Source organism: Desulfovibrio sp. (assembly GCF_018379785.1).
Lineage (GTDB): Bacteria > Desulfobacterota > Desulfovibrionia > Desulfovibrionales > Desulfovibrionaceae > Desulfovibrio.
The window spans coordinates 1-44,301 of sequence record NZ_JAGZUV010000020.1 but is presented as its reverse complement, the minus strand read 5'-3'; the positions used below and the strand labels follow the sequence as shown (position 1 = coordinate 44,301).

The following is a 44,301-nucleotide window of genomic DNA, read 5'->3' as shown; positions in this document are numbered from 1 at the left end:
GCCAGATGACGCAGCCAGCGCATAAAAGGCTGGTTTTGACGGATTATCACGGCAAATAAGAGGTCTACAAAGGCTGGAATTAGATGCGTCTGCCCTGCGAACCTCAGCGGGACAAGCGCGCCTGCGAGGCACGCGCGGCATGAAAAAAGGCGGGGCCTTGCGGCCCCGCCTTGCTTGCGTCCTGCTACTTGGGACTGTTGTTGCCTTTCTTCTTGTCCGGGAAGAGCACGAAGTTCCAGTACAGCACATAGAGAGGCAGCACGACGAACATCATGACGTACGCCCAACTCTTGGTGTACAGGAAGTAGTCATAAAAGGTATGGAATTCCATGGTCTTCTCCTTGTGTCTAGTGGGCATCCTTGAAATCGGGATGTTCGTAGAGCACGGGCATATTGTAGACGATAAAGCGGTATACGGTCACGATCATGGTCACCACGAAGATGGAGATGCAGATTTCCCAGATGCTCGGGAAGTACCGTTCCGCCGGAGGCAGGTTGTAGTTGAAGGCGATCATGGAGACATTGAAGCGGTTGAGCACGATGCCGATGATCGCATTGGCCGAAGCGAAGCGGCAGAGGCTGACGTTGCTGTCGCGCGCGCCCTTGGCGTAGAGCAGGGCGGGCATCAGCACGAAGAAGAGCATCTCCACCAGCCACCAGACCCCGTATCCCGTGAAGAGATAGGGGAGGTTGGCCTGCACCAGCATGTCAATGAGCTTGAGCATGAAGTAGGCGAAGAGAATGAAGGACGCGGCCCGCGAGAAGCTCAGCACCACGCCGTCGGCCTCGCGCAAATGGGTGGCGTCCATGTATTGATGCACGCCCTTGTGCGCGAACATGCCTTCAAAGATGACCATGGAGGCGCCGGCCGCCATGGAGCTGACAAAGAAGAACATGGGCATGAAGGGCGAGTACCAGAGCGGATGCAGCTTTTCAGGCGCGATGAGATAGAGCGAACCCAGCGAGGACTGGTGCAGGGTGGAGAGGGTCACGCCGAAGATGGTCAGCAGGATGGTGCAGCGGATGACCAGCTTGCGCCACTTGATCAGCCAGGGGAACTTCTGGGCCAGCCATTCCATGGGCGCCACGGAGAATTCGATGAAGAGCACCGTGACGTAGGTGGCCACGCACAGGCCCACTTCAAAGAGCACGGAGGTGGTGCCGGGGAAGAAGAACATGTAGGGCAGACGCAGCGGATGGCCCAGGTCATACAGCAGGGCCACCACAACGAAGGCGTAGCCCAGGAAGGCCGTGGTCACGGCCGGGCGTACCGCCGAGTGGAAGTGTTTCATGCCCATGACGTAGCAGGCCACGGTGGTGAAGTAGCCGCCGGCGGCCAGGCACACGCCGCAGAGCAGGTCAAAGCCGATCCACAGGCCCCAGGGCTGATTGTCGTCCAGGTTGGTCACCGAGCCGATGCCCTGGGTGAAGCGGATGATGGTGATGATCAGACCCACAGTGAGGATGATCCACGTCAGGATATTGCCCGGAGTCCGCCGCAGCAGCGGGTCAAGATTGAACAGTTTGTCCTTGGTGGGAATGACGATGCTGTGGTTTTCCATCTACTTATCCTCCCCGTGCTTGGAGCACGCCGCCTCGGCTTCCCGGGCCTTCAGGGCCTCGGTCATGGCCCGGCGGGCACGCTCGGCCGCGCCTTCGCCTTCGGTTTCCTCAATCTTGCGCACGGCGGCGTCCACGGCGGCGGCCACGTCTTCCCTGGCCTCCTTCGACATTTTGTCCTGCTCCAGCTTGCTCATGGCCTCGCGGCGTTTGGTCATGGCGTAGGCCCCGCCGAAGAGCACGGGCCAGAAAGCCACGATCATGGGCACGGCACCCAGCGCCCCGTAGGTCAGTTCGCCCATGGGCCGGTTGCCCAGGTGGGTGTCCAGGCCGAGCTGTTTCAGATCCGGGCTGGCCATTGTCGGGTCATCCGGCGGCACGGGCGCTCCCTCGGCGGCCGGGGCCAGCACCATCCAGGCGGTGCCGCCGGCGTCGAATTCGCCGTAGATATAGTTGACGTACTTGCCGGGATTGTCCGCGATGCGGGCGCGGGCCACCTTGATCAGGTCGCTGCGCCTGCCGAAGGTCAGCGCGTCCACGGGACAGGCCTCCACGCAGCCGGGCAGTTTGCCTTCCTTGAGGCGGGGCTCGCAGAAGGTGCACTTCTGCACCAGCGGGTCAAATGCCTCGTCGTACTGGAAGCCGGGCACATAGAAGGGACAGGCCACCATGCAGTAGCGGCAGCCCACGCACTGCGAGCCGTCGTAGGCCACGGTGCCGTCGGGCAGTTTCTGGAAGCACTTGGCGAAACAGGCCGAGGCGCAGGCCGGGTCGTTGCAGTGGAAGCACTGCAGTTTGCGGAACACCGGCTTGCCGTTCATCTCGTATTTGTTGACCACGGTCCACTCGTAAGCCGAGGTGCGGCGGCGGGTGTCGGTGACCGAAAGGTCGCTGAACGGTTTGGCCGGCTTGCGCAGGTGGTTCACCTCGTTGCAGGCCGCTTCGCAGCGGCGGCAGCCGATGCAGCGGGTGGTGTCGTGCAGCACCCCGTAGCTGTCGTCATAGTAGGGGAAGGTGTGCACGCTGGCTTCGGCCACCTTCGCCGTGCCCAATGCCGAAACCACGCCCGCGCTGCCCAGAATGGTCAGGAATTTTCTGCGATTCATATGCGTTTCTCCGTACTAGTCGGCGCGCTGCGGGGCGCGTTGCTTATGGCAGGTGGTGCAGTCGGTATTTTTCGGACGACCCACCTTCATAGCCTTGTGGCAACCCATGCACTGCAGATGATAGGCGGCCTTGAGCCGGGGACGGTCCGGATTCTTGGGATCAATGCTCGTGGTGTGGCAGCTGCTGCACTTGGGCGGCGTGGCCGACAGCGGGCTGTTGTGGTGACAGGCGGAGCAGAGCGTTTCCGGCTTGGTGTGGAAGGCCTGGGCCAGCTTGTCGTCCTTGATGCGCTCCATGAGCGAGTTCACATGACGGCGGTGCGTAAAGACGCTGGGTTCGTATTTTTTGGCCAGGGCGTCGATGACCACTTTGTAGGGGGCCATCATGGGCGAGAGATAGGGCACGGGCTTCCTGGACAGCACTGTTTCGGCGGCCAGTTCCTCGTTCTGTTCGGCGGGCAGATCCCCGGCGATGCCCTGCTGCATCTGCTCCTTGGTCATGGACGGAGCCACCGTATGGCAGACGGCGCACCAGGCGTCGTTGCGCACGGGCTTGACCAGCACGTGGCAGCCGGCGCATTCGCGCCGCTTGAGCTGCTGCTCGTGACAGCTCACACAGCTTTGGGGCGTGTTGCCCTTGGCGCGTTTGGCGATCTTGGTGGCGTGCATGGCCCGCTCAAGGGTGATGAAGTTGCCCTCGGCTTTGCCCTCCACCGTATGACAGGTGGTACAGGCCACGGTATCGCCCGTGTGATGACAGGACTCGCAGTTTTCGACTTTTTTCTCATGGACGAGATGGTTGAAAACCACGGGTTTCATGGCCGCGCCCTTGGGATTGGGCTTTTCGCCGACCGGAAAGATGACCATGGCCGACGGCGCGCCGCTGTCCGTGGGTTCCAGGGAAGCCGCGGACGCAGACCCCGCCCCCCAGGACGTCAGACACGCCGCGCCAGCCAGGGCCATCGCCGCCAGCAGAAGCAGTGTTGTGCCATTCCTCATGTGCTTGTCCTTTTGCATACAGACATTACCCCAATTCCCGGCGCGGCAAGCGCGCGGGTCACCTCCGGCCCCCGCCCTCCAGCGGGGGACAAACACTTAGATTGCGGCAAAGCTAGCTCAGGGCGGGAGATACGTCAAGGAGGGGGCGCGCATTGGGAAGGCTTCTCACGCCTGAAAGGCAAGGCTTTGAGAAAGTTTTCGCAAAAAAACCGCATCTTCCCGCGCGGGAAGGAAACGGGCCGGACAGCTGGCTTGACACCCGGTTTGGCTTGGCCTATTATTCACAATAAATGAATTGTTTTGCTTTAAAAATAACAAAACCCATAATGCGCCCCGTCATGAACCGCAATCCACAACCATTCCGGCCTTGCCCCGCGGCCTCCCCTGCAAGTGATACCGATGTGCTTCACGGGGCGGAGTCCCCATAACCGGCAGTAACCATATCAAGGAGAGAGTGCGATGAAGCTGTTGCAAACCATGGCCTGCATGCTGGCGCTGTGCGCCCTGACCCTGTGTGGACCCGTCCGCCCGGCCTCGGCCGCGGCCAAGGAGGTGAAACTGCTTTTCCCGGAGCCCTACAGCTCCGCCTCTTCCTACGCCGAAGGGCAGGCCGTGGGCATCTATTACGGCGCGCTTGATTTCAATATGCAGAATCATCCCGCTCTGCGCGGCAAATACAAGATGCGCTGGGTGGGCGACGTGGTGAAGTCCCCGGCCGACGCCATCAACGCCGTGGCCACGGGCGCGGGGCAGTTCACCTATACCCTGCCCCAGTTCATCGAGCAGTTCGACCCGGACTGGCGGGTGATCACCGCGCCGGGCGTCTTCAAGGACATGGCCCACTTCCTGCGGGCCATGAACACCCCGGCCTGGAAGGCCAAGCAGGAAAGCCTGGCTGAAACCAAGGGCTTCAGGATTCTCAAGTGGACCAATTCCATCGGCCACTTCTGGATCTGGACCAAGAACGGCCCGGCGGACTCGCTGGCGGCCATGAAGAATCAGAAGATCCGCTATTCCGGCCAGCAGTCTTACGCCAATGCCTTCAAGGCCCTCGGCCTGGTGGGCGTGGCCCTGCCGTATACCGAGGTGGTTTCCGCCCTGCAGACCAACATGATCGAGGGGCTGACCAACGATATCTTCGGCTACACCTATTATGATCTGCCCCGCCAGACCAGGTATATGCTCCCCGTGCCCCTGGGCTTCTGCCCGCAGGCTCTGGTGGTGAACCGCAAGTGGTGGGATTCCCTGCCGGAGAGCGAGCGCAAGGCCCTGGAATTCGTCATCGCGGCCACGGATGTGCATCAGTACTTCGAGGACGAGGAGCAACGCATCCTCAAGTGGTGGGATGAAAATCCGGACACCATCCTGGTGAAGATGACCCCGGAGGCCCGTGCCGAGTGGGAAGCCGCCCTGCGGCAGGCCACGGATGAATTCGTCAAGGGCGTGGACCCCGCCTTGCTGGAGGCCGTCAGGACCACCGCCGGATAACCCGTTTACGGCCCGGCGCGGCAGGGGACGGCATGCCCGTACCGGCCGCGCCGGGCCCGCCCGTCGCTATGCGGCGGAAAGGGGAAGAACCATGTCACAACGGCACAGCCATGCCGGGGCCAAACTCAAGCGCCGCTGGATCGAATTCTGGGGTCTGGTCTTCTTTGCGGGCATTCTTGTCAATTTCGCGGAAATCGTCTGCCGCACGCTTTTCCATTTTTCCATCGACCTCATGTACGACCTGCCTGTCTGGCTGACCATCTGGGCCGTCATGATGGTGGCCGGTCCCATTCTGCCCGACGGAGACCACGTTTCAGTGGACATGCTCCGCAACGCCCTGCCCGGGCCCGCCCGCAAGGCCTGCGACATCATCAGCTGCTTCGCCACCATCGCGTTCGGCGTGGTCATCAGTTGGAGCGGCTTTATCTTCATCTCTCAATGTATTGAATTCAATATGAATATTATCCGTTGCGTGCCCGTGCCGCGCTGGCTGGTGGAAAGCTGCGTGGGCCTGGGCATGGCCATGTTCACCGTATTCGCCGTGTACCAGCTCTGGGGCGTGGTCCGCGGCAAATACGCGCCGGAAGAAAAAGAGCCGGAGGAATAAAGCCCGGAATCCGCGCCCGCGCTCGAAATTTATGCAATCAGACACCAGGAGAACGGCATGGACACTTTCGTCTACTTCGCCCTGCTGACCATTGTCATCCTTTTCCTCTTGGGAACGCCGCTGTGCGTGACGTTCAGCATCGGCTCCATCGCCATCATGATCCACGTCATGGATTTCCCGGTGGGCAATATTTCCCAGATATTCTTCACCACCATCAGCGGCTATCCCATGCTGGCCATGCCCTTTTTCATCTTTGCGGGCAATCTGATTCTTTCCAGCGGCGGCATGGGGCATCTGCGGGACTGCATCAGCCGCCTGGTGGGGCATCTGCCCGGCGGCATGGCCGTGGCCATCTGCATCTTCGCGGCTTTCCTGGGCTCCATTTCCGGTTCTGCCACGGCCTGTCTGGCCATCATCGGCACCATTTTCGTACCCATGATGGCGGCCTCGGGCTATCCGCGCGCCTTCGCCTCGGGCCTGGCCGTGACCTCCGCCGGGCTGGGGGCCGTCATTCCGCCCAGCGTGTTCATGATCATTTTCGGGGCCAGCAACCGCATTTCCATCGCCGATCTGTTCGCGGCCGGGGTGGGGCCCGGCCTGCTGGCCGCGGCCCTGATGTGCCTGCTCACCGTGTACCTTTCCATCAAACGGGGCTACCGGGGCGGAGAAAAAGCCAGCCCGGCGGCGCGGCTGGAGGCCTTCCGCAAGGCATTCCCCATTCTGCTCATGCCGCTCATCGTGCTCGGCGGCATTTACTCCGGCATATTCAGTCCCACCCAGGCGGCGGCAGTGGCCTGCATCTATTCACTGGCCCTGGGGACGCTCGTCTACAAGGGCATCACCCGGCAGGTCTTCATGGATTCCCTGGTGGAGACCGTGCGCCTGAGCAGCATGATTTACTTCCTGGTCATCGGCGGCGAGCTTTTCGGCCGGGTGCTGGGCTATGTGGGCCTGCCGCAGATGATCAGCCAGTGGGTCATCGACCTGGAGCTCGGGCCTACCGGCTTTCTGCTTGCCGTGCAGGCCATGCTTCTGGTCATGGGCTTTTTTTTCTCCAGTTTTCCCATGGTGGTCATCGTGCTGCCGCTCTTTCTGCCCAGCGTGATGAGCCTGGGCATCGACCCCGCCCTGTACGGCGCGCTGGCCGTGTTCTGTTCCATCATCGGCGAGGTGACGCCGCCCATGGGCCCGCAACTCTGGATCGCCGCGCCCATCTGCAAGGAGAAAATCGGCAATATCATGCGCGAGGCCTGGGCCTTTCTCGGCGTGCAGGTACTGGCCCTGATCCTGGTCACGTTTTTTCCGCAGATATCGCTTTTTCTGGTGCATTTTGTCCGCTAGGGGCTTGTTTGTTCCCATAAGGATGACAGTTCCAACCCATAATGGATGAGGAGGTCTTTCATGGACAAGACGCTGATGATTCTGGGACTGGGCGGGGTCGGCACCTACGCGGCCCATCTGGCGGGCAGGCTGCCCGGCGTCCGGGTGGCGGTGGGGGACATTCGCGCGGACCACGCCCGCCAGGTCGCCAACAGCCTGATCGCGGACAGTTATTTTCTGCAGGAATACAGGCGCTTTCCCGAGGTGGCCGGCTTCGGCATCGACATGCTGGATACGGAAGCCGTTGCCGAGGCCCTGGAACGCTACCGGCCGGATGTGATCTTCAATGCCGCCACCTTGCTTTCCTGGTGGCATCTGCACCGCCTGCCCCATGATCTGGCACGGCGGATTTACTACGGCGCGCCGGAGGGCTCGGGCCTTCGGCCCTGGGCGCCGGGGCACGGCGCGCTGCTCTATAATCTTATGAAGACGGTCAAACAGGTTCTGCCCGGCGCGCATGTGGTCAACGTGTCCGGCCCGGACTATCTGCACGAGATTCTGGGCAAAGTGGGCCTGGCCCCCACGGTGGGCGTGGGCAACGTCTCGCTTTTTGAACCCATGCTCAAGGCCATTGTGGCCGAAAAGCGCGGCACGCGGCCGGAAGCCGTGGACATCACCCTGGTGGGGCATCACTGCATGTGCATGCAGATTTTCCAGGAGGGAGCGCTGGCTCCCGGCATCCCCTATTATCTGAAGGTGGAGGAGAACAAAAGGGACATTACCGCCGAACTGGACGTGGACAAGGACCTCTGGGCCAAGGTGCCCGAACGCATGCCCCTGCTTTCCGAAGTCAACCAGCAGTGCGTGGCGGCCTCGGCCATGCAGGTGATCAAGGCCATGCTCTACGACGCGGGCGCGCTGCTGCACGCGCCCGGGCCCGAAGGCCTTCCGGCGGGCTGCCCCGTATGGGTGGACGCTTCCGGCGCGCGGGCCGTGACTCCGCCGGATCTGAGCCGGGAACGCATGCTGGAAATCATGTACGGGGCCAACCGCTGCGAGGGTTTCGAGCCCACGGGAGCGGACGGCGCGGCCGGAGCCACGGCGCACTGCATCCGCGTGGTGGAGGAGGTTTTCGGCATCAACTGGCGCTACAGGGAATTCAGACCCGACACCATGCTCGATGCTTTCAGGGAGATCACTGACGCTTTTGCGGCCCTGCTGGAAAGAGAAGGGATTCCAGCGCACTGAACCCGGCAGGGCTTCAGCGGCCCCGCGCGGGGCGCTCCGGCTCTGGTCCGGCGACGGGCGGGCCGCGCTACTCGGCGTTGTGAAGCTCCATGCAGGCCACGATGTCCTGCACGGTTTCCTGCAGGGGTTTGAGCATCTGCTCCACTAACTGGCTCGCGGGACCGTAGATGGTCTGGGTGACGCTGACCGCGTAGCGGACCGGCGCGCTGCCGTTGATGACCGGCAGGGCCAGACCCTTGAGGCCGGGGTAGAGTTCGTCGTCCATGAGGGCATAGCCCTTTTCGCGCACGGCCCGGAGATCCGCACGCAGGCGTTCGGCGCTGTTCACCGTGCTTTCCGTGAAGGTGACGAATTCGGTGCGCTGGATGTAATTTTCCACAGCTTCGTCGGGCAGGTAGGCCAGTACGGCCTTGCCCAGCGCGGAACAGTAGGCCGGAACCGTGCTTCCCACGGTCAGGAGCATGTATTTGTCGTTGGCGCTCTGGACCATGTAGACGATTTCCTTGCCGTTCCACATGCCCAGATTGCAGATGCCGTTGTTCTCTTTGTTCTTCTTTGCCAGGTTGTCCAGAAACTGCGCGACGATATTGTAAAATTCCCGCTTGGGCACCACGCCCCTGCCCAATTTGCTCAATCTGTCCGTGAGGCGGTAGCTGTTGTGCTGATCCTTGTCCACATAGCCGTGGAGCCGGAGCGTGTTGAGAAAGCGGTAGCTGGCGCTTTTCTGAATGCCCATGCGTTTTGCCACGCCGGTCACGGAAACGGTTTTTTCCTCCACCAGATATTCAAGTATTTGCAGGCCTTTTTCAAAGGTCTGGACAAAAGCGTTGCTGTTCTGGGCCATACTTTTCTCACAAGCAAAGTTGGACGCGGAAAATCCACGCCGGGCGGACGTGCCGCAAACCTGGGCCTTGGGGCTATGAAATCTCAGTTTGATCACAGTTACCCTATTTTTTTTGCGGCGTCGACTTTTTCCTGGTTCGGGGTTTGACAAAGGAGAAAATAGTATATAATAATGGAAAAAAGTTGATAATATATGAACATAGGATGCCGCCATGAACACAATTATTCTTTTTGATCAAAGCGCGCCGGCCGGGCATTCGGAGGGGCCCGCGCCCAATCCCGTGGACGGAAGGCCCCGCGCCAACGTCTGGCGTTGTTTCGCGCGGCCCGACGGTACGCTTACGGCCGGCATCTGGGACTGCTCAAAAGGCAGTTTCGCCATTCCTTCCCATGCCACGGACGAGATGTGCAGCATTCTGGAGGGCGAAGCGGTCATTGAACATGCCGACGGCACGCGGGTCACGGTGCGTCCGGGCGACAGCTTTCTCATTCCTTACGGCACGCGCACAATCTGGCATGTGGCGAGCTATGTCAAAAAAGCCTTTGTCTGCGCCGCGCCCGCGCGGTCCTGAAGAGGATCAATTCCGAGGACGGGCGTGGGCGCGGCGAAAAAATTTCAGCATGCAGCAACGCGGAGGCGGACATGAAAGAAACTCCTGTAGCCGTGGTGACCGGAGGGAGCCGGGGAATAGGCAAGGCCGTGGCCCGCGAACTCGCGGGCTGGGGCTACCGGCTGGTGCTTGTGGCGCGCAGCCGGGAAAATCTGGAGGCGGCCCGCGCGGATCTGGCCGCGGAACGCTCCCTGGCCGGGGCGGACCTGCCGGACATTGAGGCCGTGGACCTGGCCGACGCCGAAGCCGTGCGCCGTGCCGCCGCGGCCATTGCCGCCCGGCACGGCCGTGTGGACCTGCTCTTCAACGGGGCGGGCATCAGCATTCCCGGCAGCTTTGATCTGGACGAGGCCGTTTTCAGCCGGCTTCTGGCGGTCAATCTGCGCGCGCCCTTTCTGTTCATGCGCGAAATCATTCCCGTGATGCTCAGGCGGGGACAAGGGCGGATCATCAATGTGGCCTCGCGCAACGGCAAGGTGGCCGTGGCCGGGCTGGGGGGCTATTCGGCCTCCAAGTTCGGGCTCATGGGCCTGGGAGAGTCCGCCTACCGGGAGCTTTCGGCCGGGGGCATAAGCGTGACCACCATCTGCCCCGGCTGGGTCAATACGGATATGGCCGCGGGCGAAGGCGCCTCCCTGGCGCCGGAAAAGATGATCCAGCCCGAGGACATCGCCTGCACCGTGCGCTGGCTGCTTTCTCTGGGAACTTCCGTGCGGGTCATGGATGTGCTTCTGGAGTGCGCCGGGGACGTGGAGCGCCGGGCCAGCGTGGAGCTGGCCAAGCTGTATGCCCTGCGGGACCGGCACCGGGAAGAGTTCGACAACCTTGTTCTGTAGGCGCGGCCATGAAAGCCCTGATTGAAAATATCCAGCACTACAGCCTGCATGACGGGCCGGGCATCCGCACCACGGTTTTTTTCAAAGGCTGCCCGCTGCGCTGCCGCTGGTGCTCCAATCCCACCACCCAGAACACGGGGCGGGAACTGCTGCAAAAGAGAGGCGATTGTCTGGGCTGCGGCCGCTGCGCGGAGCTCTGCCCGCGTGGGGCCATACGCGCGGAGTCCGGCCCGCCGCGCATCGACCGGGCCCTGTGCGATGTCTGCGGCCGATGCGCCGGAGCCTGTCCCGGCAAGGCCCTGCTCATGGCCGGGCGCGAATACAGCCTGGACGAGGTCCTTGCCCGCATCAGGAAGGACATGCTTTTTTACCGTAATTCCGGCGGCGGGGTCACCCTTTCCGGCGGGGAGGTCCTGTCGCAGCACGCGTTTGCCGTGGAACTGTGCGGCCGTTGCGCGGCTCTGGGCATCCATACGGCCATCGAGACCTCGGGTTTCGCTCCCTATGAGCATTTCAGGGCCCTGGCCCTGGCCGCGGACGTGATTTTTTACGACGTCAAGCATCTGGACCCCGTGCGGCACAGGCGGCTCACCGGGCAGGACAACCGCCTGATTCTGGAAAATCTGGCGCGCTTTCTGGCCGAGACGGGCAAGCCGGTGCATATTCGCCTGCCCCTGGTGCCGGGCCTGAACGACGATGCCGGGCATCTCGAAGCCTACGGCGCGTATCTGGGCGGCCTGCCCGGCGGCCCGGAAACGGTGGATCTGGAGGTCTTGCCCTACCACCGCCTGGGCAAGGACAAATATGCCATGCTCGGCCGGGAGTACGGTCTCGGGGATACGCCGCCCATGCCCCGTGATGAGGCGGAGGCGGCCGTGCGGCGGCTGCGCGGCCGCGCCGGGGGACTGAAGATTTTTTGCGCCGCCTGATATTCGGGGGCGGCGCGCCATGCATTTTTACTTCCGTTAAGGAGATCGGCCATGTCACTCACCAAGGAAGCACGCTTGGAACGGATCGGGCGGCTCAAGAGCCAGTTTTTCTCCCACAGGCCCGGCGTCTGCATCGAAGGGGCCCTGTCCAAGACGCGGATTTTCAAGGCCACGGAAAGCGAACCCATGATCATCCGCAGAGCCAGGGCCTTCAAGGAGCACTGCGCCACCAAAACCATCACCATCCAGCCCGACGAACTCATCGTGGGCAATGCCGGGGCCGTGGCGCGGAGCATCCACGTCAATCCCGAGTTGTCCAACAACTGGTTTTACGATGAGCTGGACACCATGAGCACCCGTCCTCAGGACCCTTACCAGATCAGCGAGGAGCAGAAAAAATGCTACCGGGAGGAGGTGTATCCCTACTGGCGGGGCAAGACCCTGCGGGATTTCTGGAACGCCAGGGCCCCGGAGGATGTGCGCGAAATGGTGGCCGTGGGCGGCGTGTGCGATAATGACGTCAAGATCGAATGCGTGCCGGGGGACATGGTGCCCGCCCTGCCGCAGCTGATCCTGCCCCTGGGTTTCGACGGCATCCGGCGCCGGGCCGAGGAAAAACTGGCCGGACTGGACTTCAATACGATCGAAAATTTCTCCCGGCGGGATTTCTGGCGTTCGGTGATTATCTGCTGCGAAGGCTTTTCCATTCTTTGCGAGCGCCACGCCCGGGAAGCCCAAGCGCAGATGTCCGGAGCCGGGCCAAAACGCCGTGCGGATCTTGAGCGCGTCGCGCGGGTCTGCGCGCATCTGGCCCGCAACCCGCCGGAAACCCTGCATCAGGCGCTGCAAATGGTCTATTTCGTCTTTGTGGGCCTGTTCATCGAGGGCAACGCGGGCGGGTATTCCCCCGGCCTGCTGGACCAGTATCTGTTGCCTTTCTATGAAAAAGACCGGCAGCGGGGCCTCTGCGACGAGGAAGCCCTGGAAATCATCGAATGCCTGTGGGTCAAGATGGGCGAGCAGATCTGGTACTGGAACGAGCCCGCCGCCAGGCATTATTCCGGCTTCTGCGCCTTCCAGAACATCGCGCTGGGCGGCCTGGACACCCACGGCCGGGACGCGGTCAATACGCTGACCTATCTCATGCTTCAGGCGGGCATCGACGTCCAGATGGTCCAACCCTCCCTGTCCGTGCGCATCAGCAAAAAGAACCCGGAAGAATTCTTTCTGAAAGTGGCCGAACTGGTACAGACGGGCTCCGGCTTTCCGGCTATCTTCAGCGACGACGTGGGCTACAAGATGTTGCTCAAGAAGGGTATTCCCGCCCACCTGGCGCGGGACTGGGCCCCCATCGGCTGCGTGGAGGCGCAACTGGCCGGGCGGCATTACCAGTGGAGCTCGGCGGGGCACTACAACCTGGGCAGCGCCGTGGAGTTCACCCTGACCAACGGCGTGCATCTGAAAAGCGGCAAGCGGCTCGGTCCGGAAACGGGCGACGCGGCGGCATTCAAGACCTACGAGGAATTCAGGTCCGCGCTCCATACCCAACTGCGTCATTTGCTGCGCCGCTTCTCCATCTCCCAGAATGTGCTGGAGGAGCTGCACTATCAGTACCTGCCCAATCCCGTGGCTTCCATGTTCACCCTGGGCTGCCTCGAAAGCGGGCGGGATCTCACCCACGGCGGCGCGGAATTCAACACCGGGCCGGGCATGAACGGCAACGGCGTGGGTGATTTCGTGGATTCCGTGGCCGCGGTGAAAAAGATTGTCTTTGAGGAAAAGCGCTTCGGCATGGCAGAACTGGTGGCGGCCGTCAAGGCAGACTTCCGGGGCTATGAGGGCATCCGGCGCATCCTGGAGGAGGACGCGCCCAAGTGGGGCAACAATGACGACGAAGCCGATGCCGTGATGATCGAAATGTGCGGCGTCATCATCAACGAGATTGATTCCTACCGGGGCAAGCTCGGCAATCACAAGCTGCCCGCCCTGTATCCGGTTTCCTCCAATGTGCCGCAGGGCATGGCCGTGGCGGCCCTGCCGTCGGGGCGCAAGGCCGGGCGGCCCCTGGCCGACGGCTGCTCTCCCTCCCAGGGGCAGGATCGTCTCGGACCCACGGCCATCTTGCAGTCTCTGGGCAAAATGCCGCACGAAAGCATCGACGGCGGCACGCTGCTGAACATCAAGCTCACGCCGCAGGTGCTGGCCGGTCCGGAGGGCAGGAAGCGTCTTTCCGCCTTTTTGAAGACCTTTCTGGACCTGGACATCTTCCATGTGCAGTTCAATGTGGTCAGCCATGAAGTGCTGCGCTGCGCGCAGGCCCGGCCAGAGGACCACAAGAGCCTGCTGGTGCGCGTGGCCGGATACAGCGCCTATTTCGTGGAGTTGAGCCGCGAGATCCAGGAGGATATTTTGAGCCGTACCGCGCACGAACTTTAGGAGCTGTTTCTAAATTGTCCGTTCGCCCTCTGCCTGCGTCAGGCTCGCCCCGTGCGAAGGTCGAATATTTTGAATATACTCCCTCCGCCCAGGGCTCGCCTTCCTTGGCAGAGAGCGAAAATCCTAATTTAGAAACAGCTCCAACAGACTGTTAATACTATAGAATCTCGCGACCATATGTTTTTCGCGGTCCGTTTCCGGCAGGAGGCGGACCGCAGGAGAGAAAGATCATGCAGTTTATCCGCCCGCTGTGGGCCTGTCTGGCGATTTCCTGTCTCCTGATTTCCGCGGCGCACGCGCAATCCGCGGATCATGCGCGGCCCGCGCCTCTGCGCACCGCCTGGCTGGCTGAATTCGAGGCTTTTGCGGCCTGGTACGCCCATGACCGCCAATGGGACCGGGAAAACAACCCGGTCGTGGAACTTCGCTCTTTCCCCACCGGCAGGCTGCTGGTGGACAATATGCACGCCTACGGCTGGAATCTGGCGGCCTGCGGCGGCGTGCCCGCCCTGCGCGCCCTGCTGCGCAAGGATGTCTATGTGGTGGGCGTCGGCACGGAGGAGGCCGCGTCCAACGCCGTGTACGCGCGCGCATCCAGCCCCCTGGCGCGGCTGAACGGCGTCGGCGGGGCGGCGCGCTTTTTGCGCGGCAAAACCGTGCTCTGCCCTCTGGGCACCAGCGCGCACCAGCTTTTGCTGGCCTGGCTGGACGGCATGGGTCTGAAGGACACGGATGTGACCATTGTGGACGTCAAGCCCGGCGAGGCCGCGCAAGCCCTGGCCAAGGGCCTGGGGGAAGCGGCGGCCCTCTGGGCTCCGGCGGCCTACGCGGCGGAAGATCTCGGTCTGTCCAGGATCACGGACGGACGGAAAAGCGGCATCGCGCAGCCCGTGCTGCTGCTCGCGGAGCGCGGCTATGCCGATAAGCACCCGGAACGGATCACGGCCTATCTGCGCAACTATCTGCAAGCCGTCGAGAGCTTCGGGAAGATGCCCGTAGAAGAACTCGTGCCGCTGTACCAGCGCTTCCAGCGGGAGTTTGCCGGCAAGGCCCTGTCCGCGTCAGACGCCCGCCGGGAGCTGGAAAACCATCTGCTTTTCCCCCTGGACAAGCAGAAGGAGCTTTTGGGCGGCGTGCCCGCCGCGGACGGCGCCATGCGCCCCGGCGGGACCTTGCGCGGCTGGTTGAAAGACGTGATCGCCTTTCACAAAAAAACCGGGGCGCTCAGCAGCCGGGAGGCCGGAGAGCTGGAAAGTCTGCCGCTTGTGACGCCCCGTTTCTTACCCTGACCTTGTTCCCGTTTGTTCCCGTGGGCCCTTCCGGCCAACCCCGGCCGCGCGGCAGCCTCATCCTCCGGCCGCGCGGCCGTGGCTCTTTGTTCAGCAAACCGTGAAAACAGCGCAGTTCCCGGCCTCGGCGAAATCCGCCAGGCGTTTCCGCGCCAGGGCCAGGGCGGCCTCAAGTTCCTCCTGTCCGGAAAAGCCGTAAATGACGGTCAGGATGTCCCGGCTTTCCAACGAGATCATGGCCCGCTGCGAATCGCTGCTGGGGCTGCCGAAAGGGCCGCGCGCGTCGGCCAGCAGGGGCAGACGCGCCAGGTCGATGCCGTCCTTGCCGATGCCCGCGTACATTTCCCCGGCTTCGCCCAGGCGGAAGAGCAGGCCGCCCTCCAGGCGGGCCAGGTCGTAGGACCCCAGGGAAAAGCCGGTTTCCAGCGAAACCAGGTTGCTGGCGTCCACCACGCTGTTGATGCGGTAGAGCTCCTTGCCCTGGCGGATGCGGCGGTAAAGGGCTTCGGAGGAGACGCGCGTGCGCCCCGGGTCGCGGCCGAAGGCCTTGTATGCCCGGCGGGATTCTCCCAGGTTGGGCAGCTCGGCCAGGGGCGTGTCCTGAAGCGTTTTGCCCAGGCCGGGCAGGATTTCCCGCGTAAAAAAAGTCCAGAGCGCCGGATGTTCCGGAGAGGGCAGGGCGCGCCAGGTCAGACAGCCGAGACGGGCCTCGGGCCAGAGGGCCTTGAGGGCGGGATCGATGCGGATTTGGGGGCGGGTTTGAGGGATCATCTGGCTTCCTTTGTTTCCCGCCAGCGGGAGAGGGTGATGGAAAAAACCACATGCGGCATGTCCTGGCCGTAATAGCGCTTGCTGAAGCGCGCGCCGGGCCTCATGCCGTTTCTGCGGGCCACGGCTTGGGAGGCGGCGTTGCCGTCCCGGATGATGGAAAAGACTTCCCCGGCGTCCAGGGCCGTGAAAGCGTAATCCCGGCAGACCAGGGCGGCCTCCGTGGCATAGCCCCGGTGCCAGCGGCTTTTTCGGAACAGATAGCCCACCTCCAGGACGCGGTCCCGCGAGACGGGCGGGCAGTCCTGCCGGGTCAGGCCGCACTGGCCGATCATTTCGCCGGGCAGGCCGTCTTCCGTTTTGAGCGTCGCGGCCCAGAGGCCGAAGCCGTCTTCCCGATAGCGCTGCAACTGCCTGTCCAGCCATTGCCGGGCCTCGGCCTCGCTGAAAGCGTGGGCGTAGGCGTACATCACCTCAGGGTCGCGCAGCATGGCGCAGAGGGCGGGGAAGTCGTCCGGCGTCATTTCCCGCAGGATCAGGCGCGGCGTTTTCAAGATCAGCGCGTTCATACGAGTTACGGCATGCACGGGGCGGAATTGTCGGCCCGGCTCCGGCACGCCCGCTCCATGATGGCCGCCACATCGTCGGGCGGCAGAAAGATTGCTTCGGGCCGGGCCCGGAACCAGGTCAGCTGGCGCTTGGCATAGGCGCGGGTATTGCGCAGCCAGAGGCGGCGGCATTCCTCAAGGCTGATCCGGCCCTGCAAATGGGCCAGGGCTTCGGCCGCGCCGATGCCCGACCAGCCCGGCGCGGCCGGGTCGTCGCAGAGCACGCGCGCCTTTTGCGCCTCCTCCAGGGCCCCGGCGGCCAGCATCAGATCCAGACGGCGGGCCAGACGCGGCTCCAGCCAGGCCAGGTCGGCGTTGAGCACCAGCAGCGGCCCCCGGCAGAGCGGGGCGGCCATGGCGTTTTCATGCCACCAGCTGAAAGGGCGGCCCGTGCCCTCGCAGACTTCCAGGGCGCGGGCGATGCGCTGGCGGTCGTTGGGGTGGATGCGCGCCGCATAGGCCGGGTCCGCCTTGCGCAGTTCGGCATGCAGGGCGGGCGCGCCTTCAGCGTCCAGGCGGGCTTCCAGGCGCGCGCCGATGGCCGGGTCCAGGGACGGGATGTCGGCAATGCCGCGCAGCAGGGCCTGAAAATACAGGCCCGTGCCGCCCACCAGCAACGGGGTCTTGCCGCGCGCCAGCAGTTCGCGGGCTTTGGCCGCCGCCTGTTCCGCCCACTGCCCGGCGCTGATTTTTTGCCGCGCGGGCAGAAAGCCGTAGAGGTGATGCGGACAGCAGGCGCGTTCTTCCGGCGAGGGCTGGGCCGTGATCAGCGGAAAGTCGGCGTATGCCTGACGCGAGTCGGCATTGATCACTTCCCCGTCCAGCTCGCGGGCCAGGGCCAGGGCCGCGGCGGTTTTGCCCGAACCCGTGGGACCGGCCAGACAGATGACCGGCGCGGCAAAGGGCGGCGTGAATTCCCCGGCCATTACGAAACGCGGAAGCCCCCGTGCGGCGCGGCCAGACAGGGCGTGGCCCGGCGCACTTCGCCGTTGGCGTATTTTTCCAGCAGCTTGCGGCGCACGTTTTCCGGCACCAGGCCTTTGACGTCCGCACCGTGGCTGGCAGCCGCCTTGACGATGGTCGAGCTGATGAACAGCCACTGATAGTCGGTCATCATGAACACGGTCTGGATATGGCGCTGAAGGCGGCGGTTCATCAGGGCCAGCTGGAATTCATACTCGAAGTCCGACACCGCGCGCAGGCCGCGCAACAGGGCGCAGACCCCGCGCTGGGCCGCGTATTCCACGGTCAGGCCCGAAAAGGGCTCCACCACCACGCGCGATTCGTTCTTGAGGGCCTCGCGGGCCATTTCCACCCGTTCCTCATGGCTGAACAGCGGGAATTTTGGGGTATTGTCGGCCACGGCCACGATGATCCGGTCAAAGACGTCGCAGCCGCGCCGGATCAGGCTGAGATGGCCGTTGGTCAACGGGTCGAAGGTGCCGGGATAGAGGGCTGTTTTCATGATGCTGTCCAGATGCAGATGCGCGTCTGGCCGAAAAGGCGCTCGGCCAGAAGGTTGAAGGAAGCGGGCGGCGTGAGCGCGACGTCCTTTTCTATTTCCGCCGTGACAAAAGCTCCGGGCGCGAGCCAGCCCCTGTCCGCCAGGGCGCGCAGGGCCGGTTCCGCCAGATTTTTGCGGTAGGGCGGGTCCATGAAGACAAGGTCAAAACCTTCGGGCGGCTGGCGTTTGAGAAAGCGCAGCACATCCTCCTTGACCAGGCGGGCCCGCCCTTCCAGGCCCAGGGCCGCCACGTTTTCCTGGAGACAGCGCATGGCCGGGGCCGCGTTTTCCACCAGCAGGGCATTGGGCGCGCCCCGGCTCAGGGCTTCGAAGGCCAGGCTGCCGCTGCCCGCGAACAGGTCCAGCGCGCGGGCCTCGCGCCAGACCAGACCGCGCGCGGTCAGCATGGAGAAGAGGGCCTCGCGGGTACGGCCCATGGCCGGGCGGTAGCCCTCGCCTTCCACGGTTTTCAGCACGCGGCCGCCCAGGCCGCCGGCAATGATCCGCATACCGCGCCTACATGCGCGAAAGCAGGCGGGTCATGGCGTAATCCATCTTGGCCAGGGCCTCCTGCAATTCGGTCTGTTCCACCCAGGGGCGGCGTTCCACATCGGCCAGCTTGCCCTTGAACATGTCCCACTTGCGTTCCAGTTCGCCGGTGAGGAAGTTCCAGTCCACCTTGGGATGGGCCTCGCGCTCGTGCAGCACGGTCTGGGCCACGCGCCCGCCTTCCAGGACCAGTTCTTCCAGATAGCCGGGGATCAGCGGCGCGATCTTGAAACGCTCCCGGATCAATCCGGCCAGCGTGGTCTGGGCGGAATTCTCGCCATGCACCAGCACCACCTGCGTGCCGTCGCCGGTGAGCGGGGCCAGCCAGTCCAGCAACTGGCTCTGGCCCGCGTGGCCGGAAAAGCCGTTGATGGTGAAAATGCGCGCTTTCACATCCATGTCTTCGCCGAACAGGGTGATTTTTTTGGTCTGTTCCACCAGCTTGCGGCCCGGCGTGCCCACGGCCTGGTAGCCCACGAAGACCACGCTGGCTCCCGCCTTCCAGATGTTGTGTTTGAGGTGATGCTTGATGCGCCCGGCATTGCACATGCCGCTGGCCGAAATGACGATGGCCGGTCCGCTGAATTCGTTGATGGCCTGGGATTCGGCGGTGCTCAAGGTGTAATGCAGATTGGGCAGGGAGAAGGGATCGTCGCCGTTGCCCAGCAGGGCCTTGGCGTCCTCGTCGAACAATTCGCGGTTGCGCTCGAAAATTTCCGTGGCCCGGATGGCCAGGGGGCTGTCCACGAAAACCGGCATGTCTTCCGGCAGTTTCCCCTGGCTGTTGAGCATGTGCAGACAGTAGAGCACTTCCTGGGTGCGCTCCACGGCAAAGGCCGGAATGATGACCTTTTCGCCCTTGGCGTGGCTGTAGGCCACGGCATCGGCCAGTTCCTCGGCGCTGGTGCTCTCGTTCTTGTGATTGCGGTCGCCGTAGGTGGACTCCATGAACACGTAGTCGGCCCTGGGCGGACTTTCCGGATCGCGGACGATCAGGGACTGGGGACGGCCGATGTCGCCGGAAAAGATCATGCTGGTGGTCTTGCCGTTTTCCTCGGCTTCCAGGCGCAGGGAGCCGGAACCCAGGATATGCCCGGCGTCGTAATACGTCACCCGGATGCCCGGCGCGGGCTCGAAGGATTTGTGATAGTCCACGGGCTGGAAAAGGGCGGCCGCCTTCTGGGCGTCCTCCACCGTATAGAGCGCGGCCGGGGGATTTTTCAGGCCCCGGCGGTCGTATTTTTTGGCTTCCCACTGGGCTTCCATTTCCTGGATGTGGGCGCTGTCCTGAAGCATGATTTCCAGCAGGTCGCTGGTGGCCTTGGTACAGTAGACCGGCTTGTCAAAGCCGTCCCTGACCAGCAGGGGCAGCAGGCCCGAGTGGTCGATGTGGGCATGGGTGATCAGGATGAAATCAATATTGCCGGGCAGATAGGGCTTGATGTCGCGGTTGCGCTGCTCAATGGCCTTGTTGCCCTGGTGCATGCCGCAGTCCACGCAGAAGCGCTTGCCGCAGGCCTCGATCATGTAGCAGGAACCGGTGACTGTCTTGGCCGCGCCCAGAAACTGTACTTTCATATGCACTCCGAATGGGTGGTGGATGGGCAGAGGCCGCAGCGTGCGCCCGCACGGCATTGCGGCAATGCTTCACATAGCCGCAAGCCCGTCGCCGTGTCAAACGGACGCCGGTTCGCCGCGTGCCTCCGCGCTCTTGCCGCCGCGCTCCGGCTCACATATAGTGAAACCGGTTTCGCGCGCGTGCGCGGGCTTCGGCGGCTACGCCGACGTCACGTCGATTCTTCCCGCAAGGAGCGGTTATGCCTGAACTACGACAGAACATAGTGGATGATCTGAGCTCCGTGACCACCGAATCCTGGCGCACTTTCCGGATCATGGCGGAAATGGTGCATGCGCTGGACGAGCTCAACGCCCTGAAGGTCAACTGCATTTCCATTTTCGGTTCGGCCCGCTGCACGCCGGACATGCAGGAATACCAGGACGCCGAAAAAATCGCCCGCATGCTGGTGGACGCGGGCTTCGGCGTCATCACCGGCGGCGGCCCCGGCATCATGGAAGCGGCCAACAAGGGAGCCTTCGAGGCCGGGGGCGAGTCCGTGGGCCTGCATATCGAACTGCCGCACGAGCAGGGTTGCAACAAGTATGTGAAAACCCGCTGCAATTTCCGTTATTTTTTCATCCGCAAGTTCATGTTCGTGAAATACGCCATGGCCTATGTGGTCATGCCCGGCGGCATGGGCACCATCGACGAGCTTTCCGAGGCCTTTGTGCTGGCCCAGACCGGCCGCACCCGGCCCTTCCCCATCATTCTGTACGATTCGCGTTTCTGGAGCGGCCTGCTGGAGTGGCTGCGCAAAAGCATGGCGGCCGGCGGCTTCATCCATGAGGCGGAGATCGACAAACTCGTCACGGTCTGCGACACGCCCGAGGAAGTGGTCAACCACTTGTGCAAGATCATCATTTTGTAGCGGCCCCGCGCGTGTTCGCGCCCGCCGGGCCGGTGCCCGATCCGCCGCCGGGCTTGAGCTGGGAAGGGCTGATGGAGCTGGCCCTGGTTCAGGCCCGCATGGCCGCGACAGAGGGCGAAGTGCCGGTGGGCGCGGTTCTGGCCGGGCCGGACGGGCGACTGCTGGCACAATGCCGCAACGCGCCCGTGCGGCGGCACGATCCCACGGCCCACGCCGAGATCCTGGCCCTGCGCGCCGGGGGCGCGGCCCTGGGCAATTACCGCCTGACCGGCTGCGTGCTGGCGGTTACCCTGGAGCCCTGCGCCATGTGCGCGGCGGCCCTGGCGCACGCGCGCCTGGCCGGGGTGGTCTACGGCGCTGCGGACGATCTGGCCGGAGCCGTGATTTCCCGCGCCGAATATCTGGACGCTCCTTTCTGCAATCATCGGGTCTGGCACATGGGCGGGGTGCGGGCCGAGGCCTGCGCGGTCCTGTTGCGCGATTTTTTCGAAAGGAAACGCTGAGTGGTGAGGATTTTTGTTCTCTGCCCGAGTTCACCGTCCTTGCCAGGGAACAAAAATCCTCACCACTCGGCGTTTCCGAAGCGCGGCGGGCGGCGGATTCTCCGGCTTGAACGCCCTCGCCGGGAAAAGGACTGGGCATGCTGGAACTGACGGTTTTTTTGAGCGGCGCGCTGGTCATGGTGCTGGAAATGGTGGGTGGGCGGGTGCTGGCCCCGCACGTGGGCACTTCGGCCGTTGTCTGGACCAGCCTCATCGGCGTGGTGCTGGCCTGCCTGGCGCTGGGGGCCTGGGCCGGAGGCCGCTTCGCGGACAAGAAGCTCTCCCGCCGGGGGCTGGGCCAGGCCCTGGCCGGGGCCGGACTGGGCTGCGCGCTTACGGCCTTTTGCCACACGGCGCTGGGCGCGGGCGCGACCCGGGCCGTGGGCAATCTGTACCTGGCCGCCGTGGCCGCCGCCCTGGGCATTTTCGCCCTGCCCGCCTTTTTCTTCGGCATGATCACCCCCTATGTCATCCGCCTGCGTATCGCCGACGTGGATACCGCCGGGGCCACGGTGGGGCGGCTCTATGCCCTGTCCACGGCGGGCAGCATTCTGGGCACCTTCCTGGGCGGCTTTGTGCTGATTTCCTTTTTCGGCAGCACGGCCATTCTCTGGGGCGTGGCCCTCTGCATGCTGCTGCTTTCCCTCTGCAACGCCCCGGCCCGGCCCCGACCGCGCTTTCTGCTGCTGGCCCTCTGCGCCCTGCTGGCCTGGCAGGACGGGCTTTACGGGCAATGGCTGGCGGAAAAGGGCGGCGTGCGCCTGGTGGAAAGCCCGTACAACAGCATCCGGATCATGGAAGGCGTGGACCGCGCCCGGGACGGCCGGGCCGTGCGCCTGATGGCCACGGATCCCGGCTACAGCCAGTCGGGCATGCTGCTGGACGCCCCGGACGAACTGTATTTCGACTATACCCGTTTTTACGCCCTGGGGCCGCGCCATGTGCCGGGCGCGCGCAAGGTGCTGATGCTCGGCGGCGGGGGCTATTCCGTGCCCAAGTGGCTGTTGTCGGGCAAAAGCGGGCTGGACGCCGCGCGCCTGCGCCTGACCGTGGTGGAGCTGGACCCGGCCATGACCGCAACTTCCCGGCGCTGGTTCGGCCTGAGGGACGATCCCCGCCTCACGGTGCGGCACGAGGACGCCCGCGCCTTTCTTAACCGGCGGAACGAGCGCTATGACCTGGTTTTCGTGGATGTCTTTAATTCGCACTATTCCGTGCCCTTCCAGATGGGCACCGTGGAGGCCGCCCAGGGCCTGCGCCGGGCCGTGGCTCCGGGGGGAGCCTTGCTGATGAATGTGATTTCGGCGGTGGAGGGGCCGGACGGGCGCTTGTTCCGGGGCATTTACCACGCGCTGGCCGCCGCCTTTGCCGAGGTGCGCGTGTACTGCGTGGGCAGGCCGGACCGGCCCGGCGAGGTGCAGAACCTGATGCTGCTGGCATTTCCGGAAGCCGTCCCCGATGCCGCGCCCCCGGCGGCGGACGCAGCGGCCGGGGCGACGGACCCACCGGCCCCGGAAACGGACGCCATGCTGGCCGCGCGTTACGCCGGGATCATACCGGCGGACATTCCCGCGCTTACCGACGACTTCGCGCCGGTGGAGCGCTACGCCCTGATGCTGCTGCGGCAGTGAGTTCCGGGCGCTTTCCGCCGGGCCGGGAACGGATGCCCCGGCTTCCCTGAAGCCGTCTTGCGGTATGCCGATGAAATCTGTAGGTTAGCATTCACAGAAGGAGGCCGTGCTATGGAAAACAACAACGTCAAACCGGTGGACATCACGGAAAACGTGCTGACCATGCTGGGGCGGAAAATGAGCAGCGGACGGGATCTGACCATGTCCGAGCGGCTGATGGCCATGACCGCCACGGCGCAGACCACTTCCAACCGCTACGGCCCCGGTCCGGCGGACATGGTGGTGCAGCAGCCCGAACTGCCCGAAACCGTGAAGGGCGTACTGGCGAACTATACCGGCGTCTAGAGCATTTCAAAGCTGAAATGCTCTGCATGGGTTTAAACAGCGCGGTGCGGGGACAGGCGGCCCCGCCGCGCCCATTGCGAGGATGTTTTGAACGAATCCATCGACGATCTTACAGTGCAGTATGAGGAAAACGGCCAGGTTCTGATCAATGAACTGGACAAGGTGGTGCTGAGCAAGGGCGCCTGGACCACCATCCTGTTCCGCTATCAGCAGTGGCGGCCGGAAACCGACGATTACGGCCCGGATAAATACGTGATCCGGCGCTATAAAAAATCGGGCGGCGAATACCGCCAGCAGTCCAAATTCACCATTTCCAGCGCCGATCAGGCCCGCAAGATCGTGGACGCCCTGCTGCCCTGGATCGAAAAATAACCTTTTCCTCTTGTCCCCGGCGGAGCGGCACGATGGCCCGCCCGGCCGTGGCGGCAGTGGTCCGCTTCAGAGAGCGCCCCTTTTCCCTCCGGAGAAGGGGCGTGTCGCCGTTTTCCGTGTTGCGTCCGCCGGGGGACGGGGGGAGGCGGCCGCGCCGTCCCTCCGCCCAGGGGCAATCCTTCCGCCTTATTCCTCGCTCTGGCCGCCCGCCGCGCGGCAGGCCAGCCAGGGCAGCTCGTGACGGCTGTTGATGTTCAGCCGCCGCAGGATATTGCGGATATGAGTTTTCAGCGTGCTGGGCGAAATGTTCAGGCTGGCGCAGATATCGGCGTCATGGCGCTTTCGGGCCAGCATGGCCGCGATGCAGGCCTGCTGGCGGGTCAGCCCGAGCTGGCGGAAAAGCCGTTCGCAGTCTTCCTGGCTCAGGGCTTCCGGCGGAAGCGGGCCGTCCTCCTGCGCCTCCTGCGGGCCCTGCGCCGCTGCCTCGATCTGGATCACGGGCGAGAACGCGCCCGGCAGGGGCCGCGTGGGACGGGCCGGGCGGCCGGGCGGCGCGGCTTCCCAGAATCCCATCTGTTCCAGCAGGAAGACGTAGGCGGAACTGGACAGCAGAATGGTGACGGCCAGCAGGGCGAAGAGATAGTTGACCGTGGTGCCGTGGGAAAGGCTGGCGCGGATGGCGGGCAGGGCATAGGTGCCCAGCAGCAGGCTGAAGAGCAGCGTGGCTCCGCCGAAGCCGATCAGCCGGATGCCGTTGCCCCGGCGGCGCGCGTTGAGCCAGGAGGCCGCGTAAAACAGCGTGGTGTAGCTGTAGACGCCCAGCAGGCTGTAGGCGAAGTGCAGGCTGTCCAGGGAGAGGGCCGGGGATTCGCGGTGCAGCAGCGGCCAGGCCGTATAGCCCACCACCAGCAGCGGGCCCATGAGCAGGATGGTGCGCCAGATGGATGCCCGGCGTGCCAGATGGATGCAGAGCGGGGAAATCAGGCAGCTCAGCACCACAATGAGCAGCAGGTGCGGCTTGGGCCGGGGCAGCAGGGGCTCCATGACGGCCAGCAGGCTGTAGTACAGGCCGTGGCTGAGGCCGGTCAGGGCGTAGACGGCGTAGATCGGCGCCAGGCCCGCCGGGCCCGTCAGGCCGGGCGGAGCGGTCATTTCGGCGGATTCCGGCGCGCCGCTCCTGTCGCTCTGGGCGGGATTGTCCGCCGCTTCCGGCGACGCGGGCGGAGCCGGGGGCGGCTCCAGCAGCAGTTTGGCCGCCAGGGCGAAGACCACGGGCAGAAGCAGCAGGCTCTCCGGCCGCAGGCTCAGCAGGCCGTGGATCAGGGCGCGGCTGGCGATGATGCCGCCGCTGACCACCACCAGGATGCCCGTGCGCGAGAGCGAAGCCACCCCCATGCCCAGCACCGTGAAGCCCACGGCAAAGCCGAAACCCGCCAGCGCGCTGATCACCGCGCCCGCTGCGGCATTGTCGAACAGGGCGAGATCCAGACTCAGCAGCAGCGGGCTGATCAGGCCCGCGCAGCCCGCGATCCAGAGCCGGGCCAGCATGCCGTCGGCGCGCAGGCGTTCCCGCCACAGGCCGAACAGCAGCAGGAACAGCGCGGCGCAGGGCAGCACGGCGAACAGCCGCCCGAATTCGTCATTGAACAGGAACGGCTCCGGGTCGCCGTAGCTGCGGAAGACCAGCCAGAGCCAGGCATTCAGGCAGCCCGCGCCCAGGATATAGCGAAGCTCTTTCAAGGCGTACCTCGGGCAGAGTTAAGTTCCACGTCCCGCCGCCGTCGCGGGACGCGCCCGCGCGCCGGCGCTCAAAAGCCGCGCGCCGCCGTGCCGGCATGGACGGAAAAGCCGTTTTTCCCTCTCTTCTTTACCTGATAGAGGGCGGCGTCGGCATTCTGGTACAGGGTGTTGAAGTCCGTTCCGCTCTGCGGAGCAAGGGCCACGCCGATGCTCGCGGTCATCCGCCAGCGGGCCGGGCCGTCCAGGCACTCGGTGCAGAGCGCGGCCGACAGCGTTTCCGCCTTGCGCTCCGCCCACTCTCTGTCCGGAATGGGAACAAAGGCGGCGAACTCGTCCCCGCCGATCCGTCCCAGCACGGCGCGCTCTTTGAAATGCCGTCTGATGATGTCCGTGAAGGTCCGGATGCAGATATCACCGAAGGCATGGCCGAAGCGGTCGTTGGCCTGCTTGAAGTTGTCGATGTCAAAAATGAAAAAAGCGTAGTGGTTGTCCGGCCTTTGGAAAAGCAGTTCGCAGATGGCCCGTTCCGTGGCTTTCTTGGTATAAAAGCCCGTCATTTCATCCGTCACGGCCTGCAGTTCTTTTTCCTTTTCCCCGTCAATGTTTTTCCGGTAGGTGACCATGTGGAGGCATTTGTCTTCCGCGGAGTAAAAAACGTGCGCGTCCACCCGTGTCCAGGAGTACTCCGTTCCGTCCTGACTGATCATGAAGTCATAGCGCAGATGATTGTTTCCGGCCGCATACTCCCGCATGACGTTCCGGGGTTCGAAGATCGCCAGATAGCCCTCCCGGAATTCCTTTTTGATCTGCTTTTCGGCAATGATGCGTATTGCCTGATCATAAGGAAGCCCCTTGGCGCCGAGTGTTTCGAAATATTCCCCGGTCCATGCCTGTTCCGCGCAATTCCGGGTGATATTGAACTCGCAGATATTGTCATATATCTGTTCCGTGGCCTTTTTGAAAAAAGCCTGCCGTTCCTCCATCAACTGGGTGATCCGCTTGTTGAATTTTCGGATGACGGTCGTGACGATGACCAGCACGACAACTATGACAAAAAGCAGGATAGCGCAGGTTTGGTAGAGCTGCGCCCGCATTTCGCTGATCAGGAGCCCGGTGTTCTGGGCCACAACCAGATTCCAGGACAGTTCAGGAATGTAGCGGACAACGATGAAGCTCTTTTCACGGCTCAGGGGCGCGGTGGGCGTCCAGAGCGTCAGGCTTGAGGAGTCGTTGTTCCAGCTCAGAATCTTCTTCCGGATGGCCTCCTGCCGGTAGGTCTCGAACCAGTCCTTTTTTTCATCGCCGGTACGGGTAGTGGATATTTCGATGCCGCCGCTTTTGCTGATCAGGCTCGCCGTCACACGGTATTTTTCCTCATAACTTTTGAGCAGTTCCTTCAAAGAGTCGATGCGGATGCCCACGCCCACCACGCCGAGCACCCTGCCCGCGGAGTCCTTGACCTTGCAGTTCACAAAGACGGTTATTTTATTGTCCGCGCCGTGCACTTCGTCGTTGTCCACGTGCAGGTCATATTCCTGATCACTGTTCATCAGGCGGAAATACCATGTGTTTTCCGGATTGTCCCTGGTCAGGACACGGTCGATGCCCTTGAAATTATAATAGCGTCCCGTGGCCGTGGAAACCAGAAAGACCGAATCAAAACCATATTTTTCCCGGTAGGTGTCCAGATATTCCCTGGTGGTTTCGACGTACGCCCGGTCCTCCGGATGTCGGGCTTCGCCGGTAAGATGTCTGACCAGCAGGTTGTCGTGGGCCATTGTCAGCGAAATATTGACCGGTTTTGTAAATCTGGTCGTCAGCCGGTAGTAGATTCCCTCGGCCGTGAGGGAGGATACCTGCTCGATGTTGTCCAGGGATGCCTGGTAGTTCGCCCGGTAGCTGAGCACGGCGGTCAGTGCGAAGCCGATGACCAGAATGACCGTGATGTTCAGATTGATCCGCAGCAGGTGATTGTCTTTCACGCTTTTTGCCTCCGTCCCGGCCGTTTCCCCAAAAAGTTCTTATGTTGGAACAGTGTTCGTCGCCCAGCACGCATGCATACGCCAAAGGAACGTGGAGGAAAATCAAAAAAGAACCGGCGGCGGGCGGCGATGCCCGGCGAAATAGCGACAACTTGCACAAAGTCGGGGAAAAGCGGCGCCGGGTTTTCCGGCGTGCCCTTTTTCGTTTTCCGGCAAGCCCGGCGCTTCCGGGCAGGCATGAAAAAATTGCGTTTTGCGCGTTTTGCGGCTGCGGAGGAAGATCGGGTTCCGTGCGTGGAGCATATCTGATTTCTATTTTGATTTCAATGAGATATCAATGTCATCCTTTTAGGTATGACGTTGTTTGCGGGCTACGCGCAAAAAGGATTTCCGCCTTTTTCCCGCAAATTACTTCCCTGAACGATTGTTGGCTTTCGGGCTTTGTGCTGAAAAGAACACGCTCGGAAAAACCGGCGCCGGAAGCGTCGGCGAGCCGTGCGGCGTCGGCCTTGGGGCCGGGGGCCGCGCGCCGGAGGACCGGAACACGTCCTTGCGACGCGCCGCCGCATGCGCTTGAGAATACGGCCCTGGGCGTTATCGCACGCCATAACCTGAACAAAGGCAGGAGGTTGCCATGAACAGGATGTTTTCCCTCGCAGCGGGCTTCGCGGCCGCGTTGTCCCTGATGGCGGGACCGGCCGTTACGGCCCATGCCGCCGATTACAACGGTCCCAAAATCAAATTCCGGGTGGCCCATACCACGCCTCCGGGCAATCACATCACCCTGGCTTTTGAAAAGTTCAAGGAACTGGTGGAGCAGAAGAGCGGCGGCAAGATCAAAGTCCAGGTCTTCCCCAACGCCATTCTGGGCAGCGACCGCGTGCTGATGGAGGGCGCCCAGAAGGGCAGCCTGGAAATGGCCGTGAGTTCCACTCCCAATATGGCCAATTTCTCTCCTCTCTATCAGGTCTTTGACCTGCCGTACATCACCAGCCCCAAGAATCAGGAAAAGCTGTATAAAGCCATCGATTCGGGCAAGCTGGGCGAGTACTTCAAAAAAGTCGCCAACGACATCGGCCTGGAGCCGATCATGTACGCCGAATACGGCTACCGCAACTTCGTGACCATCAACCGCCCGGTGTCCAAGGTGGAAGACCTGGCCGGTCTGAAGATGCGCACCACGGATTCCGCCGTGGAAGTGGAAGTGGCCAAGATTCTGAAAATGAATCCCACGCCCGTGGCCTGGGGCGAAACCTACACGGCCCTGCAGCAGGGCACCGTGGACGGCGAGGGCAACACCTTCCCCCATATGTACGGCGCCAAGCACCACGAAGTGCTGAAGTACGCCGTGACCACGGCCCACAACTACGGCATGCAGGTCATGATGGCCAACAAGGCCTGGTGGGACAAGCTGCCCCCCGAAGCCCAGAAGGTCATCCGCGAGGCCGCTGCCGAAGCCCTGGCCTATCAGCGTACCACGCTCTATCCCAAGAACGAGGCCGAGGCCCGCGAAGGCTTCATCAAGGCCGGCATCAAGATCGTGGATTTGACCGACGAACAGCTTGACGCCTTCCGCAAGGCCACCCGTCCGGTCTGGGATAAGTTCCAGGACAAGTTCCCGCCCGAACTGGTGGAAATGGTGCTCGAAACCCAGAAGTAAACATCCGTGCCGCCGGGTCCGGGAGCGCGGCCGCGCTTTCGGGCCCGGCCCGGCGTCATGTGCCGCGCCGCGGCGCGGCGGTCTTCTGATGATGTCGCCTGATTTCCTGATCCGTCCGCACGGCGCGGCGGAGCGGGCCTGCTCACACCGACCGGCTCTTCCGGCGATCCGGCGCGTTCTTCCCGGCTGTTTGCCGTACGGAGTATCCCATGTCCTCATCCGCCCGTAAATTTCTGCGTCTGCTTGACGCCAATCTGGAAAAACCCTTTCTGGTCGTGGGCATGCTCCTGATGATCGGGATCATCACCTACCAGACCGTCTACCGCTATTCCATCACCGAGCTGCTGGCCCTGCTGGACGGCCCCCGTTTCAGCGCCTGGCTGGGAAGTTTTCTGCCGGTGGGCAGGGTCCGCGAAACCGTTTCCCACTATGTGGGCCTGTCGGTCTGGTCCGAGGAACTGTCCCGCTACATCTTCATCTGGATCTCCTATCTGGCCATTCCCCTGGCCATCCGCCAGCGCGGCAACATCCGGGTGGACATCATCTACGACCGGCTGCCGCCCCGCGTTCAGGGCCTGAGCTGGATCGTGGTGGATCTCTGCCTGCTGATCCTGAGCGTGTTCGTCTTTATGGAGGGTGTGGAACACATCAGCATGCAGCTCGCCATGCCCCAGGTGACGGCGGCCCTGCGCATTCCCTATGCCGTTCCCTATCTGATCCTGCCTCTGGGCTTCGGCCTGATGACCCTGCGCGCTCTGGAGGATCTGGTCCGCCAGCTGCGGGCCTCTTCCTGGCGGGACGCGCTGGCGGGCGCGGCCTTCACGGCTCTGCTCTTCGCGCCGGTGCTGCTGTTTGACGATCTGAACGCCATCGCGCTGCTTTTCGGCTATTTCGTGGTTCTGCTGCTGATCGGCGTGCCCATCGCCTTTTCCCTGGGCATCGCGGCCCTGATGACCGTGGTGGGCGCGGGCACCCTGCCCGTGAGCTATATCGCCAGCGTGGCCTTTACCTCCATCGACAACTTCCCCATCATGGCGATCCCCTTCTTCATCGCCGCCGGGGTGTTCATGGGCGCGGGCGGCCTTTCCCGCCGCCTGTTGTCCCTGGCCGATGAACTGGTGGGCGGCCTGGCCGGCGGCATGGCCCTCGCCAGCATCGCCACCTGCATGTTCTTCGCGGCCATCAGCGGTTCCGGCCCGGCCACGGTGGCGGCCATCGGCACCCTGACCATCCCGGCCATGGTCGAACGCGGTTACGACAAGCTCTTTGCCGCCGCCGTGGTGGCCGCCGCCGGGGCCATCGGCGTGATGATCCCGCCCAGCAATCCCTTCGTGGTTTACGGCGTGGCCGGTCAGGCCTCGGTGGGCAAGCTCTTTCTGGCGGGCATCACCCCGGGCATTCTCACCGGCCTGGCCCTGATGGCCACGGCCTATGTCATTGCCCGTAAAAACGGCTGGCGCGGCGAGGCCCGCCCCCGCAGCCTGAAAACCATCGGCCGCGCCGTGTGGGAGGCCAAATGGGCCCTGCTGGTGCCGGTCATCGTGCTGGGCGGCATCTACGGCGGCCTGATGACCCCCACCGAAGCGGCGGCCATTGCTGCCATGTACGGCCTGCTGGTGGGCCTCTTCGTCTACCGGGAGCTGTCCCTGGCCTCGCTCTGGAAGTGCTGCGTGGAGTCGGCCCAGACCTCGGCGGTCATTATCATGCTGATGGCCATGGCGACCATTTTCGGCAATGTGATGACCCTGGAGCAGGTGCCCGAGCGCATCGCGGCGGCCATTCTGGACCTGACCAGCAACAAGATCGCCATCCTGCTGCTGATCAATGTGCTGCTGCTCTGGGTGGGCACCTTCATGGAGGCCCTGGCGGCCATCGTGATTCTCACGCCCATTCTGCTGCCTCTGGTGACCAAGGTGGGCGTGGATCCCATCCATTTCGGCGTGATCATGGTGGTCAACCTGGCCATCGGTTTCGTGACGCCGCCGGTGGGCGTGAACCTCTTCGTGGCCTGCGGCATCACCAAGCAGAAGATCGAGCTGGTTTCGCGGGCGGCCGTGCCCTTTATCCTGACCATGCTGGTCATCCTGCTGCTGGTGACCTATTGGCCGAGCCTGTCGCTCTTCCTCCTGTAAGCGGACAGGTTGCAACAACAAGCCCGCCGGTCGAAAAAAGACCGGCGGGCCTCTTCATTGCCTGAAGGAGAATCCGACATGTCCGGACAGCCCGATATGCTGCATCATGCCCGCATCCTGCGCGCCGTGGCCGATCTGGCCGCTGGGGCGGAAGGCGACGGCCAGGCGCCTCTCTGCATCGCGGTCTGCGACGCGGTGGGGGATTTGCTGCACTACACGCGCATGGCCGGGGCCAAACGGCGCGGCACGCCCATCGCGCAAGCCAAGGCCTATACCGCCGCCGTGCTGGAAACGCCCACCAGCGCCCTGCACGCCCGTCTGGAGCGCGAGCATCTGAGTCTGGCGGATTTTTGCGACGGCCCCCAACACCGGCTGACCAGTCTGGCGGGCGGCGTGCCCCTGTGCCTGGAGGGCCGGACTGTGGGCGGCGTGGGCGTCAGCGGCCGCAAACCCGCGGAGGACGAGGTGCTGGCCGGGCGGCTGGCGGCGGCGCTGCTGGGAGTGGGCGGTCCAACATCAAACGACTAAAATATCCATGCACGAAAGGCGGGAAGATGCTGATCCGGGCGACGTCCCGCTTTCCATCTGCGCCGGATTCCTGGTGGCGCGCATAAAAAAAGCCTGAAGGCCGTACGTCTTCAGGCTTCTTTTGCCGTATGCGGATTTACAGCGCCACGGCCTGGCCGTCGCCGCGCGGGTCCGACGCCCCCTGCAGAAGGCCGTCCTCGCCGCAGAGAATGGCCCCGGCGTGGCCCATGATTTCCGTATAATCCTCCACCATGAGCACGGGCTGGCCGCGGCGGCGCAATTCCTCGACCACGCTTTCGGGAACGCGGCCTTCCAGCTTGAGGTCGTTGTCGGGCGCGCCCCAGCTTCGGCCCAGAAGCCAGCGCGGGGCATTGACCGCGTCCTGCGGGGCCAGGCCGAAATCCACAATGCGGGTGGTCAGGGCCGCCAGCGTCTGGGGCTGGCCCTCACCGCCCATGCTGCCGTAGACCAGCCAGGGCCTGCCGTCCTTGAGCAGCATAGCCGGGGTCAGGGTGTGCATGGTGCGCTTGCCCGGCTCCAGGCAGTTGACGTGCGCCGGGTCCAGCGAGAAGGCGCAGCCCCGGTTCTGCAACAGGATGCCGGTGCCCGTGGCCACCATGCCTGAGCCGAATTCGTGATAAATGCTCTGGAGCATGGAAACCGCGTTGCCGGCCGCGTCCACCGCGCCCAGCCAAACCGTATCACCGCCCGGAGCCAGGGGCGGCAGGGGGCCGGAGCTTTGTTCCAGACGGATGCGCCTGGCCTGCTCTTGTCCGTATTCCGGCGAAAGCAGCCGGTCCAGGGGAATATCCCCAAAGGCCGGGTCCGAAAGCCAGCGGTCCCGGTCCTGAAAGGCCAGGCGCACGGCTTCCGCCATGGCCTGATAGTAGTCGGCGCTGCCTTCGCCCAGCGCGGCCATATCCAGGTTGTTGCAGATGTTCAGAATCTCCAGCGCGGCCATGCCCTGGCTGTTGGGAGGCGCGCTGCAGGCCGTCAGGCCGCGGTAGGGCATGCGCAGCGGTTCGGCCCAGTCGGCGTGGTGATCGTCCATGTCTCCCACGGTCAGCAGGCCGCTGTGCAGCATCATGCTGTCCGCGATGGCGCGGGCAATCGAGCCGTGGTAGAATTCATCCGCGCCGTTTTGGGCCAGACGGGCCAGGCTGCCGGCCAGATCGGGCTGGCGCAGGGTTTCGCCCAGGGTGTAGGGACGGCCGTTTTCCTTGCAGAAAACGTCCAGAAAGGCCGGGAACTGATGCAGGCCGCGCCCCGCGCCCTGCCCGCTGGTGTCCACGGCCAGCCAGTGGGCCAGGGAATGGCCCACGGGAAAGCCGTCTTCCGCGTAGCCGCGCGCCGGTTCCAGCAACTCCGCCCAGGACAGGGGCGAACCCATGCCTGTCTTGCTCAGTTTGAAGGCCTCGTCCCAGCCGGACACCGCGCCGGGCACGGTGCAGGCCGCCATATAGCCGCGCGCGGGCACGGCTTTGAACCCCCTGGCCGCGTAAAATTCCGGACTGGCCGAGGCGGCCGCCCGGCCGCTGGCGTTCAGGGCTTTGAGCTCGCCGCGCGCGGCGTCGTAAATCAGCCAGAAACTGTCGCCGCCCAGCCCGCACATGTGCGGATAGACCACGGACAACACGGCAGAAGCGGCGATGGCCGCGTCCACCGCCGTGCCGCCCCGGCGCAGGGCGTCCAGCCCGGCCTGGGAAGCCAGATAGTGGGGCGTGCTGACCATGCCTTTGCGCCCCAGAGGGTTGATGCCGGAGGGAATTGTGGCGGAGTAGCGGACGGTGGTGTTCATGCGCACCTCGGGCGGCCTTGCGCCGCGTTTTACGCCTCCCGGTGGGCCGGGGGCCCCTTGAAGGACGATTTTTCAACCATTGCGGCCGGTTGTGAAGATATCCCGTTTCTATAGCCCATCCGTCCGGCTCAGTAAAGGCGTTGACCCGCATCCCCCGGCAGCCTATGGCTTCAACAGGAAAGTCTCAAAATTCCCTCGGAGGCGGCCATGCGGGAAGTCATTGCGGAGGCTTTATGGCGTCTGGTCCGGGAGTATGTCCGGGAAAACGGCCTGGAGCCGATCTGGGAGCCGCCGCTGGCGCGTTGCGCCGACGCCCGCGACCCTCTGTTCGCCCGTCTGAAAGAGATCGTCGTCCCGAACCATTATCTGCCGGAAGACTATCTGCCGGGCGCCCGGACGGTGGTTTCCTGGTTCATTCCTTTTAAAAAAGCCATTGCCGACGGCAACAAAGAAGGCTTTCACTGTTCCGCCGCCTGGGCCGGGGCCTATCTGGCCACTAACGCCATGGCCGTCGAACTCAATGAACGCCTGGTGGAGAATATCAGGGCTCGGGGAGGCCGGGCGGCAATTCCCCATGACACGGGCATGATCAGCCGCGAAATCATTTACAGCCGCTGGTCCCAGAAGCATGTGGCCTGGATCGCCGGGCACGGCAGTTTCGGGCTCAACAATATGCTGATTTCCGATGTGGGCTGCGTGGGCCGGTATTACTCCATTGTCACGGATCTGGAGGCGAAGCCCGATTCCAGGGTGCTGGAAGAACGCTGCCTGTACAAAAAAAGCGGCGCATGCGGGCGCTGCACCCGCCGATGTCCCACCGGGGCTCTGAGCGTGCAGACTTTTGATCGCCGGCTCTGCCTGGAAATGTGCGAGAAGAATGAAGCCCTTTATCCGGGCGCGGATATCTGCGGCAAGTGCGTGGTGGGCCTGCCCTGTTCCGTTGCCCGTTACGGCGGTCCGGCTCAGGATTGAGCCCCGCCGTCCGGGGCCGGGGACCGCCGCGGCCACTGCGGACCGAGCATGACCACGGCCACGGAAAGGCAGACCAGGGCCACGCCGCACCAGACCGTCAGGGTGGAGGCTTCCTCAAAAACCAGGATGCCCGCCAGCACGGCGGTAAGCGGTTCCGTGGCGCCCAGTACAGAGGCCAGGGTGGAGCCGATGCGCTGCACGGCCAGAACCAGGGCCAGATTGGAAATGACGGCCGTCACCAGGGCCTGGAGACAGATTTGTTCGACCTGCCAGCGGCTTTGCAGCCATTGCAGGTTGTCCGTGACCAGTGCGTTGCCCAGCGAGGTCAGGGTGCTGAAGAGCAATAGCCAGAAGGTGATGATCAGGCCGTCTTTGCAGCGCAGGCGCGCGGCAAAGATGCCGGTGATGTAGAGCGCGTTGCACAGGGCCGAGAGCAGGGCCAGAAGCAGACCCGTATCCGTGATGCCCCTGTTGTCCGGGGAGGCGTTGCCCAGCAGAAAGACGCCGCCCAGGGCCAGGAGCACGCCCAGCGCGGTGGATGGGGAAAAGCGCTCGCCGAAGAAGAACACCATGAAAAGCATGACCATGACCGGATAGAGAAAGTGGATGGTGGCCGCCACGCCGCTGGGCAGGTAGGCGAAACTCCAGAAAAAAGTCAGGGCCGCCAGCATGTACATGAGGCTCACCCCGGCCAGCTTGGCGATGTCGCTGCGGCAGGGCGGGAGAAGACGGCGGCGGGGCAGAAGGATGAGAGCCATGATGACGGTGGCCGTCAGAAAACGGTAGAACAGCACGGATTGCGGGCTGAGGCCGCTGCGCATCAGCGGGATGCTGAAAAAGGGCGTCAGGCCGAAGGTGGCCGCGGCCAGCAGACTGTAGAAAAAGCCCATATAGTCTCCCGTCGTTTTGCCGTCGGGGGCTTGGCAAGCAGGTTTCCGGAGATGAGGGAAGAAAGGGTTCCCTCGTCGGCGCGGCAGCGGAGCGCTGCCGACGTGCGGACGTATATGATTTTATGATTTGTTGTCCCGTGGCTTTCGCCGCGCGGGGCGGCATTACAGCGGAGCAGGACCTTTTGTGTAAGGGATGTTGCTGAAAGCGGGCTGCCCTTAGGCAATAGCCTGGAAAATTTTCAGCTGTCAATGAACGTCAAGGAACGCCGCCGGAGACTGATCCCCACAAAAGCAAAGCCCGCCGGGGTTGTGCGAACCTCGGCGGACTTTGGCGGAACTTGCATTGGTGGCCGTTGTAGGCTGTTGTCAGCTCTTTTTCATTTGCTCTATCAATGCCGTGAGGGCCTGGGCCTGGCCCGACAAATCGGACACGGCGCCCGTGGCCTCCCGCATCGCCTGGGCGGTTTCTTCCGCAATGGCGTTGACATGGCTGATGGAACGGTTGATTTCCTCGCTGGTGGCTGACTGCTGTTCGCTGGCCGTGGCGATGGCGTGAACCTGATCCGCCGTATTGTCCACCATGCCCACGATTTCCGTCAGGGCTTCGCCGGACTGGTTGACGTAGAGCGTGGCCTCCTCGATGGCCGCCACGGCGCTGTCCACCTGAGTTCTGCTGGTGGCGGCGCTGTTCTGGATGGCCTTGATGGCGTTGCCCACATCGGTGGTGGAGGTCATGGTTTTTTCCGCCAGGTTGCGCACTTCGTCGGCCACCACGGCAAAACCCCGCCCGGCGTCGCCGGCTCTGGCGGCTTCGATGGCGGCGTTCAGAGCCAGCAGGTTGGTCTGGTCCGCGATGTCGGAGATGACGTTCATGATCTGGTTGATGGATTCGGCGTGCCGGGTCAGGGCGCTCATGTCCCCCTTGAGCTCCAGGGATTTTTTCTGAACGGCCTGAATGCTGTCCACGGCCTTGTGCACCACGGCAGCGCCGTCAGCGGCCTTGGTCCTGGTACCGGTGGACGCTTCGGCGGCGGATGCGGCATTGTGAGCCACTTCCAGCACGGTGGAGTTCATCTCTTCCATGGCCGTGGCGGTTTCAGCGGCCCGGGCCGCCTGCTGGGCGGCGCCGTTTTCGGCCTGACGCACGCGTTCGGACAGATCGGCCGACGCTCCGGAAATGCCTGCGACAATGCCTTCCAATTGAGCTGCCGCCTGCAGCATGCCTTCCCGTCGGGCCTGTTCACTTTGCTTGCGGGCTTCCTCCGCCTGACAGGTGGCTTCGCGGGCGATGGCGGTTTCGCGCTCGGCGGCCTGCTTATGGCTTTCCGCTTCTTTCATTTTTTCAATGAGATTGGCGACCATGGTGGAAAGGGCCTGCCCCAGCACGGCCAGTTCGCCTTTGAAGCCGCGCTTGTCGAGCCCGGCCTGGTAATCGCCTCCGGCCACGGTGGCGGCGTAAGCGGCCACGCGCCTTAAAGGCGCGGACAGAGAGGCGGCAACGAACAGCAGGCCCGCGATAAGGACGGCAATGCCGACGGCGCTGATGACGATAGTCCGCCACAATGAGCGATTGGCTTCGGCCATGGCCTGATCAAGCGGCAAGGCCACTTCCAGGGACCAGGCCGGGGAGCCTTCCGTCACGGTGATGGGCGTGAAGGTGGCCAGGTATTCATGTCCGTCACGGGTCAGCTGGCCGTGATACGGCTTGCCCTGGGTAATGACTTCGCGGATGGCGGCAGTATTCTCCGCGGGCAGGGCGTCCAGGCCCTTGCCCGCAACAGGATCGCCCGACGCCACAATGGTGCCCGTATTCGAGAACAGGTTGGCATACCCGGTGCCGTAGGGAGTTATCTTGGCGATACGCTCGGATAGTTTGCCCAGGGCGATGTCGATGCCGAACACGCCGAGCACCTTGCCGTTTTCCACCAGCGGCAGGGTGATGGTGGTCATGAGCACCGGAGGCTGGGCGGCCGGATCAATATACGGCTCGATAAGCGTCAGTTTCCCGGAGGCCTTGGGGATGGTGTAAAACGACTCTCCCCGCACGTTGACGCCCGTCACTTCGATGGAGCCGGATTCGCCCAGATACCAGTACATAGCCAGGGAACCGTCTTCCCCGCTGTACTCGTGGCCCAGAAAATCGGCGTCGCGCCCGTCAAATGCGTTTGGCTCCCATACCACCCAGACACCTTGGTATTCCTTGTTGCCGTCAAGAAAATCACGTAACAGTCCGCCCATGATCATGCGGTCGCGGGTGCCTCCGGCATGGAGTGAAACCAGAAGTTTGCCGAATGTGTCGGTGTCGGCGGCGGCCTTGTTGATGACGCTGAGCACATGCGGGGCCTGTTCCAGCGCCATGAGAGAGGCTTCCGTCTCGGCGTTTTGCCGGGCTATGGTCTGCGTTCCCCATTGGGAAACAAATGTCAGCGCCATGAACACCAGGACTATGAACGGTCCCAGCATAAGCATCATTCTTCCCTTGATCCCCATATCCCATCTCCTTGTTCCAAAGAAGCAGCTTTCGTTTATAACGGTCAAAATCCAAAAAAACTAAGACTGCAAGCCAAAAAAATATATGGTGAAATTCACGTTTTCAGTAAAATATATCCTTCAATCATGCAACAATGTGAAATTATGAATAAATTTATGAGGAATCATCGGAAAGATGAATATCTCGGACGAACTCCAGCGGAGCGCAATTCCTCATAAAAGCAAAGCCCGCCGGGGTCTTGCGAACCTCGGCGGACTTTGGCGGAACTTGCATTGGTGGGCCCACCAGGACTTGAACCTGGGACCTGCCGGTTATGAGCCGGAGGCTCTACCAACTGAGCTATAGGCCCGAGAGCTTTCGTATAGCCGGAAGCAGCCGCGCCGGTCAAGGCGGATTGGGCGGATCAGGCGGGAGGCGCGCTCGCCTCCGCGGCATGCCGCTACATGGCGTGGCCGGTTTCCAGCAGGGCGATCTGTTCGTCCATGGCTTTTTTCAGCGGCGCGGGCAGGCCCATGATTTCCACATTGAGGAAACCGCGCACAATGGTGGAGGCCGCTTCATCCTCGTCCAGGCCGCGCGCCATGAGGTATTCGATTTCCTCCTGGGCGATCTTGCCCACGGCGGCCTCGTGCGACAATTCCACGCCGTCCTGATTGCTGTTCAGCTCCGGGATGGCATGGATGCGTCCGCCGCCCATAATCAGGCCCTTGCATTCCAGATGCCCTTTTGCCGGGGCCGCCGCCGCGCCGATGTAACCGCGGTTGATCACCGTGCCGCCCGTGGTCAGCACCCGCGAGATGACCTCGCCGCGCGTGTCCGGGGCGTTGAGTTCAATGCGGTTGCCGCAGTCCACGTATGAGCCGGCCGGGGCCACGATGACCGAATTGAAGCGGGCCACCGCATTGTTTCCGGTCAGTTCCATAAGCGGGTACATCTGCAGATCGCCCACGGGCTTGAGCAGGATGTAATTGTTCTGAAACTCGCCTCCGGCTTCCACCCGCCCGGCGGAGCGGGGCCGCACCGTGGTGCTGTCGCCCCAGTTGTGGATCATGGTGAAGGTCAGCTTGCCGCCTTTTTCCACATAATATTCCGTAATGCCCAGGTGGGCGGCGTCGCGCGCCTCGTGGGCCGTGGCGCAGCCGCCCAGGATGTGCAGCTCCGCGCCTTCCTCCACCACCACGATGTTGTGGATGCTCTGGCCCGCGCCGTGCCCCTTGATGAACATGCAGGACTGCACGGGCTCGCTGATTTTGACGCCCTTGCGCGCCCGCACGAAGTAGCCGCCGTTCAGGTGCTCGCGGGCCATGCGGGTGAAGTCGTCCTTGTCCGGATCGAGCAGCCGCCAGTAATAGCGCGGCAGTCCGTCGAACTTTTTGAGGGCCGCGCGGATGTCCATGAGGTCCAGGCCGTCCCGGCGCGTCTCGCAGTGTACGCCCGCGTGGTTGAGCTGCATGAACGCGCCGCTGACCTGGCGGTCGTTGACGTCGATGCCCGCCAGCACCAGGCGTTCGCGGTCCTCGGCCGGCAGACGGGTCAGATCGTCGATGGGAGCGGCGTTTTCACCGCCGCTGAAGGAAAAGCGGGAGAGATCCACGGTACTCATACGAGGGGCGCCTCCGCGATTTTGCCGTACATGTCGCCTGCCAGACATCGCAGGCATTCCTGATAGCCGTGGTTGGCGATGTGGTCGAGAATTTCGCGCGGCCGGGCCTCGCAGCAGAGCTTGCCGTGATACATGACCTGGCCCCGGTGCGCGTTGACGTATTCCAGAATGTGGCCGGTGTGGGTGATGATCAGTCCGCTGGTGGAACGCCTGCGCTCCCGCTCGCGCAGGGTGGCGCTGCAGGCGTCGGGCACGCCGTCCAGCAACTGGCGCACGGTGTTGCCCACCAGGGCCATGTTTTCCAGGTCCACGCCGGATTCCGGCTCGTCGAAGAGCAGCAGGTCCGGCCGCTGGGCCATGAGCTGCAAAAGTTCCGAGCGCTTGATCTCGCCGCCGGAAAAGCCCGCGTTGACGTCGCGGTCCAGAAACTGGTCGAAGTGCACCTTGCGGGCCATGGCCGGGATGTCCATCTCGCGTCCCCGGCCGCAGAGCTCCACCAGCTTGCCCGTGGGCAGGCCGTGGATGGTGGGCGGGCGCTGGAAGGACATGCCGATGCCCAGACGGGCCCGCTCGTACATGGGAGCGCGGGTGATATCCTGTCCCTTGAAGATGATCCGGCCCTCGGTGACCTCGTAGCCGGAAACGCCCATCAGGGTCATCAGCAGGGTGGTCTTGCCCGAACCGTTGGGCCCGAAAAGAATAAAGGTTTCGCCGGACTGGATGCTCAGGTCAATGCCCTTGAGCACCGGCGTGCCCTTGATCGAAACGTGCAGATTATGGATTTCAAGCATCGCTGTCCCCGTTTTCCCCAAGGTATTCCAGCACGTCGTAATGCACATGATCCAGAATATGGGTCAGTTGGGAGATGCACTCGTCGCCCACGGCTCTGCCCAGCAGAGTGACGATGAAAGCCGCGCGCTTGGCGTTGACCAGAGCCTCGTAGCCCGGATCCGTGCTGTAGGGAATGGCCCGGACGGCCTCGCTGAAGGCCGCCAGTTCCTCTTCGGTGACGTTCTTGATGGGCTGGGACTCATTGTCGAGAAAGACCACGCCTTCCCGCAGCTCCAGCATGACCGCTTTGCCGTGCATATTGGCGATGCACACTTCCATACACTACCCCTTGTAATGGCAATCTGTGTATGATGGCAAACTTGGCCCGCGCTGTCCAGCCCCGGAGCGCGGCGGGACGCGGCCCGTCACGCTTCGCGCAGCACGCCCAGTTCGCGCATTTTGGCCGCGAAGATCTCGCGGGCCTCGTTCCGCTTGCGCTCCGGGATGCCGCTGAAGCGGAGCATGATTTTTTCTTCCCCTTCCGGCCGTTTGATGGAAAGACGGGCCTTGTGCCAGTACAGTTCAACCGCGAGAATGTCCGCATAGGGGATGGAAACGGGCTCCGACCACGCGCCAGGAAGGCATTCCAGGCGGTCCCGGAACAGGGCGTAGGCCTTCCGTTGTTCCCGGTTGTTGCTTCTGGCCATTATGGCGATGCCCAGCGACGCCAGGAGGAAGCCGGAACCCGCGCCTGCGACTTCCCCATGAGCGAGGAAATAGCAACCCATGGCCACGCTGAACAGCAACATCAGAAGGCCGCGCAGGCGCTCATCCGTAAATTCATAGGCGGCCAGCGGCGTTTCGGAGGATGCGGGCTTGGTCGGCGCGCCGGTGGCATAGTCCGCGAAGCGGAGTTTGTCCCTGGCTTGGAAGCAGCCGATCATGCAGACCAGCCCCGCGGGGATGAAAAGCGCGCTGCCCGCGGCCCCGACAATCCCACCCGCCGGATTGCCGCGGGCCAGCATGGTGAGGCCCGCCAGGGACAGCAGGAAGCCGACGATCAACAGGCCGGCGATCATGTCGCTGCTTGCATCCCGGGAAAATTCGTCACGCAGGCCGTAAACATACAGGAGCATGACCAGCAGATTGATGATCAGCCCCGCTTTGGCCGTCAGGTTCACTTTTTTCATGAAGCTGCGGAATACGGCCAGAACCGCCTCATTGATGATCACCCCCAGATTGGGCGTCAGTTTTCCCCTTTCCATTGTCTCACCCCCTTTTTGTCGTGGGCGGCCCCCCTGGCCCACGGCTTTTTATATACCTGAAACGGAACAGTGGGAAAAGCCCCGGCCGGAGGCTTGCGGGCCGCGCGGGCTTTGGGCTAGCATGGTTTTACGGAGGCTTTTATGTACGTGATCACCGGCGGCGCGGGCTTTATCGGCAGCGCTCTGCTCTGGCAGCTGAACCGCATGGATCTGGACGAAATCGTGGTGGTGGACAATCTGGCCAGCAGCGAAAAATGGCGCAATCTGGTCAAACGCCGCTATGTGGACTATCTGCACCGCGACCGCTTTTACGAGCTGATGCGGCGCGACGTCCTGCCCTGGAAGGTCACGGCCGTGGTCCATCTGGGGGCCTGTTCCTCCACCACCGAGCGCGACGCGGACTTTCTGATGGAAAACAATTTCCACTACAGCCGCGATCTCTGCCGCTATGCCCTGGACAAGGGCGCGCGCTTCATCAACGCCAGCTCCGCGGCCACTTACGGCGACGGCAGCCTGGGGTTCAGCGACGATCCGGCCCTGATCCCCCGCCTCGCGCCTCTGAACATGTACGGCTACTCCAAGCAGCTCTTCGACCTCTGGCTGTTGCGCGAGAAATTGCGCGGCGAGGTGGTCAGCCTGAAATTCTTCAATGTTTACGGCCCCAACGAATACCACAAGGGTTCCATGCAAAGCGTGGTGGTCAAGGCCCACCGCCAGATCCGGGAGCACGGGCGGCTGGCCCTGTTCAAATCCGACGTACCGGGCCTGGCCGACGGCGAGCAGAAGCGCGACTTCGTCTACGTCAAGGACTGCACGGCCCTGCTGGCCTGGCTGCTGGAGCGCAAGGACGTCAGCGGCATCCATAATGTGGGCACGGGCGCGGCCCGCAGCTTCAACGACCTGGGCCGGGCGGTATTTGCCGCGCTGGGGCGGGAGTGCCGCATCGACTACGTGGAGATGCCCGAAACACTGCGCGGCAAGTACCAGAATTACACCCGTGCCGACATGGACTGGCTGGCCCGCGTGGACTGTCCCCTGGGTTTCACTTCCCTGGAAGAGGGCGTGGCCGATTACGTCTGCAATTATCTTGAGAAAGAGGATTCATACCTGTAAGCCAATCGGGGAAATCTGCCGATATAAGAAGAAGCTCTCCGAACATGCGGCCAGCCGGTCGTGTGCCGGAAAAACGCGCCCTATGCGCTGGACTGGGCGCGCCCCATGGTTCGGGTTTTTTCAGAAGTGGAGGAGAAGCATGCGTTTGCCTATTGCGGGGAAAATCATCACGCTTGTGGTTGTGGCCGTGGCCCTGTCCTGCACGGCCGTCCTTCTGACGACCATGCGCCTTCTGGAGCCTCCCCTGGATGCCAGCATCGACGCCACCACGCAACTGGCCAAAGCGACCACGGACGCCACCTACAACGCCAACAGCGAAAAATTTCTGAAAGAAGCCCGGCTCATCGCCGACAATCCCGCCCTGGTTGAGGCCGTGGCGCGGCGTGATCACGCCGCTGCCGCCGCTCTCGGCAAAGAACTGATGGACATGGCCGGATCGGAATTCATCACCATCACCGATGAAAAAGGCATTGTGGTCGGCCGGGGCCATTCCCCGAAATACGGCGATGACGTCAACAATCAGGAAACCGTGGCCGCGGGCCGCAAAGGCGAGTCCGTGGTGGGCATCGTGGCGGGCACTGTGGTGCCCTTCACCCTGCGCGCCGGTGCGCCTCTGGTCCACGAGGGCAAGGTGGTGGGCACCGTGGGCATCGGCATTTCCCTGGCCAGTGAAGCCTATGTGGACAGGCTGAAAAAGGAAACCGGCCTGGAAGCGACCATTTTCAAAGGCGACATCCGCGCCATGACCACGCTGATCCGGGACGGCAAGCGGCTGATCGGCACCAAACTGCAAAATACCGCCGTCTCCAAAGCCGTGCTGCAACGCGGCGAGACCGTCTCCGGCGAGCTGCAGTTGCTGGGCAGGCCGTATAGTGTCGTCTACTGGCCCATTCTGAACATGGGAGGCAAGCCGGTGGGCATGTGGTTCACCGGGCAGCCGCTGGACACGGTCGTGCGGGCGCGGCGGGAAGCCCTGCGCAACGCTCTGTTGGCGGCCTTGGGCATCACTCTGGTCTTTGCGCTGGTGGCCTTTGTCATGGGCAGGATGCTGGCCTCGCCCGTCAAGCGCATCACCGCCTTTGCCGAAACCGTGGCCGGCGGCGATCTGGACGCGCCTCTCTCGGTGCGGGCGCGTGATGAAACCGGCAGGTTGGCCGGATCTCTGCGTACCATGGTGGGTACGCTCAAGGCCCGCATCGCCGAAGCCCGCGAACAGTCGGAGCTGGCCCAAAAAGAAACCGCCAGGGCCCAGGAAGCCGTGCAAATGGCGGAAGAGGCC

The 44,301-nt window shown here is 63.3% G+C and carries 40 protein-coding genes and 1 tRNA gene; 20 read left to right on the top strand and 21 right to left on the bottom strand.

The genetic code is table 11. From position 1 onward, the window contains the following. Window positions 1–184 precede the first annotated feature (184 nt). The 4 genes from hmcD to KH208_RS06265 are packed head-to-tail and all read right to left on the bottom strand — an operon-like array spanning window position 185 to window position 3,665. Window positions 185–331, bottom strand: a complete 147-nt coding sequence (hmcD, locus tag KH208_RS06280) for a sulfate respiration complex protein HmcD (RefSeq protein ID WP_009303442.1) — start codon at window positions 329–331, stop codon at window positions 185–187. Window positions 332–347: 16 nt separating this feature from the next. Continuing rightward, window positions 348–1,562 carry a sulfate respiration complex protein HmcC gene (hmcC, locus tag KH208_RS06275; protein ID WP_291434798.1) on the bottom strand — a complete coding sequence of 405 codons (1,215 nt, stop codon included), beginning with the start codon at window positions 1,560–1,562 and terminating at the stop codon, window positions 348–350. Then, entirely contained in the window at window positions 1,563–2,666 is a 1,104-nt protein-coding gene (gene hmcB, locus KH208_RS06270; RefSeq protein ID WP_291434797.1) for a sulfate respiration complex iron-sulfur protein HmcB, read from the bottom strand. A gap of 15 nt (window positions 2,667–2,681) precedes the next feature. Then, window positions 2,682–3,665: a nine-heme cytochrome c gene (locus KH208_RS06265; protein WP_291434796.1), complete on the bottom strand. Its 984-nt coding sequence runs from the start codon at window positions 3,663–3,665 to the stop codon at window positions 2,682–2,684. 459 nt (window positions 3,666–4,124) lie between these two features. Between KH208_RS06265 and KH208_RS06260 the strand changes: the two genes are divergently transcribed. From KH208_RS06260 to KH208_RS06245, 4 genes are all read left to right on the top strand, one after another. After that, entirely contained in the window at window positions 4,125–5,153 is a 1,029-nt protein-coding gene (locus KH208_RS06260; protein ID WP_291434794.1) for a TRAP transporter substrate-binding protein, read from the top strand. A 91-nt stretch (window positions 5,154–5,244) separates the two neighbouring features. Continuing rightward, window positions 5,245–5,760 carry a TRAP transporter small permease gene (locus tag KH208_RS06255; protein WP_291434792.1) on the top strand — a complete coding sequence of 172 codons (516 nt, stop codon included), beginning with the start codon at window positions 5,245–5,247 and terminating at the stop codon, window positions 5,758–5,760. A 57-nt stretch (window positions 5,761–5,817) separates the two neighbouring features. Then, on the top strand, window positions 5,818–7,101 hold the full coding sequence (locus KH208_RS06250; RefSeq protein WP_291434790.1) for a TRAP transporter large permease subunit: 1,284 nt from the start codon (window positions 5,818–5,820) through the stop codon (window positions 7,099–7,101). 60 nt (window positions 7,102–7,161) lie between these two features. Further along, window positions 7,162–8,328, top strand: a complete 1,167-nt coding sequence (locus KH208_RS06245; RefSeq protein ID WP_291434788.1) for a hypothetical protein — start codon at window positions 7,162–7,164, stop codon at window positions 8,326–8,328. Between the two features lie 67 nt (window positions 8,329–8,395). Here KH208_RS06245 and KH208_RS06240 read toward each other — a convergent pair whose 3' ends face one another. Then, the gene (locus KH208_RS06240; protein ID WP_291434786.1) at window positions 8,396–9,172 is read right to left on the bottom strand and encodes an IclR family transcriptional regulator; all 777 of its coding nucleotides are present in this window, start codon (window positions 9,170–9,172) and stop codon (window positions 8,396–8,398) included. Window positions 9,173–9,383: 211 nt separating this feature from the next. Here KH208_RS06240 and KH208_RS06235 point away from each other — a divergent pair, with 211 nt between their 5' ends. The 5 genes from KH208_RS06235 to KH208_RS06215 all read left to right on the top strand — a co-directional run bounded on the left by KH208_RS06235 (window position 9,384) and on the right by KH208_RS06215 (window position 15,272). Then, a complete protein-coding gene (locus KH208_RS06235; RefSeq protein ID WP_291434784.1) occupies window positions 9,384–9,743 on the top strand; it encodes a cupin domain-containing protein in 360 nt (119 codons plus the stop codon). A 71-nt stretch (window positions 9,744–9,814) separates the two neighbouring features. Continuing rightward, window positions 9,815–10,618 carry an SDR family oxidoreductase gene (locus KH208_RS06230; protein WP_291434782.1) on the top strand — a complete coding sequence of 268 codons (804 nt, stop codon included), beginning with the start codon at window positions 9,815–9,817 and terminating at the stop codon, window positions 10,616–10,618. 8 nt (window positions 10,619–10,626) lie between these two features. Beyond that, entirely contained in the window at window positions 10,627–11,547 is a 921-nt protein-coding gene (locus KH208_RS06225; RefSeq protein WP_291434780.1) for a glycyl-radical enzyme activating protein, read from the top strand. A 51-nt stretch (window positions 11,548–11,598) separates the two neighbouring features. Further along, window positions 11,599–13,983: a formate C-acetyltransferase/glycerol dehydratase family glycyl radical enzyme gene (locus KH208_RS06220; RefSeq protein ID WP_291434779.1), complete on the top strand. Its 2,385-nt coding sequence runs from the start codon at window positions 11,599–11,601 to the stop codon at window positions 13,981–13,983. Between the two features lie 230 nt (window positions 13,984–14,213). After that, on the top strand, window positions 14,214–15,272 hold the full coding sequence (locus KH208_RS06215) for a hypothetical protein (protein WP_291434778.1): 1,059 nt from the start codon (window positions 14,214–14,216) through the stop codon (window positions 15,270–15,272). Between the two features lie 90 nt (window positions 15,273–15,362). On the opposite strand, the gene KH208_RS06210 is transcribed toward KH208_RS06215, so the two are convergent. From KH208_RS06210 to KH208_RS06185, 6 genes are read right to left on the bottom strand one after another with little or no spacing between them, the layout of a single operon-like run. Beyond that, window positions 15,363–16,043, bottom strand: coding sequence for a phenylalanine--tRNA ligase beta subunit-related protein (locus KH208_RS06210; RefSeq protein WP_291434777.1), 681 nt, complete (start codon window positions 16,041–16,043; stop codon window positions 15,363–15,365). After that, entirely contained in the window at window positions 16,040–16,609 is a 570-nt protein-coding gene (locus KH208_RS06205) for a GNAT family N-acetyltransferase (protein ID WP_291434775.1), read from the bottom strand. Before KH208_RS06205 ends, KH208_RS06210 begins: the two co-directional genes overlap by 4 nt. A gap of 5 nt (window positions 16,610–16,614) precedes the next feature. After that, entirely contained in the window at window positions 16,615–17,574 is a 960-nt protein-coding gene (gene miaA, locus KH208_RS06200) for a tRNA (adenosine(37)-N6)-dimethylallyltransferase MiaA (protein WP_291434773.1), read from the bottom strand. Next, window positions 17,574–18,113, bottom strand: a complete 540-nt coding sequence (gene coaD / locus KH208_RS06195) for a pantetheine-phosphate adenylyltransferase (RefSeq protein WP_008686293.1) — start codon at window positions 18,111–18,113, stop codon at window positions 17,574–17,576. The genes miaA and coaD overlap by 1 nt, the downstream gene beginning before the upstream one ends. Beyond that, on the bottom strand, window positions 18,110–18,661 hold the full coding sequence (gene rsmD, locus KH208_RS06190; protein ID WP_291434769.1) for a 16S rRNA (guanine(966)-N(2))-methyltransferase RsmD: 552 nt from the start codon (window positions 18,659–18,661) through the stop codon (window positions 18,110–18,112). Before rsmD ends, coaD begins: the two co-directional genes overlap by 4 nt. Window positions 18,662–18,668: 7 nt before the next feature. Then, window positions 18,669–20,279: an MBL fold metallo-hydrolase gene (locus KH208_RS06185; RefSeq protein ID WP_291434767.1), complete on the bottom strand. Its 1,611-nt coding sequence runs from the start codon at window positions 20,277–20,279 to the stop codon at window positions 18,669–18,671. A gap of 239 nt (window positions 20,280–20,518) precedes the next feature. Between KH208_RS06185 and KH208_RS06180 the strand changes: the two genes are divergently transcribed. The 5 genes from KH208_RS06180 to KH208_RS06160 all read left to right on the top strand — a co-directional run bounded on the left by KH208_RS06180 (window position 20,519) and on the right by KH208_RS06160 (window position 24,077). Beyond that, the gene (locus tag KH208_RS06180) at window positions 20,519–21,187 is read left to right on the top strand and encodes a TIGR00730 family Rossman fold protein (RefSeq protein ID WP_291434765.1); all 669 of its coding nucleotides are present in this window, start codon (window positions 20,519–20,521) and stop codon (window positions 21,185–21,187) included. Window positions 21,188–21,198: 11 nt separating this feature from the next. Continuing rightward, window positions 21,199–21,690, top strand: a complete 492-nt coding sequence (gene tadA / locus KH208_RS06175) for a tRNA adenosine(34) deaminase TadA (protein WP_291434799.1) — start codon at window positions 21,199–21,201, stop codon at window positions 21,688–21,690. A gap of 137 nt (window positions 21,691–21,827) precedes the next feature. Then, window positions 21,828–23,360, top strand: coding sequence for a fused MFS/spermidine synthase (locus tag KH208_RS06170; protein WP_291434763.1), 1,533 nt, complete (start codon window positions 21,828–21,830; stop codon window positions 23,358–23,360). Between the two features lie 111 nt (window positions 23,361–23,471). After that, window positions 23,472–23,705 (top strand): hypothetical protein, encoded by a 234-nt coding sequence (locus KH208_RS06165; protein ID WP_291434761.1) that lies wholly within the window; start codon window positions 23,472–23,474, stop codon window positions 23,703–23,705. An 87-nt stretch (window positions 23,706–23,792) separates the two neighbouring features. Continuing rightward, window positions 23,793–24,077 carry a hypothetical protein gene (locus KH208_RS06160; RefSeq protein WP_291434760.1) on the top strand — a complete coding sequence of 95 codons (285 nt, stop codon included), beginning with the start codon at window positions 23,793–23,795 and terminating at the stop codon, window positions 24,075–24,077. A gap of 186 nt (window positions 24,078–24,263) precedes the next feature. Here KH208_RS06160 and KH208_RS06155 read toward each other — a convergent pair whose 3' ends face one another. After that, a complete protein-coding gene (locus tag KH208_RS06155) occupies window positions 24,264–25,817 on the bottom strand; it encodes a helix-turn-helix transcriptional regulator (protein WP_291434758.1) in 1,554 nt (517 codons plus the stop codon). Window positions 25,818–25,885: 68 nt separating this feature from the next. Continuing rightward, window positions 25,886–27,799 (bottom strand): sensor domain-containing diguanylate cyclase, encoded by a 1,914-nt coding sequence (locus tag KH208_RS06150; RefSeq protein WP_291434756.1) that lies wholly within the window; start codon window positions 27,797–27,799, stop codon window positions 25,886–25,888. 634 nt (window positions 27,800–28,433) lie between these two features. Here KH208_RS06150 and KH208_RS06145 point away from each other — a divergent pair. The 3 genes from KH208_RS06145 (at window position 28,434) to KH208_RS06135 (ending at window position 32,119) form a co-directional block, all read left to right on the top strand. Further along, window positions 28,434–29,459 (top strand): TRAP transporter substrate-binding protein, encoded by a 1,026-nt coding sequence (locus KH208_RS06145; protein ID WP_291434754.1) that lies wholly within the window; start codon window positions 28,434–28,436, stop codon window positions 29,457–29,459. A gap of 209 nt (window positions 29,460–29,668) precedes the next feature. Further along, window positions 29,669–31,591, top strand: a complete 1,923-nt coding sequence (locus KH208_RS06140) for a TRAP transporter large permease subunit (RefSeq protein ID WP_291434752.1) — start codon at window positions 29,669–29,671, stop codon at window positions 31,589–31,591. A 78-nt stretch (window positions 31,592–31,669) separates the two neighbouring features. Further along, window positions 31,670–32,119, top strand: a complete 450-nt coding sequence (locus tag KH208_RS06135; RefSeq protein WP_291434750.1) for a heme-binding protein — start codon at window positions 31,670–31,672, stop codon at window positions 32,117–32,119. A 136-nt stretch (window positions 32,120–32,255) separates the two neighbouring features. On the opposite strand, the gene ggt is transcribed toward KH208_RS06135, so the two are convergent. Next, the gene (gene ggt, locus KH208_RS06130; protein WP_291434748.1) at window positions 32,256–33,917 is read right to left on the bottom strand and encodes a gamma-glutamyltransferase; all 1,662 of its coding nucleotides are present in this window, start codon (window positions 33,915–33,917) and stop codon (window positions 32,256–32,258) included. 207 nt (window positions 33,918–34,124) lie between these two features. Between ggt and KH208_RS06125 the strand changes: the two genes are divergently transcribed. Then, window positions 34,125–34,889: a hypothetical protein gene (locus KH208_RS06125; RefSeq protein ID WP_291434746.1), complete on the top strand. Its 765-nt coding sequence runs from the start codon at window positions 34,125–34,127 to the stop codon at window positions 34,887–34,889. On the opposite strand, the gene KH208_RS06120 is transcribed toward KH208_RS06125, so the two are convergent. The 7 genes from KH208_RS06120 to KH208_RS06090 all read right to left on the bottom strand — a co-directional run bounded on the left by KH208_RS06120 (window position 34,880) and on the right by KH208_RS06090 (window position 41,909). Further along, the gene (locus tag KH208_RS06120) at window positions 34,880–35,779 is read right to left on the bottom strand and encodes a DMT family transporter (protein WP_291434744.1); all 900 of its coding nucleotides are present in this window, start codon (window positions 35,777–35,779) and stop codon (window positions 34,880–34,882) included. The two genes, KH208_RS06125 and KH208_RS06120, sit on opposite strands and share 10 nt — an antisense overlap. Before the next feature lie 366 nt (window positions 35,780–36,145). Beyond that, complete coding sequence (locus KH208_RS06115) at window positions 36,146–38,269, bottom strand: methyl-accepting chemotaxis protein (protein ID WP_291434743.1); 2,124 nt, start codon at window positions 38,267–38,269, stop codon at window positions 36,146–36,148. A gap of 274 nt (window positions 38,270–38,543) precedes the next feature. Further along, window positions 38,544–38,619: transfer RNA gene (locus KH208_RS06110), tRNA-Ile, on the bottom strand. Between the two features lie 90 nt (window positions 38,620–38,709). Further along, a complete protein-coding gene (locus tag KH208_RS06105) occupies window positions 38,710–39,873 on the bottom strand; it encodes a SufD family Fe-S cluster assembly protein (RefSeq protein ID WP_291434742.1) in 1,164 nt (387 codons plus the stop codon). Further along, window positions 39,870–40,664, bottom strand: a complete 795-nt coding sequence (locus KH208_RS06100) for an ABC transporter ATP-binding protein (RefSeq protein ID WP_291434740.1) — start codon at window positions 40,662–40,664, stop codon at window positions 39,870–39,872. The genes KH208_RS06105 and KH208_RS06100 overlap by 4 nt, the downstream gene beginning before the upstream one ends. Beyond that, a complete protein-coding gene (locus KH208_RS06095) occupies window positions 40,657–40,983 on the bottom strand; it encodes a hypothetical protein (RefSeq protein ID WP_291434738.1) in 327 nt (108 codons plus the stop codon). The genes KH208_RS06100 and KH208_RS06095 overlap by 8 nt, the downstream gene beginning before the upstream one ends. A gap of 86 nt (window positions 40,984–41,069) precedes the next feature. Beyond that, window positions 41,070–41,909: a hypothetical protein gene (locus tag KH208_RS06090; protein ID WP_291434736.1), complete on the bottom strand. Its 840-nt coding sequence runs from the start codon at window positions 41,907–41,909 to the stop codon at window positions 41,070–41,072. A 141-nt stretch (window positions 41,910–42,050) separates the two neighbouring features. On the opposite strand from KH208_RS06090, the gene rfaD reads away from it, so the two are divergent. Then, window positions 42,051–43,022, top strand: coding sequence for an ADP-glyceromanno-heptose 6-epimerase (gene rfaD / locus KH208_RS06085; RefSeq protein ID WP_291434735.1), 972 nt, complete (start codon window positions 42,051–42,053; stop codon window positions 43,020–43,022). A 139-nt stretch (window positions 43,023–43,161) separates the two neighbouring features. Next, window positions 43,162–44,301, top strand: a 1,140-nt coding sequence (locus KH208_RS06080; protein WP_291434733.1) for a cache domain-containing protein, incomplete at its 3' end; no start/stop codon positions are given.

Bases quoted from the DNA above. Each gene is read 5' to 3' on its own strand.
- hmcD (WP_009303442.1), bottom strand. From the start codon at position 331: ATGGAATTCCATACCTTTTATGACTACTTCCTGTACACCAAGAGTTGG.
- hmcC (WP_291434798.1), bottom strand. From the start codon at position 1,562: ATGGAAAACCACAGCATCGTCATTCCCACCAAGGACAAACTGTTCAAT.
- hmcB (WP_291434797.1), bottom strand. From the start codon at position 2,666: ATGAATCGCAGAAAATTCCTGACCATTCTGGGCAGCGCGGGCGTGGTT.
- KH208_RS06265 (WP_291434796.1), bottom strand. From the start codon at position 3,665: ATGAGGAATGGCACAACACTGCTTCTGCTGGCGGCGATGGCCCTGGCT.
- KH208_RS06260 (WP_291434794.1), top strand. From the start codon at position 4,125: ATGAAGCTGTTGCAAACCATGGCCTGCATGCTGGCGCTGTGCGCCCTG.
- KH208_RS06255 (WP_291434792.1), top strand. From the start codon at position 5,245: ATGTCACAACGGCACAGCCATGCCGGGGCCAAACTCAAGCGCCGCTGG.
- KH208_RS06250 (WP_291434790.1), top strand. From the start codon at position 5,818: ATGGACACTTTCGTCTACTTCGCCCTGCTGACCATTGTCATCCTTTTC.
- KH208_RS06245 (WP_291434788.1), top strand. From the start codon at position 7,162: ATGGACAAGACGCTGATGATTCTGGGACTGGGCGGGGTCGGCACCTAC.
- KH208_RS06240 (WP_291434786.1), bottom strand. From the start codon at position 9,172: ATGGCCCAGAACAGCAACGCTTTTGTCCAGACCTTTGAAAAAGGCCTG.
- KH208_RS06235 (WP_291434784.1), top strand. From the start codon at position 9,384: ATGAACACAATTATTCTTTTTGATCAAAGCGCGCCGGCCGGGCATTCG.
- KH208_RS06230 (WP_291434782.1), top strand. From the start codon at position 9,815: ATGAAAGAAACTCCTGTAGCCGTGGTGACCGGAGGGAGCCGGGGAATA.
- KH208_RS06225 (WP_291434780.1), top strand. From the start codon at position 10,627: ATGAAAGCCCTGATTGAAAATATCCAGCACTACAGCCTGCATGACGGG.
- KH208_RS06220 (WP_291434779.1), top strand. From the start codon at position 11,599: ATGTCACTCACCAAGGAAGCACGCTTGGAACGGATCGGGCGGCTCAAG.
- KH208_RS06215 (WP_291434778.1), top strand. From the start codon at position 14,214: ATGCAGTTTATCCGCCCGCTGTGGGCCTGTCTGGCGATTTCCTGTCTC.
- KH208_RS06210 (WP_291434777.1), bottom strand. From the start codon at position 16,043: ATGATCCCTCAAACCCGCCCCCAAATCCGCATCGATCCCGCCCTCAAG.
- KH208_RS06205 (WP_291434775.1), bottom strand. From the start codon at position 16,609: ATGAACGCGCTGATCTTGAAAACGCCGCGCCTGATCCTGCGGGAAATG.
- miaA (WP_291434773.1), bottom strand. From the start codon at position 17,574: ATGGCCGGGGAATTCACGCCGCCCTTTGCCGCGCCGGTCATCTGTCTG.
- coaD (WP_008686293.1), bottom strand. From the start codon at position 18,113: ATGAAAACAGCCCTCTATCCCGGCACCTTCGACCCGTTGACCAACGGC.
- rsmD (WP_291434769.1), bottom strand. From the start codon at position 18,661: ATGCGGATCATTGCCGGCGGCCTGGGCGGCCGCGTGCTGAAAACCGTG.
- KH208_RS06185 (WP_291434767.1), bottom strand. From the start codon at position 20,279: ATGAAAGTACAGTTTCTGGGCGCGGCCAAGACAGTCACCGGTTCCTGC.
- KH208_RS06180 (WP_291434765.1), top strand. From the start codon at position 20,519: ATGCCTGAACTACGACAGAACATAGTGGATGATCTGAGCTCCGTGACC.
- KH208_RS06170 (WP_291434763.1), top strand. From the start codon at position 21,828: ATGCTGGAACTGACGGTTTTTTTGAGCGGCGCGCTGGTCATGGTGCTG.
- KH208_RS06165 (WP_291434761.1), top strand. From the start codon at position 23,472: ATGGAAAACAACAACGTCAAACCGGTGGACATCACGGAAAACGTGCTG.
- KH208_RS06145 (WP_291434754.1), top strand. From the start codon at position 28,434: ATGAACAGGATGTTTTCCCTCGCAGCGGGCTTCGCGGCCGCGTTGTCC.
- KH208_RS06140 (WP_291434752.1), top strand. From the start codon at position 29,669: ATGTCCTCATCCGCCCGTAAATTTCTGCGTCTGCTTGACGCCAATCTG.
- KH208_RS06135 (WP_291434750.1), top strand. From the start codon at position 31,670: ATGTCCGGACAGCCCGATATGCTGCATCATGCCCGCATCCTGCGCGCC.
- ggt (WP_291434748.1), bottom strand. From the start codon at position 33,917: ATGAACACCACCGTCCGCTACTCCGCCACAATTCCCTCCGGCATCAAC.
- KH208_RS06125 (WP_291434746.1), top strand. From the start codon at position 34,125: ATGCGGGAAGTCATTGCGGAGGCTTTATGGCGTCTGGTCCGGGAGTAT.
- KH208_RS06120 (WP_291434744.1), bottom strand. From the start codon at position 35,779: ATGGGCTTTTTCTACAGTCTGCTGGCCGCGGCCACCTTCGGCCTGACG.
- KH208_RS06115 (WP_291434743.1), bottom strand. From the start codon at position 38,269: ATGGGGATCAAGGGAAGAATGATGCTTATGCTGGGACCGTTCATAGTC.
- KH208_RS06105 (WP_291434742.1), bottom strand. From the start codon at position 39,873: ATGAGTACCGTGGATCTCTCCCGCTTTTCCTTCAGCGGCGGTGAAAAC.
- KH208_RS06100 (WP_291434740.1), bottom strand. From the start codon at position 40,664: ATGCTTGAAATCCATAATCTGCACGTTTCGATCAAGGGCACGCCGGTG.
- KH208_RS06095 (WP_291434738.1), bottom strand. From the start codon at position 40,983: ATGGAAGTGTGCATCGCCAATATGCACGGCAAAGCGGTCATGCTGGAG.
- KH208_RS06090 (WP_291434736.1), bottom strand. From the start codon at position 41,909: ATGGAAAGGGGAAAACTGACGCCCAATCTGGGGGTGATCATCAATGAG.
- rfaD (WP_291434735.1), top strand. From the start codon at position 42,051: ATGTACGTGATCACCGGCGGCGCGGGCTTTATCGGCAGCGCTCTGCTC.